The sequence below is a fragment of the Streptomyces sp. NPDC111656 genome, assembly GCF_055656965.1.
This window is the reverse complement of the sequence record NZ_JBVKCA010000015.1, coordinates 55,213-111,214: the sequence shown is the minus strand read 5'-3', so window position 1 is coordinate 111,214 and position 56,002 is coordinate 55,213. Positions and strand designations below refer to the sequence as shown.

Below are 56,002 nucleotides of genomic sequence, written 5' to 3'. Positions count from 1 at the left end.
ACTGTGCCGGACGGGCTCGGGCAGCCACTCACCGGTGTAGTGCTCGCGGCGGACGCGGGCCGAGGTGAGGTGGTCGAGGCAGATCCGGGAGGCGACCCGCGTCAGCCAGGCCAACGGCGCGCCGATCGCCCGCTGTTCCTCCTCGGGCAGGCCGTACCAGCGGGCGTAGGTCTCCTGGACCACGTCCTCGGCGTCCTGCAGGGATCCGAGCATGCGGTAGCCGAGGTTGAGCAGACGGCGGCGTTCGGTCATGAGCGTGCCGAGGGTGGGGTCCTCGGCGGGTCCCGGGGGTGTGGACACGGGGCCGTCATCCTCCCTGATGGGCGTGGTGAGCCGTGTGGTGGGTGAGCCATTCGTCGAAGGTCTGGCTGCCGCGGGGGCCGGGCCCGGTCGGGAGCAGGCCGTCGCCGGTCATGGCCGTGCCGGTGGCACCGGGCATTTTCACGGGCAGCAGCAGCCGGCGCTGGTGACGGGCCCGCAGCAGCCGGCCTGTCATGTCGACGACCTGTTCGACACGGGGTCCGGCGAGTTCGGGGGCCATGCCCTGCGCCGGGGCGGAGACGAGTCGTACGAGGTGATGAGCGACCTCACGGGCGGCGACGGGCTGGCTCCGCATCCGGGGTACCACCGCGAGTGGTCCCGGGACGCGGTCGAGGGTCTGCTGGGCGAACTCGTGGAACTGGGCGGCGCGCAGCACCGTCCACGGCGTCCGCCCGCTCTTGAGTACGTCTTCCTGGCGCAGTTTTCCCTGGTAGTAGCCGAGGCCGACCCGGTCGATCCCGACGATCGACAGCAGGACGTGGTGGCGAACGCCGGACTGTTCACCGGCGTCCCGGAGGGTGTGGGCGACGCGCTCGAAGAACGCGACGGCTTTCTTGGCGCTCGTGGTCGTCACGTTGGTGACGTCGACGACCGCGTCCACGCCGGCCAGGGCCGCGTCGAGTCCGGTGCCCGTCACGAGGTCCACACCCGTGGAGCGGGCCAGTACCACAGGGTGGTGCCCGGCCGCCGTGAGCTCCTCGACCACGTGCCGTCCCACCAGTCCGGTTCCGCCTGCCACGGCCACCCGCATACCAGGCTCCTCCTTCGCGCTCACGCCGACGGTGTCGCCGTTGTCGCCGTTGTGGGTCATCGTGTGCGGTCCTGTCGTGCGGGGAGGGCGGGGAGCAGCAGCAGGGCCGCGAGCAGGATGAGTGCGGCGAGGAAGACCACGTTGAGGATCTGGTCGCGTGTGTTGTACATGTCGAGGTGCTGGACGTGGTAGCTGAAGTGCAGCACGTTGAAGAGCAGCCACACGGCACCCGTGGTCTGGATCAGCCGGGTGTTGTGTACGGAGCGCAGGGCGATGACGGTCAGGACGGCCAGGGCCAGGAACATGGCTCCGGCGTCCTTGGTGAGGTGTTCGTTGTAGGGGCCCAGCTGGGGCAGCCAACTCAGTCCGAGGCCGGGGAAGTTCGCGTACCAGCTCGTCGGGGAGCAATAGGCCCAGATGCCTGTGTACAGCCCGGTCAGGGCCAGGAGGCCGAGACTGGCGTACCTGATTTTCGAGTTCATACCTCTATGACGAGACAGCCCCCTCGAATGTGAGGCGGGTTGCCCCGACCGTGTGAGGCGGGCCGGCGGCGACCGCCCAGGCCATGGCCCGGCCGTACCGCGTTGAACAACCAAGCCGAGGCCATGACTTCATTCGGTGCTGTCAGGTCATGGACAAACCTTCAATCAAGCGTCTCCCGGTCCGGTCAAAGGGTCTACCCGCATAGACGCTCTTGGTGCTGTCATGCGCACGACCGCCCGGAACTCCTGCCGGGCACCACATCGGGAGACCCCCACGATGTCCCGCATATCCCGCCCCCTCGTCACCTCCCTGTCCGCCCTCGCGCTCGCCGCCGCCGGGATGATCGTCGCCACCGGCAGCGCCCACGCCGCGACGTGCAGCCAGGCGTACCTTCCCCTGCCGGACCCCAGCTGCCAGCCCGGCGCCCTCAACCCGGACGTCACCCAGTCCACCATCGACTCCACGATCTGTGTCTCCGGCTGGACCGCGACCGTACGGCCCTCCAGCTCGTACACCACCGCCCTCAAGAAGAAGCAGATCGTCGCGTACGGCTACACCGACACCAGCACCTCGGACTACGAGGAAGACCACTTCGTGCCCCTGGAACTCGGAGGCGCCCCGAAGAGCGAGCTCAACCTCTGGCCCGAGCCGCAGTACGGCGCCAAGACCGCGGCCAACAAGGACACCGTCGAGAACAAGCTCAAGAAGGCCGTCTGCGCGGGTACGGTCTCGCTCTCCGACGCCCAGGACGCCATCATCAACGACTGGACCACCGCCCTCTCCGACCTCGGCCTCAGCTGACGCGCCACCCGTCGCGACGCGGCCGAACTGCCTCGCCGGGCCCGATCCCTCCGCGGATCGGGCCCGGCGTCCTTGTGTCCACCGACCGGGCGGGGTGCGGAAGTCGATCGGATGTGTTCTGCGCGAAGCGTTGACTAGAAAGCGCTTACCCCTTACGTTTCCCGTTCAGCAGCCTGACCCGCGCCCGGCATCTCATGGGCGAGACATCAGATCTCCGAGCCGCATCACCTGGGAATGTGCGCACTCCCTGGAGCTGACGATTCTCGTGCAGGTGTCATGAGTGCCTCGCGCTGTTCGCCATGGCGTGCATCGTTCATGTACGTGATCTACGGCACTCCCGAAGGGACGCACCCGCATGCGTACTCGCCCCCCACCGGCACGCACCCGCAGACTGGCCCCGGCCATGGCCACCGCCGTCACGGTCTCGACCCTCGACGCGTTCGAGGTGGCCGTCACCGGCGACACCGCCAAGGTGGTGCTACGACGGTCTGCTCGACGGGCGCCGTCACGGCCAACCGTGACAGCGACATCGACGGATACGCCAACCTGCGCGGCGACGACCTCGGGGGAGCCGCCACCGAGATCTCGCAGGTGGTTACCTTCACCACCACGCCCTACAACTACACCGCCGAGCCCGCCTCGAGTGTCGTCGCCTCGGTGGCGTCCGGCATGGGCGCCGGCAAGCTCTGACCGCCCCCACGTTCGTTCAGAAGGAGGAATCGGGACATGACCTCATCAGCACGCCCGCGCGCCCGACGGCGCGCCCTCACCGGCTCCCTGGCCGCAGTCGGCCTGTCGGCTGTCATGATCATGGCAGAGGGTGGCCTGTCTCCGGCGAGTGCCGCCACCTGGCCCACCGCGAACGGCAGTCAGGCCGTCTCCGCCACCCTCTCGGTCTCCGGTACCAAGGACTACGGGATGAAGCGGCTCTACGGCACCGGTGACCTGGGCTCCGGCAGTCAGGACGAGGATCAGGGACCGATCCTGGAGCTGGCCGCCGGCACCGTTCTGAAGAACGTCATCATCGGCGCCCCCGCCGCGGACGGCATCCACTGCCTGGGCAGCTGCACGCTGCAGAACGTCTGGTGGGAGGACGTCGGCGAGGACGCGGCGACGTTCCTGGGCTCCTCGTCGTCCAACGTCTACACCGTCTCGGGCGGCGGCGCGAAGGAAGCCAGCGACAAGGTGTTCCAGTTCAACGGCGCCGGAACGCTGAACGTCTCGAACTTCGCGGTACAGACCTTCGGTACGTTCGTCCGCTCGTGCGGCAACTGCAAGACGCAGTACAAGCGGGCGATCAACCTCAACGGGATCGAGGCCACCTACAAGGGAAGCAAGCTCGTCGGCATCAACACCAACTACGGCGACAGCGCGACCCTCAAGGCCATCAAGATCGTCGGGGACTCCAGCAAGAAGATCATCCCCTGCCAGAAGTACATCGGCAACAACACGGGGGCCGAGCCGAGCACGAACGGGACCGGCCCCGACAGCACCTACTGCAAGTACGCGACGTCCGACATCACGTACGGCTGAGGGTTCTCTCGCCGTGACTGGACGAACTGGCGGCGCACACCGGTTCGTTCAGCCACCCCATGTCAACTCCAGCCGCGATAGGGACCGTCGATGAGCTGGAACACCGGCTGACTGCGCACCGGGTCCTGAGCGGTGGAGAGTTGGACCCGGTCACCGCTGTGGACGTCGGCGGGCGCGCCCATCACCCGGCCGCGCACGGTGAATCCCTCCGCCATCTCGATGAGGGAGACGTTCCGAGCCGCCGGGGTATTGCGGTGGACGATGGTGGAGTGGCGCACGACGCCGGCTCCCGCGCTCGTCTCCGTCCGCAGGTCGCTGCCCGCGCAGACCGGGCAGAGCAGGCGGTGGTACATCGCCGTCCCGCACCAGCGGCACCGCTGGAAGAGGAGAGCGTCCGAGCTCGACGTCGCGTTCGGCGCGGAGTCGCTGCCGAGTATGTCCGTCGCGGGTCCGACGCCCGGATGAAGGGCGATTCCTGAGGGGTACACGATGTCATCTCCCTGCACTGGGCCGGAGTCTGAGGTGCCCGGAACGCCGCGCACGAGCCACAGGGTATGGCACTGAGTGCCACTCGTAAAGGCACTCGGTACCCTCATCTGAGGAAGTGGGTGCGATTCGGCTTCTCACTCCCTGCCGAGCGCGGACTCGATCTCCCGTACGACGCGCCACATCGGTGCCCCGCGCCGGGAGATCACGACGACTACGTCCTCCTGCTCCGCGGTCGGCGCGTCACCGGCTCCGGGGGAGCTGCCGAACGAGGTCTGTACGTATCCCAGCGCGTGGTCCACGGCAGTGTCGGGATCGCTCTGCCCGTCCGAACGCAGCCAGGAGCGCAGGGCGTTGTTGTGCGCGGCTACCACCGCCGCGGCGATGACGTCGGCCTGCAGCGTGCCGTCGGGCCGGCCGGCGAAGCGGCCGCGCAGATACTCCGCGAGCGCGCGCTCGTAGCGCCAGACGACCGACAGCTCGTACGTGCGCAGGCCGGGGACCTCCTTGGTGAGGCGGTAGCGCTGCACGGAGAAGGTCGGGTTCTCGGCGTACATGCGCAGCACCAGCCGGGCGGCGTCGCACACCCTGCGTACCGGCTCCTCCTCGCCGGTGCCGGCGCCCAGGAACGCCGTCATGTCGGTCAGGCAGCGTTCGTGGTCCGGGAAGACCACGCCCTCCTTGGAGGGGAAGTAGCGGAAGAAGGACCGCCGGCCGACACCGGCGAGCGTGACGATGTCGTCGACCGTGGTCTGCTCGTACCCGCGCTCCAGGAACAGCTGGAAGGCCGCCGCGACCAGCGCGTCCCGCATGGGCGGCTTCGCCGTCGTCGTGTCGGTGGTGTCCCCGCCACGGGGTTCCTCGCTCATGGACGGAACCTAGCATCGCGCGGAAAGTGTGGCACTCAGTGCACATGATCGAGGGAACTGAGTGCCCCCGGTGAAGGTGCTGGTCGATCGCGTGCCCGTCGGTGTCGGTGTCGGTGTCGGTGTCGGCGTCGGTGTTGGCGCTCGGCCTGACGCGGGCGATCGCGACCGGCCGCCGTCGAGCCGCCGCGGATTCACTGATTCCCCATGTGTCGGAAATGTGGCAGCGCGTGAACTCATTGTGTTTTCAAGGAGGTTGACAGCCCCTGCACAGTGATCGACTATGTGCTCGAGCTGTGGCCCATGTGACCAGTGGGCCCAGTGTTTCTTCGACCACTCATCCCCGGTGCGGCCCCGGCTGCTTTGTGCTGCCCTGCCGCCGACGACCGGGTCTTGGATCATCAAGATGGGATCTGCATGTCCATAGCGAGACGTGTCACCCTTCGCTGCCTGCTGGGGACGGGCGCGGCGGCCCTCGTCCTCTCCGCGGCCACCACCAGCGCCTGGGCCACGGGTACCCCCGGCGGAGACGGCTGGGACAGCGGCAACAGCGCCTACAAGCCCGGCCAGGGCGCCGGCACGGTGACCGCGGCGGATCGCTGCGAGTTCTCCCTGGACGGGACGAACTTCTACGACTGGGTCCGCGTCGACGACCAGAACCTGAAGCCCACCGACGACGGCAAGGTGCACATCAAGGTGCGCGCGGCGGGCGACGCCGGGTCCTGCACCGCTTCCCTCGCGGCCTACCGCACTCACGGGGCCACCTTCAAGACCTCCGGTGAGCAGGTCTTCCACGACTTCGACAGCGTCAAGGTCAAGCCGGGCCAGACCGACTCCCTCGACATCGCGGTGCCCGACGCCGGCTGCTACGCGCAGATCGACCTCTACCGCGGCGCCGTGAAGTTCGACGGCAAGTTCGACGCCAACGACGGCTTCGAGCACGGTGACCTGCCCAAGGGGCCGGACCGCGCGGTCATCAAGGACAAGCTGATCATGGCGTGGAACGGCGGCAAGAAGGACTGCACGGCGCAGCCGCCGAGCACGCCCGAGACCACGCCTCCGGCCTCGACTCCGCCGACCGCCACGCCGCCCGCGGAGACCCCCGGCAGCCCGACCCCGACGACGCCCGACGAGCCGTCGACCCCGGAGACGACGCCGGCCTCCCCGTCGGCCTCCGGCTCGACCACGCCGCCGGCTCCCTCGCCGAACGGCGGCCAGTCGACGCCGCCCGGCGACCTCGCGGAGACGGGCGGTGGCAACACTCTGCCGATCGCCGCCGGCGCCGCGGCCCTGCTCGTGGCCGGTGGAGCGATCACCGTCGTCACCCGGCGTCGACGCTCGACGCGCACCAGCTCGTGACGTCTGTCATCTGCCATCTGTCGTCTGACATCTGAAGTCATCGGATCGCGACGACTCTTCGACGGGCCCCGGCACTCACCGGGTACGTGAGCACCGGGGCCCGTTGCGTGATTCAGATTGATGAAGCGAGCTCACGTTCATCGTCACACCGATCGCCTTCAGTGATCCGCCGCTCCTCTCCGTGGGCCTGGGCGAGACCCCCGGCGGCGACGACCGGCTCGAACGGCTGCTGGCCGCCGTGCCCGGCTCCCACGAGCGTGGCTGGATCGCCTCCGCCGTGGAGGTGGCCTGCCTCGACGCGCAGGGCAGGCTCACCGGACGCCCCGTCAGCGATCTGCTGGGTGGCAGGGTCCGCGACTCCGTGCCCTTCGCCGCGTACCTCTTCTACAGTCGAGTACCTGGAGGACCCCACGCCCACCATCGCCGGTATGGCCGAGGTCGCCGAGACCTCACCCATGCCGTTGGCCACCAACATGTGCGTGATCGCCTGGGAACACCTGCGCCCGGCCGTGGAACAGAACGCGATCCAGGTCCTCCTCGCCGACCACCACTACTGGGGCGGGCTGCGCCGCACCCGTGAACTGGCGGCCGTCTGCGAGGCGTTCGGCATCGGACTCTCGATGCGCTCCCACTCCCACCTCGGCATCAGCCTCGCCGCGACGACCCACGTGGCCGCGACCCTCCCTCGACCACTCCTGCGACACCCACTACCCGTGGACAACCCATCAGAAGATCACCACGGTACGACTCCCATGTCGTCGAACAGCCGGCCGGTAGGGCCGTCGTCGGGCAGAGTCGCCAACCGGATGGCGATCACCGCGCCCTGCTCGGCGGTCTGGGTGCCGCTGAACCCGTTGAGGTCGGTGGCCACGTAGCCGGGGCAGGCGTTGTTGATCAAGATGTTGGTGTCGCTCAACTCCTTGGCGTACTGGATGGTGACGGCGTTGAGGTAGGTCTTCGTCGGCGCGTACGCCCCGCTGATCCCTCCGAGGTCGACACCGGGCGTGGTCTGCAGGGCCAGCGAGCCGACATGGCTGGACTGGTTGACGATCCGCGGGTGCGCCGAGTGGCGCAGCAACGGCAGCATCGCGTTGGTGACCCGGATGACGCCGATGACGTTGGTCTCCACCAGCCGCCGCACGGTCTCGAGGTCGATGGTTGTGGGCTCGTCCGGCCAACTTCCCGCAACCCCGGCGTTGTTGACCAGCACGTCAAGGCGTCCCGCGCGCTCCTCGATCAGCTGCGCCGCGGCGGTCACGCTCTCGTCGTCGGTCACGTCCAGGGGAACGCCGAACGCGTCGGCACCCGCCGCGCGCAGTTTCGCCACGGCGTCCTTCCTGCGCTGCTCGTCCCGGGCGCCGACGCCGACGCTCCAGCCCAATGCGCCCAGCCCGGCCGCGATCTCGTACCCGATTCCCTTGTTCGCGCCGGTGACCAGCGCGATGGTCTTCTCACTCATGACAGCGAGCATGGCTGCGCTTCGACCTGGCACCAACACCATCTCGGTCATGCACCGATACCCGAGCGACATCGATCGACCGTGCGCCGGAGTTACTGTGAACGGATGGAGATACGCGAGTTGCGGTACTTCGTCGCCATCGCCGAGGAACTGCACTTCGGGAAGGCCGCCCGGCGTCTGGAGATAGCCCAACCGCCCCTGTCCCGCACGATCTCCCGGCTCGAACGACAGCTCGGGGTCACGCTGCTGGAGCGCACCAGCCGCAAGGTCACGCTCACCGAGGCCGGGGCCGTGCTGCTGTCCGAGGGGCGTGCGATCCTCGGCGCGGTGGCCGCGGCTGAGCGGCGTACCCAGCAGGCTGCGCAAAGGCGTCCCCGCCTCGTCCTCGCCGTCAAGTCCGGCACCGCCGGGGAGTTGTTGGCCAAACTGCTCGACGCCTACCGCACGGAGCCTGGTGCGGCCACCGTCGATCTGCTGCTCTGTGAGGCGCATCAGCATCAGAAACTGCTGCAGGACGGGCAGGCCGACGTGGCTCTGCTGCACCTGCCCTTCGATTCGACGGTGGGACTCGACACCGAAACCCTCTACACCGAGGGCCAAGTGGCGATCCTGCCCAGCTCGCACGCACTGTCCGGCCGCTCTCGGATCCGGATGGCCGAGGTCACCGCACTGCCGGAACTCCCGATGGCACGCTGGCCCGGTCCTGATGGCAGCTACCCGGAGGGATCAGGGGCGGAGGTACGGAACCTGACACAGCTCTTCCAGCTGATCGCACTCGGCCGTACCACCGTGATCATGCCCGAGTCCGCCGGCACCGACCTGCGCCGGGATCTCGCCGCCGTGCCGGTCCTGGATGCTCCGCCCGTGACCACGGTGATCGCCTGGCCGCCGCAGAGCCGACTTCGCGCGGTCGCCGACCTGATCCGGGTGGCGACACGTCTTTGACCGGCTGTTCTCCCCATGGGGGAGCGTCAGCAGCAGGTGGTGGGGCCCGGCTGGGTCAGCGGTCGCGCTCCCGTACGTGCAGGTGACCGGCGAGGGGGTGGGCGGGCGGCGCCGCGGGCAGGGTCGTGATCAGTTCGTACCCGCTCTTCTGCGCGACGCGGCATGACGCTGTGTTGTCCACTTGATGCAAGAGTTCAAGGTGCTTCGGTGCGTCATCGGGGAAGGCGGTGAAGGCCCAGTGCGTCAGCGCCCGCAGCGCTCGGGGTGCCACTCCCCGGCCGCGCGCATGCGCCGCGGTCCAGTAGCCGACCTCGGCGGACGAAGCGCCCGGGGTGACGTTCTTGAGGATCACGTGACCCGCCAACTGTCCCTCAAGGCCCACGGCTTGGGCTTCCATGATGGCAAATCCGAAGCGGTCTCCCGTCCCCCATCCTCGTTGCTGGACCTGAATCCACCGTGCCGCGCTCGCCTCGTCGTGCACGGCCGAGTTCGTCCATCGGCGCAGGACGTCATCCTGATACAGCTCAACCAGATCGGCAGCGTCTGCCGGGCTCCAGGGGCGCAGTATGAGAGCGGGGGCTGACGGGGTGGCGTCTGCCTCCAGCCGTACATCGATCCTGTCCATCGGTCGAGAATACGCGGCCCTGCTGGTCGCAGTACGCGACGTGTGCTGTGACCAGCGCTCTCCCGGTGGGTTCTAGGCGGTGGTGCCGCCCGAGTAGTCGCTGCTGAAGATGGCCTCGATGGTGGTGGCAACGGGTTGGGCCACGCCGGTGCCCGTGAGGATGATGCCCAGTTCCCGGTTGTTGCTCAGCGAGTTGCTGCTGATGTTCATGGAACCCGCTTCCACCTTCTGGGTGGACAGGCCGTAGTCGGCGACCATCGCCTTGGCGTGGATGTAGAAGCCGTTGGGGTCGGAGTATCCGATGACGGTGCCACCGGCCGCCTTGATCGCGGACACCTCGCTGGAGTAGCTGGAGGGGCTCTCCAGGACCAGCCCTACGGCTACGCCCGCCTGCGCCCTCGCCACGATGGCGTTGACCACGGCGCTGTCGCTGAGTTCCAGTTCCTCGACGTCGAGCGTCGTGGTGGCGCCGTTGATCAGGGACAGCAGGCGGCTGCGGGAGTCGGTGGGGGACCAGAGCAGATGGTCGCCGTCGGTCGGGGTGATCGCGGTACCCGTGTAGTCCGCGTTGCAGACCTTCTCGATCGAGGCGACGTCGCGGCTGTCGTCGTCGAACACGCCGTAGTCACGGCCGGTCGGGTAGTACTGGGAGGTGAGGTTGCCGGTGAGGATCAGTGACTTGGCGCCGTCACCGTGACGGTCTCCTGGTGGGTGTAGACGAAGGTGGACGACGACCAGACCACTCCCGCGCCCGAGCTCGTCAGGGCGTTGTACGCCGACTGGTTGGCGGACTTGTGCGCGCCGTCCAGGACCACCCGTACCGTGACGCCCTTGTTCTCCAGGGCTATGAGGTCGTTGACGGCGGTGGTGTCCTCCAGCTCGTACATGGTCATGTCGAGTGAGGTGGTGGCCGAGTTGATGAAGTCGTAGATGGTCGGCTGGCTGCTGCTCTGCGAGAAGGCGAACGCGGAGTAGCTGGCTGCGTTCGCGGGGACGGCGGTGGCGAGCACGGCGGCGCCGGCGGCCAGCGTGACACCCGCACGGCCGAGGACCTTCCACAACATGCCTGGCTCCTGGTCGAGTTGACGCACACCCGGGAGTTGGTGGGCACGTGCATGACAGCACGCGCGTAGAACGGTGAGGAAGGCGAGCTCGGTGAACGCGGAGTTACCGGCCGTCCGTGCATACGGACAAAGGGGACTTCGTGCAGGTGGGGAGCGGTTCATGCGATCCTCGCGCGATCGCAAAATCTTCGTACTTGGAGCACTTGGAGCACTTGGAGCACTTGGAGCACTTGGAGCACTTGGAGTACTTGGAGTACTCGGGGTCCGAACCGGTCGGCGCCGCCGGCTGACCGAAAAGTACTCCGAATTTCAAGCGGACGGACATAGTCGTAGTCCCGTCACGGCATAGTCGATACGCTCCCCGCGGGGAACGGGTGTGCGGATGGGGGCGGCGATGGAGTATCGGAGACGGGTGCGGCTGCACTGCGGCACCTTGACCACCGGGCTGTTATCCGGGCTGTTATTGGTGGGCTGTTCGGGAGCGGGCGGTGGCGAGGCCACCGAGCCCCCCGGTTCCAAGAACGCGACCGCGAGCAGCGGCACACGCTCCAGCCCGACCACGACCCCGACCCCGAGCCCCAGCGCCACCGGCCTGGGCTTCACCCCCGATCCCGGCCGCGCGCCGAAGACCCGCGCAGAGGCCGAACGCCTGGCCCGCGCCGTCGCGGCGGCCCCCGTCAACTGGGGCCCAGGCTTCGTGAAGCGCGATCCGTACGAGAGTGACCCCGGCTTCTGGCCCGTGCTCGACGCGAACTGCGTCTGGCAGCGCGATCCACTGCCCGCGACGGTACTCGCCACCCTCACCCGCTCCAGCGAACTGCCCACGCAGGACGGCAAGGGCCCGATCCGCGTCGCCGCCGTCGTCACCGTGCACCGCACCGCGAAGGACGCCGACTGGGAGATGGCCGAGACCCTCGAAGAGGCGCTGCGCTGTCCCGACCAGCAGCTCCGCCAGGGCGAGCGGATCACCGGACTGCTCTCCCAGGGGTCGGCCTTCGGTCTGCTGGGCAACGCCACCGCCGAAGACACGCTCACCGAGGGCGGCCAGTACTACAGCGACGAACTCGGCGGCCCCTATTACTACTACTGGATGCAGAGCCGTCTCGGCCAGGTCACCGTGGCCGTCTCCGGCCGGGGTTCCAAGGGCCGGTCCGGGAAAGAGGTCGATGCCGCGCTGCAGCAGGGAGTGGGACAGATGCTGAGTCTCACCGAGGGCGAACTGGAGAGGGCGGGATGAGCGGGCGTCTGCTCCCCACCGACCCCGCCACGATCGGCGGACACCGGCTGCTGGCCCGCCTCGGCGCGGGCGGCATGGGCGTGGTCTACCTCGGCCGTACGGAAGCGGGGACCCTGGCCGCCGTCAAGGTCATCCAGGCCGAGCACGCGGACGAGCCGGACTTCCGTGCCCGGTTCCGCCGTGAGGTCGAGGCGGCCCGGCGGGTGACCAGCCCCTGGGCGGTGCCGGTCACCGGTGCCGACCCGGACGCGGCGGCGCCCTGGCTGGCCACCGCCTTCGTGCCCGGCCCCTCGCTGGAGGAGGCGGTCGCCCGCCACGGTCCGCTGCCCGTCCGGAGCGTGCGCGTGCTGGCCCGGATGCTCGCCGCCGCACTGCGCGAGGTGCACGCCGCCGGTCTGGTCCACCGCGACGTCAAGCCCGCCAACGTGCTGCTCGCCGTGGACGGCCCGCGCCTCATCGACTTCGGGATCGCCCGCGCGACCGACGAGACCGCGATCACCTCCACCGACCTGGTCGTCGGCACCCCCGGCTTCCTCTCACCCGAGCAGGCCGAGGCCCGCGGCGCGGCACTGGGCCCGGCCAGCGACATCTTCTCGCTGGGCTGCCTGCTGGCGTACGCGGCGAGCGGCCGACCACCGTTCGGCACCGGCACGGCGGACGCCCTGCTCTACCGAACGGTCCACGACGAACCCGACCTGGCCGGCATCGAAGCCGGGGAGAACGCCGAGGAAGACGAGGAAGCCGAGGAAGAGACAGCGGGCACCGAGCTGCTGACGCTGCTGCACCTGTGCCTGGCGAAGGACCCGGCGGACCGTCCGACGGCCGAGCAGATCTGCACGGTGCTGCTGGTCGAGGACGCCGTCCCCGAAGGCGGTCAGCTCGACTGGCTGCCCGAGGACCTCGTACGGGCCATCGCCGACCGCTCGTCGGAGATGTTGGCGCTCCCCGACATCGAGCCGACCGTCGCCGAAGCACCGGGGGACGCGGAGCAGGCGTCGCCCGGCCGGCGGCGGCTGCTCCTGGTCTCCGGTGCGGCGGTGCTCATGGCGGCGGGCGGAGCCGCGGCCTGGGCCGCCCTGCGCGACCAGGACAACCCTGGGGCATCGACTCCGCGGGCCGGCAGCTGGGCCATCGGAGTGCAGGCGGACCTGAGCGGGGCACAGCGGACGGCGGGACAGGCACAGGAGCGGGGCGCGCGCCTGGCGGTCGAGCAGTTCAACTCCCGTAAGAACAAGCCCTTCGAGATCACCCTGAAGACCGCCGACGACGGCGGCAGCGCCGGGCGGGCGCAGACCGCGGCCAAGAAGCTGATCCAGGACGCCGACGTGCTCGCCGTGCTCGGCCCGACCAACGACGAGACGGCCAATGCCGTTCTCGGCACCTACGACGAGGCACTGCTGCCGCTGCTGTGCGTCTCGGCCGGAGGACTACTCCTGACCTCGCAGCAGTACCGGTCCTTCGTGCACTGCCGCCCCAGCGACGCGGCCGTCGCCATCCCGATCAGCATCTATCTCAGGAAGCAGAAAGGGGTGCTGCGCCCCGGCGTGCTCCAGGACCGCACCGCGCAGACGTACTCCACGGAGTCCGCCTCGATCAACGCCACCATGCTGCGCCGGCTGGGCCGCCCCGCCTACCCCCGGGTGATCCCGGCGGGCACGAACGGCACGGACGACATCGGCCCCGTCATCGACGACATGCTGCGGGCCGGGATCGACTCCTTCGTCTACGCCGGCTACGCACAGGGCGCGGCCCTGGTGGCCCGCCGACTGGCGACGGCCGGCTTCGACGGGCCGCGCCTCACCCCGCAGGCCGTGATCGACCCGGCGTTCCTGGAACAGGCCGGGGACGCGGCCGAGGGATGGCTCCTGACCGCCTCCTTCGTCGACCCCTCCGCCGTACCGGCCGCGGCGGCCTTCACCACCGCCTTCCGCAAGCGCTACGGCGCCGCGCCCGGCTACTACGCCGCCGAGGCGTACGACACCGTCAACCTAGTCCTCCAGGAGCTGGTGAAGGCGACGAAGGGCGGACGGCCGCCGAAACGCCAGGAGTTGCTGGGCCTGCTGCGCAAGAGCCGCTACCAGGGCATCACCAAGGAGTTCTCCTTCAAGCCGGAGGACGGCACGTTCGCCGGCTGGGGCATCTTCCTGCACCAGGTCGAGGGCGGCCGGTTCCGCTTCCTCGGCGAAGCACCCTCCGAGGTGTAGCGGTGGGCGAGGTGGACTCCGAGGGGCACGCGGGAGTGCACGCGCTCAAACCGGGCGACCCGCCCGTCGTCGGCGGCCACCGGCTGCTGGGCCGGCTCGGCGCGGGCGGAATGGGCGTCGTCTACCTGGCCCGTTCGACGGGCGGCGCACTGGTCGCGCTGAAGGTCATCCGCGCCGAGTACGCGGCCGACCACGACTTCCGCACCCGGTTCCGCCGCGAGGCCGAGGCGGCGGGCGGGCTCACCGGGCGCTGGGTGGTGCCGGTCACCGCGGCGGAACCGGCGGCCCGCGAGCCCTGGCTGGCGACCGCCTTCGTACCGGGCCCGTCGCTGGCCGAGGCCGTCGCGCTGCACGGGCCGTTGCCCGACCGTACGGTGCGTGTCCTGGGCGCCCGGCTGGCCGAAGCGCTCACCGAGGTGCACGCCGCGGGCCTGGTGCACCGGGACGTCAAACCGGGCAACGTCCTGCTCGCCCTGGACGGGCCCCGGTTGATCGATTTCGGCATCGCGCGTTCCACCGGCGCCACCGCGCTCACCGCGAGCGACGTGGTGATCGGCTCGCCCGGCTACCTCTCGCCCGAACAGGCGCAGGCACGGGCCGGTGACATCGGCCCGCCTAGCGACATCTTCTCGCTCGGCTGCGTCCTCGCCTACGCCGCGACCGGCCGCCGGCCGTTCGGTACCGGCACTCCGGCCGCCGTCATCTTCCGTACGGTCCACGAGGAACCGGACCTGGACGCCGTACCGTGGGCCCTGGTCCCGCTGCTCACCGGCTGCCTCGCCAAGGACCCGCGGGCCAGGCCAACCGCGCGGGAGGTGCGAGACGCCCTGGCCGGTGAGGACGAACGGGAGGGCGACTGGCTGCCGTCCACGCTGCCCCGGCTGATCGCGGAACGCTCGGCCGCCGTCCTGGCACTGCCCGACCCCGGGCCGAGCACACTCCTACAGCCTCCGGAGCGGCCCGCCCTCTCACGGCGCCGCCTGCTGACGCTGGGCTCCGCGGCCGGAGTGGTCGTGGCCGGCGGGGGACTGGCGGCCTGGGCCGCGTCCAGGTCCGCGGCGGGCGGCGGTGCGACGGGCCAGGGACCACTGTCCCGGTACGTCGTCGGGTTGCACGGGGATCTGTCGGGAGCGGACAAGTCGATCGGCCGGGCGCAGGAGCGGGGTGCGCGGCTGGCCGTGGAGGACTTCAACTCCCGCTCCCGTGAGGGACGGACCTTCGACTTGGCGCTGAAGGTCCTCGACGACGCCGGGGAGACGAAGCGGGCCGAGGAGGTGGCCGGAAGGTTCGTCGCGGACCACGACGTGTACGCGGTCATCGGCCCGACCGGCACCGCCACGGCCGAGGCCACCGTCGCCCGCTACGAGAAGGCCCTGCTGCCCCTCGTGAGCGTCTCCTCCGCCACCGATGTGTACTCCAAGGTCTCCACCCGCGCGTTCTTCCAGCTCAGGCCCGACGAGTACGCACTGTCGACGCCCTTCATCCACTACCTCACCCACACCGCCAAGAGCCGCAGGACCGCCCTCATCGACGACCGGGCGGCAGGCCGCATCAGCTGGCAGATCGTCAAGGACCTGACCATGTTCCCGCCCTCCAACGGCACGACCACCACCCATGTCGTCCCCGCGGACAGCGAGGACTTCGGCCCGGTCGCCGCCGCCGTGCTCGCCGCCGGGGCAGAAGCCGTGGTGTACGGCGGGGTCTCGCCGCACCGGGCTGCCCGATTGGCCCGCGCGTTGGAACTGGCCCGGTTCAAGGGCGCGTGCATGGCTCCGGAACCGGTCCTGGAGACCGCGTTCCTCACGGAGGCGGGCCCGGCGGCCGAGGGCTGGGTGATCAGCGCGACCTACGTCGACCCGGCCGCGCTGCCCGCCGCGGCGCGCTTCGTGGCGGCGTACAAGAAGCGCTTCGGGGTAGGCGTCGTCGAGCGCTTCGCGCTGGAGGCGTACGACGCACTGCTCTTCATCGCCCAGGGTCTGGGCGAGCTGGGCAACGTCGAGGTCGAGCGGGGTGCCATGGTGCGCAGGCTCCGCGCGGCCACCTACAAGGGGCTCGCCAAGACCATCGCGTTCGACGCGGCGACCGACGAGTTCCACTGGGTCAACGGCCTCTTCCTCTACCGTCTGCAGAACGGCACTCCCCGCTTCCTCGGCCGCTACGACCAGGTCAAGAAGACCTGATCCGGAGCCTCTTGCCTATGCCCGGTCCCGTCCCCGGCCGGAAGCAGATCAAGCTCGTGGCGCGCACCGCGCGACGCCGTCGTGGCGCGATTGACGCCAGGCGTTCGTCGCCACCAGCGTGGCAAGGCCGGCCGCCGCCAGCCCGGTGAGCATGGCTGCTCGGTCACCGACCGCCGTGGAGGCGTGCCGCGTGCGGTCGACCGCGTCGGCGACCGCGGGAAGCAGCGCCGCTCCGATCGCGGCGCCCGGCTGCCGGCTCGTGTCGATCGCTCCGCCGACCAGGCCCTGGTCGCGGTCGGCGACACCGGCGGTGGCGGTGACCATGCTGCCGAACGCCATGCCGGCCGTGCCGCAGCCGACCAGCGTCACTTGCTGGAGGTACACGGACAGCACGAGCATCTCGCCGCCGTTCCACAGGCCGAGCAGCAGCATGAGGGCGCCGGCGTTGCGCAGCCCGTGAAGACGCAACAGCGCCGGCTGCATGAGTGGGTCGGCATGGTGGTGTTCGTTCGCTGCGAAGGCTGCCGCGGCCAGGACGGACAGCGCGAGCGGGACCAGCACGTCTGCCGAGCCGGTGCCGGTGTCGCCGCCGCGGGAGACGGCGAAGACCAGGGCGCCCACCGCCAGGGTGATGAGCAGCGCACCCGAGGTGTCCAGACGCCGCCCCGTACGCGGCGATCTCGACTCACGCAGGGTACGAGGGGCGAGCAGCAGAGCGGCAAGCCCCACCGGGACGTTCACCAGGAACACCGAGCGCCAGCTGAGGAACTCCACCAGTACGCCGCCGAGCACTTGGCCGGCCACGAAGCCGACCGACGCGGTGGCGCCGTACAGGCCCAGTGCCCTGGTCCGGCGCGGGCCTTCGGGGAAGCCCGTGGTGATGAGTGACGGTGCGGCGGGCGCGACCATCGCGGCCCCGCCCCCTGCAGCACGCGGGAGGCGATCAGCGGTACCGGGTCGCGGGCCAGTCCGCCGGCCAGTGATGCGGCGGTGAACACGGCGATCCCGGCGAGGAACAGGCGTCGGCTGCCGTAGAGGTCCCCCGCCCGGCCGCCGAGGATCAGCAGGCCGCCGAAGGCGATGGCGTAGCCCGTCACCACCCACTGCACCGTGGCGGCCGAAACGCCGAGCTCACGCTGGATCGACGACAGCGCGACGTTCACGATGCTGAAGTCCAGCACCACCATGAAGGCAGCGACCAGGATGAGCGCCAGCCCCAGCCGTCCGTGCTCGGCACTCGGGGCGGCGGCGGTGCCGGGGTGCTCCTGACCCGCCACCGTGGTGACGCTGTCAGGGGGCTGCCTCGATGCCGCGTACTGCGTGGTGGGGCCCGTGGGGCAGGCGTTCGTCCTCATCGCCGTGCGTCCCTTCGCTGCGCCGGCTCGATCAGGCCGTGATGTAGACCGCGGACAGGTCGTTGTCGGCGTGCAGGAGGGCGGTCTGCCGCCAGCGGGGCAGCAGCGCTTCCGTGAGCGCGAGTCGAGTGCCACTGGAGTGCGCGGCCTGCACCGCGAGTTCGGCGTCCTTGAGGGCGTGCTTGAGCGCGAACGCGGGGGTGAAGTTGCCGGCCAGCATGGTGGTGGCCTTTTGCACCGCGTACGGGCTTCCGAGCGGGGTCGACCGCAGCAGTTCCACGATCGAGGTGGGGTCCAAGCCCAGGTGGCCGGCGAAGGACAGGGTTTCCGCGGTCGCTTCCACGAGGTTGACGAGCCAGCTGTTCAACACCAGTTTCGCCTTGGTGCCGTCGCCGGCCGGGCCCAGCCAGAGCGTGGCCCGGCCCAGCGCGCCGAACACGGGCGCAAGGACGTCCTGTACCCGATCGGGCCCGCTGGCCAGGATGACCAGCTGTCCCTCCTGGGCCGGCCCTTGACTGCCGGAGACCGGAGCGTCCACGAACGTCACTCCCTGCCGGGCGGCCAAGACCGCGAGTCTCGCCGACCAGCTGGCTCCAACGGTGGCCATCTGTACCCAGATCAGCCCGGGGAACCGGGCCAGGAACCCGTCCGGGCCCGTCGCGGCCCGCTCGGTGGCGGGCCCGTCGGCCAGCATGCTGATGACGATTCCGGCGCCCGCGACGGCTTCGGCCGGGCTGCGCGCGACGAACACTCCATGCCGAGCGAGGTCTGTGGTGCGGCTGGTGGTCCGGTTCCACACCCGCAGCCCGAAGCCGGTGACCGGGATGGTGATGGTCAGGTTCTCCGCGCACGTCCCGGGAAGCACGCTGATGACGGCGCCGCTGCGAGCCCTCGCCAGGGCCTCACCGATCGTCCGATAGCCGTCCGGCCGCTCCCGGCCGACCGTCAACAACTGGCGTGACAAGCGTGAAGCCTCCTATGGACGACACCGAGACGCCACCGGACCGGGGTGTCTGAAGGTGCCTGGCACGGGCAGCACAATCATGCAGGGCGAGGGCAGGACCGGGCCAGGGAAGGCCAGTTGTGCCACTGTTTCACAGGAGATCGCGCGCGGGCGCACCGGACCGGCGAAGCGTGGGGCGGCTCCTTGCTCCTCCGCCTACGAGGCCTCTTTCAACACCCGTCACAGAGTGTCGCAGTCCGCGGAAGAGTATTCCGCTGGCGATATCCATTTGTCCTGTTATCATCATTACGTAGAGTGACGACTCATTGCATGGCTGTGAGCGTCCTCGTCGTACAGCCCGTGCGTGATGTTCGGGAACGAGAGCGTGCCGGGACGGCCGGCCCCGAAGGGGTGTCCCACCGTAGGGCCAGGTCTGAGGACATGACATTTCACTGTTTGTGCGGTTATTTCTTGATCGCCCTATGCTGATGCCGTGCGGCCTCGGGCAGTCGACGGCCGGTCCTGAGCCGGCGGGAAGCGGGCTTCCATGAGTGAGCGGGTTAGCAGGTCGGGGTTGATAGGCGAGCTGTCGGCCGAATTCGCGGGCACCATGATTCTCATCCTCTTCGGTTGCGGCGTGGTGGCCCAGGTGGTCGCCGGCGGAGCGCTCACGACTCCACCGGGTGGCCTCGGAAACCACGACAGCATCTCCTGGGCGTGGGGCCTCGGTGTCACCTTGGGTGTCTACGTCGCGGCACGGCTGAGCGGTGCTCATCTCAACCCCGCGGTGACCGTCGCCCTGGCCACGTTCAAGGGCTTCCCGTGGAGCAAGGTGGCGCCCTACGCACTGGCGCAGACGGCCGGCGCCTTCGTGGCGGCCCTCCTCGTACGGTGGAACTACACCGAGGCGCTGGCGAAGGCCGACCCCGGTCACACCTACAAGACACAGATCGTGTTCTCCACGCTCCCCGCCAACGGCAACACGAACCTGCCGGTCTACGAGTGGGGCGCGTTTCGCGACCAGGTCATGGGTACCGCCATCCTGCTGCTGCTGATCCTGGCCATCACGGACCTGCTCAACACACCCCCCGGCGCCAACCTGGGCCCCTTCATCATCGGCCTGGTCGTCGTGGGCATCGGCATGGCCTGGGGTACCAACGCGGGCTACGCGATCAATCCGGCACGTGACTTCGGTCCCCGTCTCGCCAGCTTCCTGACGGGATACGGCGGAGCATGGCGAGATCAGTACGGGAACTTCTACTTCTGGGTGCCGATCCTCGGTCCCCTGGTCGGCGGTCTGGTCGGCGGGGCCCTGTACAAGTTCTTCGTCGGCAAGTTCCTGCCGACAGCGGAGCCGGAGCCCCCGGGCCGCATCCCCGCCCCCAAGGACTGACACCTACGAAAAGGTGGCACCCATGGCGGATTTCGTCGGCGCGGTGGACCAAGGGACCACCAGTACCCGATTCATGGTCTTCGATCATGCGGGCAACGAGGTGGCGAAGCACCAGCTGGAGCACGCCCAGATCCTTCCTCGCTCCGGGTGGGTCGAGCACGACCCGGTGGAGATCTGGGAGCGCACCGACTCCGTGATGCAGAACGCCCTGCGGCACGGGAACCTGTCCCCGACCGACCTGGCCGCGATCGGCATCACCAACCAGCGGGAGACCACGGTCGTCTGGGACCCTCGCAACGGCCGCCCCTACTGCAACGCCATCGTCTGGCAGGACACCCGCACCGACTCCATCGCCGCGGCCCTGGAACGCTCGGGCCAGGGAGACGTCATCCGCCACAAGGCGGGCCTGCCGCCGGCGACCTACTTCTCCGGCGGCAAGATCCAGTGGATCCTGGAGAACGTCGACGGCGTCCGCGAGGCAGCCGAGCGGGGACACGCGCTCTTCGGTAACACGGACTGCTGGGTCCTGTGGAACCTGACCGGCGGTCCCGACGGCGGCATCCACGCGACCGACGTGACCAACGCCAGCCGCACCATGCTGATGGACCTGGAAACCCTCGACTGGGACGACGAACTGCTGGGCTTCTTCCACATCCCGCGGGAGATGCTGCCCACCATCAACCCCTCGTCCCATCGGGAGGCGTTCGGTGTGACGCGCGCATCCCGGCCACTGCGCGCCGCCGTCCGCATCAGCGGGGTGCTCGGCGACCAACAGGCGGCCACCGTCGGACAGGTCTGCTACGCGCCCGGCGAGGCCAAGAACACCTACGGCACCGGCAACTTCCTGGTGCTCAACACCGGCACGGAACTGGTCCGCTCACAGCACGGCCTTCTCACCACCGTGGCGTACCAGTTCGGCGACAGCCCGGCGGTCTACGCCCTGGAGGGCTCCATCGCGGTCACCGGGTCCGCGGTGCAATGGCTGCGCGACCAGATGAAGATCATCAGTAGCGCGGCCGAGAGCGAGACCCTGGCCCGCACCGTCGAGGACAACGGCGGCATGTACTTCGTCCCGGCGTTCTCGGGCCTGTTCGCCCCGTACTGGCGCTCCGACGCCCGGGGTGCGATCGTCGGCCTCGCCCGGTACAACGACAACGGCCACCTGGCCCGGGCGACCCTGGAAGCCATCTGCTACCAGAGCCGCGACGTGGTCGAAGCCATGGAGCAGGACTCCGGAGTCCACCTCGACGTGCTCAAGGTCGACGGCGGTGTCACCGCCAACGACCTGTGCATGCAGATCCAGGCCGACGTCCTCGGTGTACCGGTCAGCCGCCCGGTCGTCGCCGAGACCACCGCGCTCGGCGCCGCCTACGCGGCAGGGCTGGCCACCGGCTTCTGGCAGGACACCGACGAACTGCGCACCCACTGGCAGGAGTCGAAACGCTGGGAGCCCCAGTGGTCCGACGACAAGCGAGCGGAGGGCTACGCGGGCTGGAAGCAGGCGGTGGAGCGCACGCTCAACTGGGTCAAGGTCGAGTAGACCGGCCTTCGGTGTCGCCGTCATCGTGCGCGCGGGCAGCACCGGCGATCTTCAGCGGCGTGCGGTCATGTTGCTGGTCGGGTCCGGGAGTCGCAGCGCCCGCGTCCGGCACGCGCGGGCCCGTCCCGGGCGGATGGATGCCGGGCGTTGTCTCAACTGATCCGGCCCGGCTCCACTGTTTCGAACCCTTCGCGGAGGTGCTCGCCGAAGCGGCCGGAGCGGGATGAGGAGGGCAGGCGATCGGTTGTGGTCCGTCGGGTTACGGGTCTGTCCCAACGGGCGGCGGCTGCGAACAGGTGCGCGACGGTGGCGGGAACCGCTGTCCCGGCTGGCCGGCGGCGCGTCCGGGCGTGGTCTGCCCGGTGATGGCGCGCGTTGTGCCTGGCTGTGCCTGTAACAGGAATGTCTTATGCGGTGACTGGACGGAACGGCCGACCGGGCAGGGCCGCTCCTGTTGGTCGGAAACGCTCGCTCGTACCGACCCGTACCGAGCGGCCGACACTGCCAACCGATACCGAGGTAGAAACGATGCGCGTTCACAAGCTCACCTTCGCCGCCCTGGCCGTCGCCGCCGGTCTCTCGCTCACGGCCTGCCAGAACGACGACGCCGACACGGGACAGAGCGCCCCGTCGTCCGGGGCCACCGCGTCGTCCTCGGGAGGCGCTTCGGACTCGGGCAGTTCGGACCAGGGCGGCGCGAAGGGCTCCGCCGGGACGAGCTCCGCAACGAACTCCGGCGCAACGAATTCCGGCGGGACGGGTACGGCTGCCGGGACCGGCTCCAACGCGAACGCCAAGGTCGGCAAGTGCCGCACCGACGAGTTGGAGATCACGGCGAAGGACAACACCATCGACGGCGACCCCGACGGCACCGTCGTGGTCGAGCTGACGAACCACAGCGGCCGGGACTGCACGATCTCCGGGTACGCGGGCGTCGACCTGAAGACCAACGCGGGGTCGCTGTCCGCGAAGCGCACCGGCCAGCAGGCCACCTCGGCCGTCCTCAAGAACGGAAAGTCGACGTACTTCCCCGTCAACTACCCGTTCAACAAGTCGGGCGGCTCCGGCGTCCGCGTCACCGGGCTGGTGGTGACCCCGCCGGACGAGACGAAGTCGGTCACCCTCAACTGGCCGGGCGCCGCCACGCTGCCCGTCACGGACGGCTCCGGATCCCCGGTGAAGGTCGGCCCGGTCGGAAGCGCCGGTCAGGGCGGCTGACCCGCACGCCTGGACCAGTCGGCCACCGGGCCCCGGATCCCGTCGCGGACCGGCCGGGGCGCCCCCATCCAGATCAGCCGCGCGCAGCTCACCGTGACCCGTACGGCCCATGGTGCGAAGCGCAGAACGTTGCCAGGACCGTTCGCCGCACGGACGCAGCACACATGTCCTCACCGAGGCGCCCTGCAACGGGGAGTTCCGGAAAGGACCGGCACGCATGTGTGACGGCCCGGTGTTGGGCGGTCAGGCTCCCGTCGCGTCCTTCACGTACGGCGATGCTGCTGTTGCGGGTTGCGTGGTGGCCGTGGGTTCGGGGCCGCCTTCGCTGAGGCCGAACCGGTCGTGGAGCTGGCGAAGGAAGCCCGGTGCGTACCAGGCCGAGCGGCCGAGCAGGCGCATGGCGGCGGGGACGAGTACGCCGCGTACGGCGAGGGCGTCGATGAGGACGGCCAGTCCGCTGCCCAGGCCGAACATCTGCATGAAGCTGATCTTGGCGGTGCCGAAGGCGAAGAAGCTCACCGCGAGGAGGAAGGCCGCCGCGCTGACGATGCGTCCGGTGTGGCCGAGGCCGTCGGCCACGGCGGTCTCGTTGTCCTTGCCCAGATCGTGGAGTTCCTTGATCCGGCTGGTGACGAACACCTCGTAGTCCATCGAAAGGCCGAAGGCGATGCAGAACATCAGCACCGTCATCGATTTCCATCGGCTGCGACGTGAAGCCGAGCAGGGAGGAGAGGTGGCCGTCCTGGAAGATCCAGGTCATGACGCCGAGGGTCGCCGCCAGGCTGATCACGTTGAGGACCAGTGCGCGCAGCGGCTGCACGACGCTGCCGGTGAACAGGAAGAGCAGGACGAAGGTGGTGAGGGCGACCAGGGCCACGGCGATCGGGAGCCGGCCGCCGATGGAGTTCTTGGAGTCGACCAGTACGGCGTCGGTTCCGCCCACCAGAGGGTGTGTCCCGGCGGGCGGGGCGAGTGCCCTCACCTCTTCGACCAGGTTCTGGGCCGCGTCCGACTTCGGGGTCAGGGCACTCACCAAACTGATGCGCTGCGCGTCGGGCCGGCCGAGGGTGGTGTTGCCGGGAGCGGTCGCCGTGGACTGTCCCTCGGCGTAGGTTCCCGTGCTGGTCTCGACGCGTACGACGCCCTTGAGCCCGGACAGTTCGGCTGCGTACGACTCCAGCGGGGCCTTGTTCACGGGCTGGTCGATGACGATGTTGACGGCTGAGTCCTCGCTGCCGTCGAAGTTCGCCCGCAGCGCTGTGGAGACCTGGCGGCTGGCGGCGTCCTTGGGCAGGACGCGCTCGTCCGGTGTGCCGAAGGTGATGCCCAGCAGTGGGCTCGCCGCCGCCAGCAGCACGGCGAGTACGGGGAGCGCGGTGAGCGCGGGCCGCCGCATGACGGTGCGGGCCAGCCGTCCCCACATCGGTGCCCGGGTACCGGAGTGCCCCGGCTTCGCCCACGGCAGCCGCCCGCTGTTGACCCGGTGACCCAGGATGGTCAGCAGAGCCGGCATCACGAACAGGGTGCCGAGGGCGGCGATGGCGACGACACCGACTCCGGCGAAGCCGAACGAGCGCAGGAAGTACTGCGGGAACACCAGGAGCGCCGCGAGCGCCGCCGCCACGGTCGCGGCGGAGAACGCGACGGTGCGGCCGGCCGTGTGCACCGTGCGCCGTACGGCGTCGTCCACGCTCGCCCCCGCCGCGAGCTGCTCCCGGAAGCGGCTGGTCATCAGCAGGGCGTAGTCGATGCCCAGTCCGAGGCCCAGGGCGGTGGTGAGGTTGGTCGCGGTGTCGGCGACGTCGGTGACGCTGCCGAGGAGGGAGAGCTGGGCGAACGAGCCGATGACGGCGATGACGGCGATGGCCAACGGCAGCAGGGCCGCGACCACGCTGCCGAAGACGAACAGGAGCAGCACGAGGGTGAGCGGTATGGCGATGGTCTCGGCCAGGACCAGATCGTCGACCACCTGTTTCGACAGGTCGTCGCCCACCGCGGCGCCGCCCCCGGCCTGGACCGTGAGTGCGCCCTTGTGGGTTCCGGTGTAGGCGTCGAGGATCTTCCGGGCGTTTTCCCGCTGCTGTGTCTCGTCGCCTGTCACATGGGCGAGCACCATGGCTTCGCGGCCGTCCCGGGAGCGGAGGTCGGGGCTGTGCGTGTCCCAGTAGGAGACGACGTTGGTGAGCTCCTTCTCCTTCCTGAGGTCGGTCACCAGGGTCTGTCCGCTCTGCGTGGCTGCGGGGGTGTCGATGCGGCCGTCGGGGGCTTGGACGAGCAGGACCAGGTTCGTCTCTCCGCCGAACTTCTCGTCGATGACCTTCGCGGCCCGGGTGGACTGGGAGGCGGGGTCGTCGAAGCCGCCTCCGCGCAGCTTTTCGAATGCGCCGGCTCCCAACACGCCCATGAGGGCCACGGCCGCGACTGCGATGACGAGGACCAGCCGGGACCGGCGAATCGCAAGGTCGGCCAAGCGTTCAAACACGTGCGTTCTCCTTTGCGTTCTTACGGTGGAAGTGGCGTGAAACAGCCGGATGTACGGCGACCTGCCGACTCGTGAATGCCTCGGCGAGTTACCTGCTCTCGGGTTCGTTAGGAGTTGTAACTCACGCTCGGAGGGAGTGTCAATAACCATCGTGATAACCTCTAACTAAACGGTGAGGGAGGGCAGGTCATGGACGAAGCAGAGGTGACGACGCCACGCGAGCGCTACCGCGCCCAGGTGCGTGCGGAGATCAAGGAGCGTGCGTGGGAGCAGATCGCCACGGCGGGGGCGTCCGCGCTCTCCCTCAACGCGATCGCCAAGCACATGGGCATGAGCGGGCCCGCGCTGTACCGGTACTTCGCCAGCCGAGACGAGCTCATCACCGAGTTGGTCAGGGATGCGTACCGCGGCCTCGCCGACACCTTCCGTGCGGCCCGCGCCGCGGGTGCCGACGCGACCGGCCTCGCGCACGCGCTGCGCGGCTGGGCCCTGGCCGACCCCCAGCGGTACTTTCTCGTCTACGGCACCCCTGTCCCCGGCTACCACGCGCCCGACGACATCACCGCGATCGCCTCCGAGATCATGGCGGGGCTGCTCGACGCGTGCGCCGAGCTGTCCGCGGACGGCCCGGCGACCCCGTTTGATGCCCACCTCGCCGATCACCGGGACTGGGCGGGTGGCCACCCCGCCCCGCCCGCCACGCTCCACCGGGCCCTGACCTTCTGGACCCGCCTGCACGGCGTCCTGTCCCTGGAACTCGCCGGCCACTTCACCGGGATGGGGTTCGACCCCGCGCGGTTCTACGACGCCGAGCTGGCCGACCTGCTGAGCGTGCCCACGAAGTCCTGAAAGGCGCCTTGTTCTGCCACCTGCTCAGCTCGCGCCGGTGTTGCGCGTCGGCAGCGGCCGCCGCGCAAGCGCGCCGGGAGAGCGGCGGGCTCGGTGAGAGAGGGTGCGGCGGGCTCGTTTGCGGAAGTTCCTGGTGACGACATCGCTGGGCAGCGGGCCGTCGTGATCGGGCCGTGCCGCCCGGCGGGTGAGCGGCGCGGCTTGTTCGGCGCCCCAGGTGCCGGGGTCCCCGTAGACGAACTCGCCCCGTGCTTGCCCGACGTCGATCCGTGCCCTGGTCGGGCCCGCCGTGCGGAGCCCCATGACCGCGACGGAGTGGGGCACTCCCGTGAACGCATCCCTCGGGATGCGTTCACGGGATCAATCGACTGAACCCAAGGACTTCGCCTCCTGTGGAGGGCTACGTGCGGGGGAGCGAGGTGTTGGTGATCGGGAGCGGCTGGACCGCGCCCGCCACGTAGAGGTCCGTCGGAGCCGTGCGCAGCTCGAACGTGTCGTCGTCGCGCGAGACGCGCACGGACAGCACGAAGAAGCCGTCGTCCTCGGTGGTCGTCTTCACGTGGTACTCGCTCTCCCAGTAGGTCTGGAGGAAGACCTCGGTGCCCCCGGGCTCGACCCCCTTGGGGAGGGTGACCTTGCCCTGGACGGTGAGGATGTCGCCCGCCTTCACCTTCTTCTTGTTGACCTGGTAACTGACGGAGCTGGACTTGGTGTTGGCGGCCACGGTGGTGTCCGCGAAGTAGCCGTCCTGCGGGGTGTTGAGGTCGCCGTCCTCGTCGTAGAGAGCGGTGATGTGTACCCCGTGCTGGACGTTGAGCAGGCTGCTGCCGGTCACGTGGTCGATGTCGACGTCGGGGACGGTGAACTTCCCGCTCGCGTCGGTGACCGGCTTGCCCAGGTCGCGCGGCTCGTAGTAGTTGGGGTCGATCGGGTCGCCCCACGGGTTCCAGGTGGTGAATTGGACGACCTCCTGGATGGTGACGGGGATGTGGGGCGCCGGGGTGCCGTCGGCCTTGGTGACGGTGCCGGTGACGTCGACGTGGCGGTTGTCGTAGTCGGTGCTGGCCGGGTTGGTGGTCACGGTCAGCACGTAGGCGTCGCCGGGGGAGGCGTCCGAGGGCTTGGCTGAGGCGGCGGGCGCGGACAGCGCGCCTGCGGCGAGCAGGAGCGCGGCGGTGGCGGCAAGCCGCGTCGGCAGGGACTTCCTGGACACAGAGGAGCTCCAACTTCGGTCGGGGTCAGAGGAGTTGCTCCGGGCGGCACCGGTTCCGCCGCGGCGCAGGTGTGCGACGCAGCAGGTTCGACCGGCGGGGTGGGACGGGAGTTGTGCCCCGCGCGGCCGCTGTTACGCGGCTGTGGCAGGAGGAGGATTTGTCCGGGTTGCGGGTTCACCTGAACGTCGGCCGCAGGCCGCCCCGCATTGCCCTCGACGGGTGGATGATGGGGATATGGAGGGATTGCGCACCACCCTGTGTCCGGGGCCTCCCACCGGTGAGTTCGGGCTCCAGTCCCTCCCTCAATTCGGCATGTCCGCGGCCTGCGTCGGTGCGCCAGGACTCGAAGGCCCAGGTGGTGAGGGTGACGACGGCGAGGCCCAGGAGCCAGCCGCCCACGACATCGCTGAACCAGTGCACGCCGAGCGCGATCCGGGTGAAACCGACGCCGAGCACGGACACGACCGCGGCGCACCAGCACAGCGCCCGCAGAGCGTGCGGCACCATGGGCAGCAGGACCAGCAGCAGGATCGCGAACGAGGTGGTCGCGGTCATCGCGTGCCCTGACGGGAAGGAGTATCCCGGTGCGTGCGCGACCGGGTCCGCCAGGGACGGTCTGGCCCGCTCGACCACCGTTTTGACCAGCAGCCCGACGAGTCCGCCGACCACGGCCGTCACGGCGGACCAGGCGGCGAGTCGCCAGGCCCGGCGGTACAGCAGCCACACGGTCAGCAGCGCGACGACCGTCCGCAGGGTGAACGGGTCCCACACCCGGTCGGACAGGAAGCGCAGGGTGTGCGTCCACGCCGGGTGTTCGAGGGCGGTCTCGTTCAACCGCCGTGCCGCGCCCACGTCGAGACGGCGCAGCGGCTGCCAGTGCCCCTCGACCAGGACGAGCAGCAGGCCGAAGGCGACGGCGGCGACGGCGGCGACGGCGGCAGAACCGAGCAGGTGGATGCCGAATCTCCGGTCGGCCGCCCGGCGGCGACGGTCACGAAGGCGCCGGGCCGTGGCGCGGACCACCCTTCAGACTCCCGGGTCGGCTGTGATCGGACCGGGCCGCAGCGCCCGCGCGGCTTCCAACTGTGCGGCGAAGGACAACCCCAGAAAGAGGGCGATGGAGGTCAGGTAGGCCCACAGCAGCAGCGACATGAAGGCGCTGAGCGGGCCGTAGACCGTGTCGAAGGACCCGCTGATGCCCAGGTACAGGCTCAGCAGCCAGGTCAGGGCCGTCCACAGCACGAGATACACGGTGGCGCCGAAGGCCAGCCAGGTGTAGCCGGGCTGTCGGCGCCGGGGGGAACGGCGGAAGATCGCGCTGGCCGAGAGGAGGGCGAGCAGCAGGCCGAAGGGCCGGCGCAGGATCTCGCAGAGGGTCCTGGCGTCGCCGTCGAGGTGATACACCGTCACCGCCGCGGCGGCCAGGTCGCCGCCGGCCACCATCACGATGAACCCGAGGCCGAGCGGGATCCCGGCGCTGAGGGACATCACGAGCCCGCGCAGGTACTTCTGGTGGAAGGGGCGGTCCCGTTCGTTTCCGTAGATCCGGTTGGCGCCGCGTTCGATCTGGCACATCGCGGTGGTGACGTTGACCAGGGAGAAGACCAGGCCGAACCAGAGGGCGATCTGGTCACCGTCGCCCGCGCTGTGGCGGCTGCGGTCCAGTGCGTCGTCGACGACGTCGGCGCTGGGTCCCTGCGCGATCCGGTGGATGGTCAGTTCGGCGAGTCTGCCGATGTTCTCCGTGTGCAGTGCGGTGGAGAGCCCGACAAAGGCGATGGCCAGTGGGATCACCGCCAGTACCGTCTGGAGGGCGAGCGCGCGGGAGTGGCTGAAGCCGTCGGCGTAGCGGAACCGGACGAAGGAGTCGCGCAGCAGGGGCCAGCGGCCGTAGCGGCGCAGCGACGCCAGTGCCTCGTCGGCCGAGAGTTCGTCGCCGGTCATGTCGCGGGTCTCGGGGACCTTGGTGGCGGTGCTCATTCACTTCTCCCGGGTGGGCAGCAGGACGGTCAGCGCACCGGGCCTGACCTCGGCGGTGAGACGTCGGCCGTGGGACACCGGATCTCCGTCGAGTTCACGCGACTGCGGTGCGGCGAAGGTGAGTTCGGCTCGCCGGAAGGTGAGGAACTCCACCGGTACGCCCTTCGTGCCGGTGCCCTCGGGGACGAGCGTGTCCATGGTCGTGGGCCGCGCGTTCCGCCCGCGGCCGCGCATCAGGACGCCCAGGGCACGCATCCAGCCGGCGGGGCCGCGCGGGTCGAGGATCAGCAGATCGAGCAGTCCGTCGTCGGGCCGGGCCGCCGGGAGGAGCGTGAGACCGCCTTGTACGGTGCCGACGTTGGCCACGAGCACCATGCGGGCCGTGCGGTGCAGGACGGGCACGTCGTCGAGCCGGAGCGTCAGCCGCATCCGGGGCGTGCCCAGTGAGCCGATGACGGCGAGTAGGTAGGCGGGCCAGCCGACGGCGGACTTGGCGCGGTCGTCGGTGTGTTCCAGCATCGCGGCGTCGAGCCCGGCTCCGGACATCGCAGCGAAGTGGGTGGGGGCGAGGCCGTCGCCCTCGATGCGGCCGAGGTCGAGGCGGTGCGGGGTACCGGACAGCGCGGCGTCGAGCGCGGTGGCGGGGGTGAGCGGCAGGCCGAGGTTGCGGGCCAGCAGGTTGCCGGTGCCGCAGGGCACCACGACGAGCGGTACCCCGCTGCCGGCCAGGGCGTCCGCGACCGCCCTTACGGTTCCGTCGCCACCGCAGACCACGACCAGGGTCGCTCCGTCACGGACCGCGCGGGCCGTCTGGCCGGTGCCGGGGTCGTCGGCGGTGGTCTCGATGAACGCCGGTGCGCGGTGGCCGTGTTGTTCGAGGATCCGCCGCAGCTTCTCGCGGGCCGCTTCGCCGGTCACCGTGGGATTGAAGATCACGGCGGTCCTGCCGGGCTCGCGCTCCTCGACCTCGCCGGTCGCGTCGGTGTGCCCGGTCCGTGATGAGGGGACGGCGGCCACGGACCTGTCGGTGAACAGGGCACGGCCGACGATCAGCAGGGACAGGGCGCCGTTGGCCATTCCGCCGATCACGTCCGTGGGGTGGTGCATGCCCCGGTAGAGGCGGGCTGTGCCGACGGCCAGCGGCACGAGGAACAGCAGCCCGGCCAGCGGCCACCGCCACGGCCTGCGGACCCGGGACAGCACGAGCACCGCGAGTCCGGCGTACAGCGCGGTGGCCGCGCCGGTGTGGCCGGAGGTGTAACTGGACGTGGGCGGAGAGGCGTCGAGGCGGTGCACGTCCGGGCGGGTGCGGTCCAACGACTCGGTGACGACCAGGAACACCAGTGACTGGAGCGAGACGGCGACGGCGAGGAAGACCGCCTGGCGCCACATCGGCAGCCGGGGTACGAGCAGCAGGGCGACGCAACTCACCACAGTGATGACGATCACCGTGAGGGTGTTGCCCGCCTCCGAGCCGAGGTACGACAGGGTGGTGAGCGGGCCCGTACGGATCCGCTCGAATCCCTCGTTGACGTTGTCCTCGACCGTCAGCGGCCACACGTTCCGGGCGGGGCCCGTGATCAGGAGTCCGAAGCCCACCATCAGGGCGGCCTGGCAGAGGGTCAGTACGCCGATGCGCGCGGCGGCCTTGCCGGTACCGCGGGGCAGGACGGACGAGCGGCTTGGCCGGACCGCTTCGGGTCCTTCCCCAGTCGCTCCTGCGGCTCTCTCCGGCACGGCGGTCGGCATCGGGACTCCCACGGGTCGGCGCCTCGCGGCGGACTTCGGCTGGGTGGCTTTCGCACCCGATGCACCGCCGTGTGCCCCCGAAGCGGAGGCGCAGACGCTCCGTGACGTGGGAATCCACGAACTCGCGCCCCGGACGCACGCGGAAGGTGCGTCTTGCCCAGTTGCGCGCTGCCGAGCTCTCCCAGAGGGACAGCCAGCCGGCCCCCAACTCCCGCAGAACCGGCAGGACCAGAGCGCGATGGCGGCCTACCAGGAGGCCGAAAAGGCGTGGCAGGCCCAGCAGGACGCACGCCTTGCTGATCAACTGGTGGCTGAAGGAACCATCGTGGTGCCCACCTTCCACCGCACGGGGAACATGGGAGCCGCCGCCCTCCCGCTCCAGCTCTCCCTCGCCGCGGAACAACGCCGCCTGCGGCCGGGTGACACAGTGGCACTGGTCGGCCCGGCCGGCGGTGTCAGTGCCGGCGTGATGCTGATCAACTGGTCAGCCCCACCGCCCGCTTCCGCCCTACGTCGGTGACGTCTCAGCCCACGGTGCCGCGTGGAAGCACCACGCTGCGCAGGTCGTTGCAGCCCGCCGACAGAGAGTCGCCCGGAACCGGCCATGCCTGGTGGGACTGAAGAGCGAGGCTCACCAGAGTGAGGAGCAGGCCGATGTCGGCGTTCACTTCGAGGCGTATCGTCACCCACCGTGATTCGGGCACCATTCGGACCGCGGTGGCGCCCCTGAGATGATCCTGGAAACGGTGAATGGCACGCGCTGTGAGGTGCAGGTCGACATCGTGATCCGAATGGAAGTGCACGATCTCGCCCTGCGCCGAACTCAGCGCCCGCCCTGTGCCGCAGCTCGGCCGGGCCTCCGTGAGGTCCGGCCAGCCCGCCAGTTGGGTCATGGCACGCGAGGCCAACGTCATGCGCCCATCATGACGAGCTCACCGTCCGGCCACCAGGATTTGAGCAAGCCGTAACTGAGCCGTAGCCCACGCATGTCCGGAAATGGCGGGTGGAAGTCAGGGGCGTTTCTCCCTGAGCGGGCAGCGTTCTCCGAGGTCGAGGGCGAGGTCGCACGGGACGGGTGGGTCAGACGGGGTCGAGTGCCTTGAGCTGGGGGCGAGGTCGAGTCTGATGTCGGGATCGGCGAGATTGATACCGGCGGTCTGTTCGATCTTCGTCAGTCGGTAGCGCAGGGTGTTCGTATGGATGTGTAACCGCTCAGACTCCACAGGGGCGTCACGGTCTCCAGGTCGGCGACCACGGTCGGGTCGGGCACCCGGATGAGGGCGGCGCGCGCCCAGCAGTCCTCGAAGGCGGGCGGGGCGCCGGCGCGAGGCGGGCCACGGCCGGCGCCCCGCCCGGCCACCTTGCGCGACCTGGGCCGTCCGCCACGGCCGCCGAACCGACGCCCGCGTAGCTGGGCATACGATCCCCGGCCCCGCCGTCGAGCAGGTCCCGCAGCCAGTCCCGTACCGTCGCCGCGGAGTTCTCCTGGGGACGGCCGACCGTCAGGACGAGGTACCAGAGGCTGGGCGACCGCCCGGCGTGCACGGTCGGATACGGGGACCGCTGCATCAGCGCGAGCCCGTGTTCCAGCCGGGAGCGGGCCATGGCGCGTTCGGAGGGGCCGATCCGGTGGGTGCGGTAGTGCTCGGTCCTGCGCCGCATCAGATGCACCGCGACCCGGTGGGCGATCCGCGCGAACGCCGTCACCTGCCGCCGCTCGGCCCCGAACACCACCGCCCACATCGCCCCGAGTCCGAAGCTCCCGCCTCGCAGTCCCACGGCGAGCCGGTCGGCGGCGCCCTCCGCCACCCCGCGCACCACGACCGGGCCCTACGCCCTGTCGTCACATTCCCGTCTGCCCCGCGACGCCATGCACGCGCCCCCAAGTTCTCGGCTTCGCTCGAGCAGGGGGGACCCCCATGGCGCCGCGGGGCCCGCCCTCCGGGCGGACGACGGGAATGTGACGACAGGACCTAGCTGCGAGCGATCTCCCGCGGGACCCGGCGCGCCACGAGCGCCTGCGAGAACCCGGTCGGCACCCGGCGGCTCAGCGCAGCGTCTCCGCGGTCGTCGTCGTTCTCGGCTTCGCCGGCGCCTGGTGGATACTGTCGGCCCGCACGTGGTTCACCGGACCCAAGGTCCAGGGCAGCGCCGACGAGCCGGCCTCCATCGAACGCGAACTCACGGGCAACAGAGCACCACCGCCCCGCACGGCCGAGCGGCCCCGGACTCCGAGGCCCGGGGCCGCTCGGCATCAGCACATGGGCTCACGCCATCCAGAAGAAGACCGCGGTCATCCGCTTGTCCTCCATCGTGCTGCCCCAGTAGCCGGTGGCGCTGTGCATCAGGTTGGCGTGGTAGAGGAGCAGCCGGTTGTAGCGGTGCGGGACCTCGAGGTCCTCGACGAAGGAGTCCGGCGCCACGAACCGCGTACCCAGCGCGTCGACCAGGTTGTTGTGCGGAGCCGCCACCACGTTGCCGCCGAGCCGCCCGCCGGGCAGGCTCTGCCGGTAGAAGCTCGTGCCGCAGCTCTTGGGTACGACCGGGTTGAGATAGAGCACGGCGGCGTACCGGCACAGTGCGCGGGAGTCGGTGTGCGGGCGCGGTTGGCCCTCGTCCTTGCCGACGACCTGGACGCAGTTGTGGTTGAGCGTGCCCCCGGAGGGCGTGCTCTGCACCCACAGCTCCTTCGCGCCCGTGGCCTTCTTCACCAGCCGTTCCACACGGGCCAGTTCACCCGGTTCGAGCCCCGGCATCGTCCGCAGGCCCGGCCAGCTCTCCGAGGTGTACGGGTAGCCCTTGGCCCAGTCGTCCTTGGCGAGACAGCGCGCCCGGACGGCGTCCACGTCGGGCAGCACATCGTCGAAGACCCAGTAGTCCCGCTCACGGGTCGGTTTCCGATACGGGAGGACAGGGAGGGCCGGAGTCCGTGGGGGGTGTGAGGACATGCGGCCGACCATAGTGGCGGCGTCGGTCACCACTCGCCTTGGAATTGGTCAACAATCTGTCAACTTCGCTTGGTCGCAAGGCTGTCCGCGCGCCCTCCGTGCATCGGGCATGCCCCGTGCACATCCCACTCGCGCCCCGCGTGTCAGCTTGGAAATGAGATCCATTTTCAGATAGCGTCAGTCGTGTCCACCTACCTTGGAGACCGACATGGCCGTGCCCAAACGCAAGATGTCCCGCAGCAACACCCGCCACCGCCGCGCCCAGTGGAAGGCCGCCACGGCGCGGCTCGCCCCGATCTCCGTCGACGGCGCCTCCCACCTCGTACCCCAGCGACTGGCCAAGGCGTACGAGCGCGGCCTGCTCCGCCCGGAGGGCTGAGATGCGCGCGGCCTTCGTCGGAAAGGGCGGCAGCGGAAAGACCACGCTGTCGGCCCTCTTCTCCCGCGAGCTGGCGCACTCCGGCGCGCCCGTCGTCGCCATCGACGGCGACATCAACCAGCACCTGGCCCACGCCCTCGGCCTCGGCGACGACGAGACCTTCGCCGCCCCGCCCCTCAGCGCGCGCCTCGGCGAGATCAAGGCCCACCTGCGCGGCAGCAACCCGCGCATCACCTCGCCCGAGGCCATGATCAAGACCACGCCGCCGGGCCGCGGCTCACGCCTGTTGCGCCTCCTCGGCGACGACCCGGTGCACACGTCGCACCTCCAACGGGTCGGCGGCGTACCGCTGATGGTCACCGGTGAGTTCGACGAGAGCGATCTCGGCGTGGCCTGCTACCACTCCAAACTCGGAGCGGTGGAGCTGTACCTCAACCATCTCGTCGACGGGCCCGGCGAGTACGTCGTCGTCGACATGACCGCCGGTGCCGACGCCTTCGCCTCCGGACTGTTCACCCGCTTCGACATGACCTTCCTGGTCGCCGAACCCACCCGCAAGGGCGTCTCCGTCTACCGCCAGTACCGCGACCACGCCGAGGAGTTCGGCATCCCGATCGCGGTGATCGGCAACAAGGTCACCGCCGAGGACGATCTGCTCTTCCTCAAGGAACACGTCGGCGACGACCTCCTGACGTACGTCCGGCACTCCTCCTGGGTGCGTGCCCAGGAGCAGGGCCGACCCCACGGCGACCTCGAACCGCACAACATCCACGCGCTGCGCCACATGCGGACGGCCCTGGACGCCCGTACCAAGGACTGGACGGCCTTCCAGGAACACGCCGTCGCCTTCCACCTCCGCAACGCCGCGGCCTGGGCCGACCGGGCCACCGGGACCGACCTCTCCGCACAGATCGACCCCGACTTCCGGCACGGCCCCACCGCCCTCGATCCGTCCACCGACTGACCCCCCGCGCACGGCCGGATCACCACCGGCGCACCACCGCACCACCTAGCGACAGGAATGCCACTCTCATGTCACTCGACGTCTCCCCGAAGCTGCTCGCCGAAGCCGAACGCGGTCCGGTCCGCGCAGCGGACTTCGTGGACACCGTCCGTACGTCCCTGCCGTACGCGTACGACCTCATCGCCGACCTGGCTCATCAACTCCGTGACGGGACGGCCGAGTTCGTCGACAACCACACTCCGCCGCCCTCCGAGAAGGAACGCGGCCAGCTACTGCGGGCGCTCGCCAGCGACGCGATCCGCGGCAGCCTGGAGCGGCACTTCGACGTCACCCTCGCCTTCATGAACTGCCACCGCGTCGCTGTCTTCCGCCCCGAGGACCAGGGCGGTGCGACCCACTCCCGGTTCACCTCGCAGCGTTCGCAGATCCTCAACCAGTCACCCGAGTTCCGCGACTGCTGAACCCCGCGGCCACGCGTCCGTCCGTCACGTCGTGGGCTGGGTGGTCAGCGACTGCTCGGCCCAGATGACCTTCCCCTCGGGGGTGTAGCGGGTGCCCCAGCGCCGGGTGTACTGGGAGATCAGGAACAGCCCGCGGCCTCCCTCGTCGGTGGTCTTCGGGTGCCGCAGATGCGGGGCGGTCGCGGCGCCGTCGGAGACCTCGCAGATCAGCGCCCGCTCGGTGATCAGACGCAGCCGGATCGGCCCCGAGGCGTACCGGATCGCGTTGGTGACGAGCTCACTCACGACCAGCTCGGTGGTGAAGGCCAACTCGTCCAGGCCCCACGCGCTCAGCTGCTGCGTCGCCACCTTCCTGGCCTCGGCGACCATGGCTGGATCCGCGGACAGGTCCCAGCTCGCGACCTGCTCGGCGTCGAGCCGGCGGGTGCGCGCCATCAGCAGCGCCACGTCGTCGTACGGCCGCGACGGCACGAGATCGTCCACGATCGTGCGGCACATGCCGTCCAACGGCTGACGGTGCGAGGCCAACGCGCCCCGCAGCCGCTCCCGGCCCGCGTCCGGATCCCGGCCCGTGCGGGGCGTGGCGATCAACCCGTCGGTGTGCAGGGCGAGCACACTGCCCTCCTCCAGGGTGAACTCCACCGATTCGAAGGGCAGTCCGGCGACACCCAGCGCGGGACCGCGGGGAAGGTCCGCGAACGTGACGGTGCCGTCGGGGGCGATGACCGCGGGTGCGGGATGCCCCGCGCCCGCCATCGCGCACCGCCCGCTCACCGGGTCGTACACGACGTACAGACAGCTGGCTCCCACGGCCTGCATCCCGCTGGTGAGGGTGTCCGCGCCGCTGCCCTCCTCCCGGGCGGCCCGGCTGACCAGATCGTCCAGGTGCGCGAGCACCTCCTCGGGCGACAGGTCCAGATCGGCGAGGGTCTGTACGGCCGCCCGCAGCCGCCCCATGGCGGCGGCGCCGTCGATGCCGTGGCCGGTCACCTCGCCCACGACCAGTGCCACCCGGGCCCCGGACAGCGGAATGACGTCGAACCAGTCCCCGGCGAGGCCCGTCAGCTCGTCCGCGGGCCGGTAGCAGGCCGAGACCTCCACCGCGTTCTGCTCGGGGAAGCGGTGCGGGAGCAGATTGCGCTGGAGAACGAGCGCCGCGTCGCGCTCACGGGTGTAACGACGGGCGTTGTCCAGGCACAGCGCCGCCCTGCCGACGAACTCCTCCGCCAGGCTCAGATCGTCCTCGTCGAAGGGGTCCTCGCGGTCGCGCCGGAAGAACGTCGTGATCCCCAGCGTGACGCCACGGGCCCGGACGGGCACGATCATCGCGCTGTGCAGCCCGAGGTCGAGGAAGGAGGCGGCCGGGCCCTCGCGGGCGCTCGTGCTCCACTTCCTGGCCTGCGGATCCAGCCGCGCCTCACACCAGGACCGGCCCTCGGCCAGAGCGCGCACCGGGGGAGAGGTCGCCTGGTAGGTCGCGGCCTCACCCACCTCGACAGCGGTTTCCGGGATACCGGCCCGGACGGACTGCTGTCCCGCACGCCGCAGTGACACCACGTCCGAGTCGCTCAGCCGGCCGGGCACCGGTTCGGCTCCCCTGAGCACGGACTCCAGCAGGTCCACGGTGACGAAGTCGGCCAGCCCCGGTACGGCGACATCGGCCAGCTCCTGCGCGGTGTGCAGGACGTCCAGACTGCGACCGATGTGCTCGCCGGCCCGGTCGAGCAGCGCCAGCCGCCGTCGCGCACGGTAGCGATCGGTGACGTCGACGACGGTGTAGTAGACCCCGATCGGGTGGCCGTGGTCGTCCTCCAGCCGGATGAACGACAGGGAGTGCGCGGACTCGCGATGCGGCGCGGACTGTATGCGGCCCACGTGCTCGTACCCGACGACCGGCCGGCCGCTCTCCAGCACCCGGCGCATCTGCGCCTCGAGCGTCTCGGCGTCCAGGCCCGGCTGGATGTCGCCGAGCCTGCGGCCCAGCCGCCGGTGCGGCGGGCCCCCGCCGAACTGCTCCAGCGCGGCGTTCGACCACACATAGCGCAGGTCCGTGTCCACGATGGCGATGCCCACCGGCGAGCGCGCGTTCATCCGCTCCAGTACCGACCGGCTCATGCTCCAGCCGGGGCCACCGGCCAGATCGGCGAGCAGCACCACCCAGCGCGTCGGCCCGCCGCGCTCGCGTATCGGGACGGCCCGGACCATCACCCGGACCGCGTGCCCGTCCCGGTGCAGCGCGGACAGCAGTCCCGCCCAGCCGCCGCCGTCGCGGCACCGCGCCGAAAGGTCGGGGATCCGCGCCGCGTCCTCCGGAAGCAGCAGGTCGGCGGCGTGGCGGCCCAGGACCTCGGAGGGCGCGTACCCCAGCAGGCGCTCGGCGTCCGCGGTCCAGCTGGTCACCGTCATCCGTGCGTCGAGCAGCAGCGGCGCGGCGTCCGCCATGTCGAAGCGCCGGCGGGCGGCCGACACGTCTCGTTCCTCGCTCGTAGCCACGGCGACCCTCTCCGCTCCCCGAAGGTGGTCCTACCCGCTATTTGCCCATTCTTCACGTTGTACGACCACGTGAGCTCGGGGGCCTGGGGCGCCGTTGAACCCCGGGGCCGCCGGCCGCGTATCACTCCACGGGGATGGCGTGAAACCGCGCGCACGGAAGGAGAGCAGTGTGCCGACACCGCCCGAACCAGGGCAGCCCGGGGGGCGACGGGCGATCGAACCCACCTATGTTCAGCGGCGCCGCCGGACGGAGGCACTCGCGCAACTTCTGAAGGAGGTGCGGGAGGAGCAGCACGGGCCCGACTCGGACGAGAACTACGAGGTCATCGCCGTACCGGCCGCGACGGTCGCCGTAACGCCGCCGGTGGCCGAGGACGCGACCGAGGAACTGCCACCCGTCCTGGTGGGCGAGGACTACACCCGGGGCGGGAGACCGGTGGGGGCTCGCGGGCCCTCCTCCGCTCCCGGCGCCCACCGCGAGCGCGGGCCCGCGGGCGAGCGGACGGCCGGGTGGGGCGCGGGGCACCGCCGCGCGGCGGTCGTCATCGGGGTCACGGGGGCGGCCCTCGTCGGCTTCGCCCTCGCGCTCCTGCTGCCCGGCGGTGAGCAGGAGGCCGGCGCACAGGCCGGGCGGGCCCCGACCGGCGCGCCCACGACGGCCGCCGCCCAGGCGCCGTCCACGAGCGCCGACCCGGACGGTGCGGGCACCCTCCGCGAGGGGGACAGCGGCCCCGCGGTCAAGGACCTGCAGCAACGTCTGCTCCGGATCCCGAACGTCTACGACCAAGGCTCCACGAACGGCACCTACGACGCCACGCTCACGGCCGCGGTCGCGCGCTTCCAGCTCTGGTACGGGATCAGGGGCGACGAGACGGGTGTCTACGGCAACGACACCCGCGCCGACCTCGAATCCCGTACGACGCTGTGACCCCGTACGACGTTATGACCCCGTACGGCTGTACGGCTCTATGGCTGTCGAACGGGTGCCGAGCGCGCCGTCAGGACCGTCAGGTGGCCGCAGACGACCGGGTGAACTCCCTTATGGCCCGGGCGAGTTCCGTCGGCCGGTCCAGCGGGACGAGCGTGAAGCTGTCGTCGATCTCGACCAGCCGCCCCCGTGGGAGCAGCGCGGCGAGGCGTCGGCCGTGCTCGGGCGGCATCACGCGGTCGCCGCGCGCCCAGACGACAAGGGCGGGGCGGTCGAAGCGCGGGAGTCGTTCGGCCGCGGCGAGCAGCAGACCGGTGTCCGCCGCCGCCGCGCGCAGGGTGCGCACGGCATCGCGGCGGATCTCCGGCCGTTCGAGGACCGGCCTGATCCACCGAGCGGTGGCGGCGTCTCCCCGCAGCGTCAGCCACCCGAAGGCGACCGGCATGCGGCGCAGCGGCCGCAGCCGCATCTGCTGCATGAACATCCCGAACAGCCGAGGTGGGAGCCTGCCACTGAGGACGAGCGTCCGGCCCGTCAGCCCGGGCGGGAAGTTGTCGAAGGCGTCGCACGACACGAGCACCACCCCCGCCACCCGTGCCGCACCGTCGACCATCATGAGCTGGACGAGCGCTCCGCCGGTGTCATTGCCGACCAGGACGACGTCCCGCAGATCGAGGCGGTCGAGGAACTCCGCGACCAGCCGGGCCACCCCGGGCAGCGACAGGTCGGCGTCGGCCCGCATGCCGTGCCGATGCGCCCCGAGCGGCAGGGTCGGCGCCACGCACCGGTGGTCGGCGGCGAGCTCGGTGATCGTTTGGTCCCACAGCGAGGCGTCCATCATCAGCCCATGCAGCAGCACCAGCACCGGACCGTCGCCACCCGTGTCCCGGTACGCGACCGTCCCCGCCGACAGCTCGATCTCCCCCGTCGTCATCCGCGCTCCACGGAGGCGACGGAGGCCACCGGGGAATCGAGCACATGTCGGCGCAGGAACGACAACTCGGCGTCGACCGCCCGTTCGTGCGCGTCCAGGAACGGCGCGTAGTGCCCGCCGGGCAACCACACCAGCTCCGCGCGGGGCGCCCGCCGCGTCGCGCGCACGGCCGCCGTGGGCGAGGCGGACTGATCCTGCTCGCATACGACGACGAGCAGCGGACACCGTACGCGGGAGGCGTCACGGCCGGGACGGTAGAACCCGAGGCCGAGCGCCGAGCGGGCCGCGACCTCCTGCCGCCAGTCCGGATACCGGTCGCCGGGATTGAGCGCGCGCGGGACGTCGGCCGTGTCCGGCGTGGTGAGGACGGCGACGGTGCCGGGCTCGCCGCCGAGTGGCACCAGCAGGGGCGGACGGCCGAGGAGGCCGCCGGCCGCGTCGAGGACGCCCCTGCCGAGCAGGCGCAGCAGGGCGAGTGGTTTCTGGTGGCGCGCCGCGAGGCGTGCGGCGGCCGGACCCCCTACGTTCGGCGTCTGGGCGATCACCGCGGCGAGGTGCGGGGTGCGCGCCGCGAGCCGGAGGAGGTGACCGGCGGATGCGGAGAACCCCCAGACCGCCAGCCTGCTCCGATCGACTCCCGGCAGGGTCGCGGCGAACGCGACGGCGGCTCGCCAGTCCGCCAACTGCCTGCTGACCGAGGCGACTTGGCGCGGGCGGCCGCCGCTCTCACCGAATCCGCGATAGTCGAAGGCCAGCACGCCGAACCCGGCGTCGTGGAACCGCCGCGCGAACAGGTCGGTGCCCGGTTCCTTCGTCACGGCGAACCCGCCCGCCATGATCACACAGGAGCCGTCGCTCCCCGGATAGTGCCAGGCGGCGCACTCGCTGCCGCCACTGCTGAAACGGACCTTCTCCCGCTCCCCGGTCACCGGATCGGTCACGTCGTTCATAAGAGCCTCCTGTCATAAGGGCCTCCCGTCATAAAGGCCTCCCGCGCGCGTCTGCCGCGTCTTTGCCGAGCGTCCGCATCCAAGAGGGTTGATGAGGACCCCGGTGTGACATCGCCGCGAGGGGCATGCCGGCCACACCGGACCGAACGCTCAACTCCCGTGCCGGACAAGGCCCCCAGGGTCAATCCACCTGAGAGCGTCAGCCGTTGCGAGCCAGCCGCGCAGAGGTGAGCGTCCGGGCTCGGAGGCGAGTGAAACCCGGCGCCACGGTATGGGGAGCCATGCGAACATCAGCGGGTGACCGACGATGAGGAGCTGTTCGCCGCCGACCTGATCGGTGAGCGGCTGCTGCGGGTGACCACGGCTTGGCACCACCATGCCGATGGCGAGCCGTCGCTGCTGCATCTGTGGCTTCATCTCGAAGGGCTCGGCCCGGTCCACTTCCACACACCCAGTACCGGCCTGTCGCTGACGATCGACCAGCCGTACGAGCCGTACTCGATGGAGCAGTACGGCAGCCTCGTGGTCGTCGAGGATCCACCTGGCCTGTCGGTGACCCGGTTCATCGGCGAGTCGGTCCGCTCGGTCCGAGAGATCAGTCATCGGGACGCGCGCGTCGACTTCGGGGCCGGACTCACGCTCCAGTTCCCCGGCGGGAGCATCCGCCTACTCGCCCTCGACGACGAGCTCGTCCTCGCCCACGACCAGCACCTGGGCCCTGTCGAGAGCCACTTGCACGAGGACGTGATCCTCGCCCGGGTGGTACAGACCAGCGGCGGCTTCCCGTCGCAGTGGGACGCGTGGACGACCGGCGGCCAGTACCTGTATCTGCGATACCGGCACGGGGAGGGGACCGTCGAGCGGCATCCGAGCGAGGACACCGACACGTGGGACGGTGAGGAGTCCAGGCTGTGGACGAAGTGGGACGACGGGACCGACGGTGGCCACATCGAACTCACCGATTTCCTCGCGCTGGCCGGCCTACGGCTGGCATCCGCCGCAGAGATCTCTTGCGGATGATGACGCGGTGCCGAGCATCAGCGGCAACCAGTGATGGAGGGGTGGGAATGGCACTGGAGATGATCCCGGACAGGCCAGGTCGGGAGGCGGTGTTCGAGCCGCTCCTTGATGAGTTGTTGGCGCTGTTCGGTCCGGACTGGGTCCAGCCGGAGCGGATGGTGGGGGAGCATCAGCATCATCGTTGCGAGGTGAAGCGCTGGGAGATCGGCCGAGTGGCTGAGTCGGATCCAGACCTCACCCGCCGGCATGCGGACCTCCTTGTGCACGCCGCCATGCACGATCAGTGCCGCAGCGGAATCAACCAACTCGTCCGGCCGCTGGTGAACGCCCTCGGATACCGCTGGGTACAAGAGGAGATCATTCGGTACGTGCGTACCGGCTCCGAGGCAGAGAAGGTCGGCGCGACCATGGCCTGGTACTTCGCACGCCCTCCTCTCGAGTACGCGGAGTACCCGTCGTGGGAGGAACGTGCACCCACCCCGGAGAGCAAGGCAGCGGTGGAGGCCCTGTCAGATCTCCGTGACTGCTACCACGTTGCGGTCCTGGCCGCCTTCCTGTCCTGCGAGGACCCGGGAGTCCGCCAGGACCTCTCGCTGTGGGCGTCTCTCGATCCGTCCGTCTACCCGGACGACCTGCAGATCGCCCAGAAGCGGGCCAAGGACATCATCCTGGCCGATCCCGAGCACTACCGCTGGCTGCTCCAACGCTCTGGCCATGGGTGACGGCCCGCTCTCCGCCACGGACGATGACAGAGAGTGGGGAGTGGGGAGTCCGGGGCGATACAGGGATGCGATGCTCCGCCGCCCAGCCGCATACTCACGACATGACCACCCTGTCCGCCGCGCATCGGTTCCGGGATCCGCGGAGCACGACGTACGACTTCATCGGCTCGATCCTCGTGCGCTGCCCCAACTGCGCGAAGGTCGCTCACGTCGTGCCGGCACCCGCGGGTGCCGGAGACGCGAGAGCGACACTGTTCACGCCCAGGCGTCTTGTCTGCCGCGACTGTGGGCTGTCACGGGTCTCGACCGCCGGACGCGTCTCCTTCAGCCGGGGTACGGCTCAACCCGCGACGGACCCGTACTTCGGCACGCCACTGTGGCTCCAGCGCGAGACCCGTCATGGGTGGTTGTGGGCATACAACCTGGACCATCTGGACCTGCTCCAGCACTTTGTCCAAGCGCCGCTGCGTGAACGAGCACCCTGGTACGACACCAGGCAGAAGATGACACTGGTGGCGCGTCTGCCGCCATGGATCAAGCGGGCGAGAAACCGGGACGAAATCCTGCGCGCTGTCACCCGGATCCGTTCCTCACTGACTTCCGACAGTGAGCGTTGGGCTGTTGACACCACATGCGTGCTCGCGGTGAGACGCTGACCGCCGTTCTCGGGCGACGGGGGTGCCGGTGGTGAGTGCCGACCGGAGAGAATCAGGACGTGACCGCTCCGCAAGAGATCTCCCGCGCTTCCCTGCTCCGCCAGGGCTTCGTCCTGGAATACACCACGCTGGCCTGGAACGTCATCGGCATCGTGGTGCTTGCCGTCGCGGCGGTCTCCGCCCGTTCGGTGGCGCTGGCCGGGTTCGGACTGGACTCCCTGATCGAGATCGGCGCCTCGGCGGTAGTGATCTGGGAGCTGTCGGACACCGGTGAAGCACGTCAGCGACGCGCGCTGCGGCTGATCGGCGTCGGATTCGCGGCGCTCGCGGTCTACCTGCTGGTGCAGTCCACCTGGGTGCTGGCCGCCGGTCATCACCCGCGCCATTCGCTGTTGGGCATCGGGTGGACCGCGGTCACCGTCGTCGTGATGTTCGCCCTCGCCGCGGGTAAGGCCCGCACCGGCGCCGCCCTGGACAACCCGGTGCTCAAGACCGAGGGCCGCGTCACGCTGATCGATGGCCTGCTGGCCGCCGCGGTCCTGCTCGGCCTGGCCCTGAACACCGCCGTCGGCTGGTGGTGGGCCGACCCGGCGGCCGGCTACGTGCTGGTCTACTACGCGGTCCGCGAGGTCCGCGAAATCTTCACCGGCGGCCACTGACTGACGACCCGTCTGTCGTGAGGATCACCGGTCAGCGGGTCATGCTCCGATGAAGCTCACCGTTTCTGTCATGTCCGCCCGCCCGGTACGCAGCCGTGGCACGCCTTCCTTCTCGAACCCCACCGCGACACCGCAGAACAGCACGAGCCCGTCGTCGGCTCCCACCACCTCGCTGACAGTCTCGCGGTACATCGTCCACATCACCTGGGGGCAGCTGTGCAACCCTTCCGCCCTCAGCAACAGCATGACCGTCTGCAAGTACATCCCCGCGTCCCCCCACTGTCCGGGCCCCATCGTCCGGTCGAGGTAGCAGAACAGTACGACCGGCGCCCCGAACGCGTCCGAGTTCACGGCGGCGATCTTCGTGGGCCTGTCGGGGTCGTCGCGCTTGATTCCCAGTGCTTTGTACCGCTGCGCAGCCGCGGCGGAGAAACGGTCCAGATACGGTGAGGTCAGTTCGGCCGGGTACATCGGATACTCCCGCTCATCACCCGGGTCTCCCGCCAGCGCCCTGGCCGTCGCACGTCTCTTCAGTTCGGCCAAGGGCTCACCGGTCACGACATACACATGCCAAGGCTGGAGATTCCCACTCGACGGAGCTCGCGTCGCTGCAGCCAGCACTCGTTCAAGTACCTCTTTGGGTATCGGCTCATCGCTGAACGCCCGCACGGCCCTGCGACTGTCCACGGCTTCATACACATCCACGTCTTCTCGTCCTCTCACTCCATGGCAGGCAGCGAAGACCCGTCGGCCCGTGCCCGCGAGAACCCCGAGCTACGCGCCTTCCTGGTGGCCATTCAGCCTGGACAGATCGTCTCCGGGACCGTGCCGGGGGTTCACAACTTCGGGGTCTTCGTTCATCTTGACGGCGAGCCCCAAGGGCTCTGCACTGGGTTCATTCGCGTGCCTGACCTGACGTGGGACCGGATCAATCACTCCTCGGAAGCGGCCGAGGCTGGCCAGCGGATCACCGGTGAGGTGATCATGTCTGAGACGCGTAATGGCTAGAGCGTGTCCCTTTGGTCGGTTGGTCCGTTGACCGGATAGGTCTGTCCGGTTAGTGATCACTGATGCGATGTGGGAGCGGATCGAGCCGCTGATGCCGGCCGATCCGGTCCGCGGCCGACGGTGGGCCAACCATCGCCGAACCCTTGAGGCCATCGCGTGGAAGTACCGCACCAACTCGCCCTGGCGGGATCTGCCCAACGAGTTCGGCTCATTCCGGACCGCCCACAAACGGCTGATCAGGTGGGCCGTGGACGGAACCTGGGGGTGATTCCTTGCGCCGTCCTGACAGTGGCGGACGCCAAGGACGACATCGACTGGACGGTGTCAGTGGACTCCACGGTCGTCCGGGCCCACCAACACGCTGCCGGAGCTCGCAAAAGGGGGCGGCCCGCGTCGGTGAGCCCGCCGATCACGCCCTTGGACGCTCCCGCGGCGGCCTGAGTACCAAGGTCCACCTGGCCGCGGACGGCGGTGCCAGGCCTCTGGTCTTCACCGTCACTGCAGGCCAAGCCGGTGACGCACCCGCTTTCGAGACGGTGATGTCCCGCATCCGTGTGCCTCGAAGCGGATTGGGCGGGACACGGACCCGGCCTGTGGCCGTGCTGGCCGACCGCGCCTACTCTTCCCGCGCCATCCGCAGCCACCTGCGACGCCGGGGATTCCGCGCAGTCATCCCGCAGCCGTGCAACCAGATCGGCCAGCGCCTGCGGCGAGGCCGCCGAGGCGGCCGCCCGCCAGGCTTCGACCGCGAGGCCTACAAACGGCGCAACACCGTCGAGCGGTGCATCAATCACCTCAAGCAATGGCGTGGCCTGGCCACCCGAACAGACAAGCTCGCCATCGCCTACCAGGCCGCATTTCACCTCGCCAGCATCCTCATCTGGATCCGACGCTGACGGAAGGCAGAACCTAATCCCACCAGTTGATGTCTCCGCGATTGTCGATCCTGGGGGCCGTCACCGCTCCGAAGCAGGATTCGTCGTGATGCTCCGTGGCCTCCGCCACCTCATGGAGCCATGAGCCCAAGCTGGCCAGCCCAGGAAGCACGCCTGGTCATCGTGAACCGCGTCACCGAGGTGGTTCTGCCACATTCCTTCCCCGGCATCGATGAAGTGATCGTCTCCGTCAGCTCCGGAGACAGGGACCCACTTCGCGCCCCACCACGGCGTTTCCGCCTGATCGGGGTCGTCCGGTTCCCGGAGTTCCATCCGCATCTCGCGGACCTCGATGATCTCCAATACCGAGTACAGCCTTCGGCACGGGAGCACACCCAGCAGTGAAGTCTCGTCGTCGTGGCAGCGCAGCGATTCGCGGAGGTCCGCAGGGAGCGGGAACCCCAAGCGCGACTCCGCCTCCTCAAGAGCCTGCCACGAAGCCGGCGGCTTCAGTTCTGTCAGGGCCTTCGGCGCATGTCGGGACAACCAGGCGTCGATGCGCTGCCACGACGTCGCTACTGGGGGCACCACCGGTGCTATGCCCCGTCGGGGGGGTCCATCATGCGGAGAATCGTCTACCCGTACTGATCCGGCTCGGACACACAGGCAGAACCAAGGGTTCACGGATGGCCAAAGAGACAGGACCTAGTCTCCTGAGTCGGGAATTCTGTTCAGATAGCTGGCGAGGCGTTCGAGGATCTCGGGTCTGTACGCTCACCGGTGTAATTGATGATCATGGAAGAGACATCAAGTGACTGACACCGTGACCGAGTTCGTGGCCGCCACTGACCAGCGGATCCGTCACCGGAGGCTGCGACGGTCGAGCAGAAACTGATCGACCAGCTCGTCGAGCGGGCCCGCAGCAAGGGGCTGCAGCTGACCGGCGAGGGCGGCCTGCTGCAGCAGCTGACCAAGAGGGTTCTGGAGTCCGCCCTTGAGGGCGAGATCACCGACCATCTCGGCTATGACAAGCACGACCCCGCGGGCAAGGACGGCGGCAACTCCCGTAACGGCACCCGGTCCAAGACGGTGCTGACGGACATCGGGCCGGTCGAGACCGACGTGCCTCGCGACCGGGAGGGCTCCTTCGAGCCGGCCATCGTCAAGAAGCGGCAGCGCCGGCTGACCGGCGTGGACGAGATGGTGCTCTCGCTGTCGGCGAAGGGCCTCACGCACGGGGAGATCTCCGCGCACCTGGCCGAGGTCTACGGCGCGGACGTGTCCAAGACGACCATCAGCACGATCACCGACAAGGTGATGGATGGCATGGCGGAATGGCAGAATCGGCCGCTCGACCGCGTCTACCCGGTCGTCTTCATTGACGCTATCAACGTCAAAATTCGCGATGGCCAAGTAGCGAACAGGCCGATCTACGTGGCCCTCGCGGTCGCCGCCGAGGGACACCGTGACATCCTCGGCCTGTGGGCCGGCGGCGGCGGCGAAGGGGCGAAACACTGGCTCCGAGTACTCTCCGAGCTCAAGAACAGGGGCGTCGCAGACGTCCTCATGCTGGTCTGCGACGGGTTGAAGGGGCTGCCCGACGCAGTCGGCGAGGTCTGGCCGCGAACTGTGGTGCAAACGTGCGTGGTTCACCTGCTGCGGGCGTCATTTCGATACGCGGCCCGGCAGGACTGGGACAAGATCGCGAAGGCGCTCAAGCCCGTCTACACCGCGCCGACCGAGGACGCGGCCACGACACGGTTCCTGGAATTCGCCGAGACCTGGGGCAAGAAGTACCCGGCGATCGTCCGCCTCGGGGAGTCCAGCTGGCCCGAGTTCACGCCTTTCCTTCAGATTGATGCAGAAATACGCCGCATTGTGTGCACGACCAACAGCATCGAGAGCGTCAATGCCCGCATCCGCAAGGCCGTCCGCTCCCGCGGGCTTCCCTACGGAGCAGGCCGCCCTCAGAGGGCGTTAAGTCCGTTTCTGGTAGCGGCCGCGTCCGGGTTGTTCGAGGAGTCCCTGGCGGACGAGTCGTCCCAGGCGGGAGCGGGTGACGTTGATCGAGGGCTCGTCGGTGGGCAGGCCGAGGTGTTCGTGCAGATCATGGACGCGGAACACCTTCCCGGGGTGCTGGTTGAACGTGGTAACGATGCGCTGGTAGACGGTGGCGGTGGTGGTCTCCGGGGTCGTAGCGTGGTCGGGAGGGGTGAGGCCGTCGATGACCTTGCGGGTGGCGGTGAGTTCGGCCAGGCGGGCTTCGGTCTCGGCGAGGGCGGTGGTGAGCCGCTCGATCTGCTCGCGCAGGTTGTCGGCTCGTTGGGCGGTCTCATCGTGGTCGGTCTGCAGCAGCCGCAGGAGTTCGCTGACGTTCACGCGGCCAGCTCCACGTCGTTCCGCCAGGTGGGGGTGGGGGTGGTGAGGCGGCGGAGCATGCCGGCGGTGGAGGCCCAGTAGACGCGGGAGGCCGCGTTGTCGGGTCGGTGGTCGTAGTCGCGGGCGAGGCGCCGGTGCAGCATGAGGGTGCCGTTGACCTGCTCGACCACCCACCGCTTCGGTTGCGGGACGAAGCCCTTGCCTGCGTCGTCGGGGTTGCGTCGGACCACCTCGACGGTGATGTCCTTCACCGCCCCGTGGATGATCACGGCGTCTTTGAAACCCTGGTCGACCAGGACCTTTTCCAGGCGTATCCCGCATCGTTCGGCCGCCTGGTCCAGCAGGGCGATGCCGGCCTCGTTGTCGTGCGCGCTCGCGGCCAGGATCACCACACCGATGATCAGGCCCAGCACGTCGACGGCGAGTCCCCGCTTCCTGCCGGGCGTCTTCTTGTTCGCGTCCAGTCCCGTCGTCTCCTTCGGCACCCCGGCCGCCACGCGGACAGACTGGGTGTCGATGATCACCAGGGACGGGTCCTCTAATCATCTGGACCGCTCCCGCACCTGGCAGCGCAGGATCTCCTGGATCCGCTGGTCAAGGCCGTCCTGGCGCCACAGGGTGAAGTAGTAGAACACCGCCGACCAGGCCGGGAGGTCGTGTGGCAGGAGCCGCCACTGACAGCCCGTCCGGTTCTGGTAGAGCAGCGCGTTCACGACCTCGCGCAGGTCGCAGGAGCCCGGGGCCCCGGTCGCCGACCGCGCCACCCGCTCCTGCTTCCACGCGGTGACCAGCGGCTCGATCAACGCCCACTGCCCGTCGGGCAAGTCGGTTGCGTACGGCATCCGTTCCATGCCCGCGACCCCATCATGCACACGACATGACACGAGGGAGGAACCGCCCCATCACCCACGAACGGGCGACACCACATCACCAGGAACGGGACTTAACGCCCTCTCAAATGTGTCTACATGGCCGTCCTGAGCCTCGACCCGACCGGGGCCGGCCGCAAACGCTGGACCATGCGCTGGAAGGGCGCCATGAACGCCTTCGACCTGGCCTTCGACGGCCGCCGCACCGCGGGCCAACTCTGGCCACACCAAGCCCAGTTACACCGCTCGCTTTACAGACCCGGTCCAGACAGAGGCCGACGACATCGTGGACCTTGTCGACGACGTACGGATCGGTCGACAGCTTGAAGGTCTCGGACCGGTGCGGCTGCAGGCCGAACGCCCGCCAGATCCGTGACACCGACGACTGTGAGAGGCCCATCTCTTTCGCCATCGACCGCGTCGACCAGTGCGTTGCGTTCTTCGGAGTGGATTCCAGCGTCTTGGCGACCACCGCGGCGACCTGTTCGTCGGTCTCTGTCCTGGGGCCACCGGAACGTGGCATGTCACCCAGACCGGCGATCCGGTACTGCATGAACCTGGCCCTCCAACGGCCCACCGCATGTGGCGTGGAACCGAGTTGAGCCGCCACGTCCTTGTTCGAGGCGCCCTCCGCGCAGGCCAGGATGATCCGACACCGCAAGGCCCACGCCTGCGGCGTGGAACGACCCCGCAGCCACCCCTCAAGTGCGGCCCGTTCCTCGTCCGACACCGTCAACTCGGTCTTCGGCCGCCCCATCCGTGCCATACGGCAAGCCGATACATATGAACAGAATTCCCGACTCAGAAGACTAGATCATGGTGCAGAACTACCACCGTGACGCCCCAGGACACCTCCGCTGGCGCACCGCCGAGACGGAAGGCGGGACCGGGCTGCCGCCCTCGTCCCGGACGGTCGTCTCTCCCTACGACACCTCGGCCCGCCGGCCACCTGCTCGAGTGTCACGCTCGAGCCGCGGTTCCTCGCGACCCGCACGACATCCTCGCGGAGCTCTTCCGGATACGGCTTCGGCACAGCGACATCCTTCCCACCCGCCCTACAGGGCAAGCCAGTTCAGATGTCACCCCGATCGTGCAGCAGACCGGGGGGTGTGATTCCCGTCATGCCGTCTCTGAAGGAAGTTCCGTGACGTGGAAGGCGGCCCGCCAGATCGCTCCACCTGGCGGAAGAAGTGGGTGGAACGCCTCTGAACTGCGGATTCTTGCCTTTGCCGGCAGGCCCGGCCCTCTTGGCGAGGACCCTTGACTGCCCGAAAGTCCGTACCGCATAGTCACTCCGACCGCGAGACGGAGGGGGGTGGTTCGCGTGCTGGCTAGACCACAGTGCGTGGGTCCCGGATGTATGGGGACGGACGGAAGTCGGCCATGCCCTCTCAACGAGGGCGTCGCGCCGCACGGGTGCGAGCGCGCGACCGTTCTGATGAACCCGGTTTCGACTTCTCGGACCAGTTCTCGGGCCGGACGAACGAGGGGGATGTCGCATGCAAGTTGTCGTCCGTGCGCTTCAGGTGTTGCGTGCGCTCGCGCCGAAGACCAGAGGTTCTACGCTCCAGGAGCTGCACGACGAGCTGGGAATCCCCACGGGGAGCCTGCACCGTCTGCTTGTCACGCTCGCCAGAGAGGACTTCGTCACCCGCTCTGAGGTGAATCGGCGCTACTTCCTCGGTCCGATCGCCCGCCAACTCGCGGAGCAGAACCAGCACCAGTCGGCTCTCCTTGTCACGCCGCACCGCGCTGTGGTCGCCGCCGCCGAGGCGAGCGGCGAGACGGTCTTCCTCACCGAGCTCATCAGCGGCAGAGCTGTGTGCGTGGCGCTGTCCGAGGGGTGCCATCCCCTGCGTCTGTTCGTCCGTATCGGTCAGGAGATGCCGCTGCATGCTGCCGCGTCGGGCCGGGCACTGCTTGCCTACCGTCCCGAGACGGAGACACGCGCATTGCTTGTCCAGCGCGAACTCGTCGCGTTCACGGAGGAGACCCCGGTCACGGTCGACGACGTACTGGCCCACCTCTCAGCGGTCCGAGCCCGCGGCTACGACGTCTGCGACGACGAACTCGACCGCGGTGTCTGGGCAGTGTCCGCACCGATCTTCACTTCCACGGGTGTGGTGGTGGCGAGTGTGACGCTTGCCGCGGCCGGCAGTCGGATGCGTGATTCCGTGGACCGTGCCGCCGCCGTGCACACCGTCCTGACCGCCGCACGCGATCTCTCCGCCGAACTCGGCCACACGGGGCAGTCGGGCGCCGTCGAATCCTAGGTGCCGAGCGGGCGGGCCATCGGACATGCGGTGCCTTCGCAAAGAAACGGGAGATGCCGCACCGCGGCGCCAGGACCTTTGGGGGAACCATGAAGTCTCTCCGGGATACGAAGGACTCTGTGAAAGCAATGCACCGGAACGACGCCCAGGGGGGCGGAATGGGGATTTCTGTAAGTCTTCGGGAAACATCGCAGCATCCGCTTCCGGTATTGCTCGCCCAGCAGCAGGATGAGATAAGGAAGCAGCAGCAGGAACTTCAGAACGCCTGGGAGAGGGTAGAACTCCTGGTCGGCAGATATTCCGTGGAGGATCCGGAGGAGCGGCGCTATGGAGTAGAACGTCTCCATGGGGCGAGCGCCGCGCGCAATCACTTGACAGGGCTCATGCGATCGACGGATCGAGAGGCACTTGCCCTTACCCCTGGATCTCCATCGCGCGAAATGGGTGCGACGACAGCAGAGTCGCTGGCGAAGGATATGCTGGAACGCTCGATCCGTGTCAGATCCATCTATTCCGACCGGATTCGCGAAGATGCGGAGTGCATGGTCAACCCGCAGGGCCTGGCCAGGAGTGGCGCTGAAGTCAGGACAATCCCCCGTCTATCGTTCCGCGTGTACATCGCAGACCGCAGAACGGCGCTCATGCAGCTGCACGGGAATGAAGCTCCCGGCGAGGCGATGGCGACCGAGGAGCCGGCAATGGTCGCAGTGCTGTGCTCGTTCTTCGACGCCCTGTGGGCATCGGCCACCCCGCTCGGCGGCACTGAACTCGAACACTCCTCGATCACCACTCAGGAGCATGAGCTCCTGCGACTGCTCGGGCAGGGGTTGACGGACGAGGTAGCCGCCCGGAAGCTCGGCGTCTCCCTACGTACGGAGCGCCGCATGCTCACGAAACTGTCGGATGTCCTGGACGCCCGGAGCAGGTTCCAGCTGGGGCAACGAGCAGTCGAGCATGGAATTCTGTGACGATCACGCGCGGGTCGCGGCGGTCCGTACTCGACGAGACCGCCGCGACCCGCACCAGATCAGCTGTCGCAGTTCTGGCAGCCGCGCTTCGCAGCACCGGTGGACAGCTGGCGAATGACATCCGCGTTCATGAATCTCTCCATTATTTCGGCATGCCCAAAGGCATGTGATTGATATTCCGAGGCCGTCCGGTCAGGCCGTCCGATCTCGATGCACTGCATCCTGGCACGGTGAATCGACCGGTGTCATCAGTTTTCTCTGAGGTGCAGTGCCTGAGGCATTTTCCTGTCATGTGGAGAAGTGAAGAGAGCGCGCAGAGCGGAAGCCGGCGCATCCGGCCGGCGGAGGCGGCATGAACGTGTCAGCCTTGAGTGTGGCGCCAGACTTCCTGAATGGAGAACAATCTCCAGAGGCGCGACCCGGATGATCTCGTGCCATGTACGGTCACTCACATAGGGGTTCTCCAGATGGCTCGCAATCCCGTCACGCGTATGTATGGCGCCGATTCCGCAGCGGGTCCGGAAGGGCAACCTTCATGCATGTGCCAAATCCAGAGGAGCTCGATGAAGTCGCCCTGCTGGAGCTGCGAAGGCCGCTGACTGGTGAACAGTCTCAGGGTGACAACGGCACGAGATGGCAGGAACTCACTCCGCGAGAACGCGAGCTGATCCTCGCGGGAATGTTCTGGTGGCGATAGCCGAGGCGTGGAAGCAGATGGAGCCCGCCGCATCGGTTCTCGTGTACCGGTACGCGAGGAAACTTGAGAACGAGGGGACTTCGGTCATGACGGCACCTGGACACATCGATTTCGACGGGCTGCTCGGCGTCCGCCGCCATGATGCCCGGAGGGAACTCGCCGAGACCATGCGGATGTTGTCCGCGCAGCAGGACCCCGACTGCGCGACGATTCGGAGTGCGTCCGGCGAGGCGTTCTTCGAGCCGCGGCTGTACAGCCAACTGGTCCTCGGCGGCTTCCCGTCGACGACGGCGGACCAGCTCCTCCTCGCGGCGGTCCCCAGCGACGGCACCCCGCTCGTCGTACGTACGGACGGGGAAGGGACGGTCTCCTTCCCGGGACTCGGCCGGTGCACGACGGAGCAGCCCTCCGCCGAACTCAAGGTGCGCTACGACGCGGCCGCCCACACCCTGACGACGGAGTCAGGGGACGGCACGCTCGCGACGTCCGCGCTCGAACCGATCACCCGCGTAGCCGGCACGGACATGGAGCTGGTCGACCGACTGGATCCGATCCTCGACGGGTTCCTCCGGCTCCAGATCGACCGCTACGAAGAACTGTCCCTTCTTGCGGACGTCCACGCGTATCTGCCCCAGATCTCACGCGCGCTGAACCTCATCGCGTCGGTGAGCCCGGCCTACCACGCCGCGCTCACCCAATCCCTGCGGGCCGTCCTGCTCTTCCGGCACCCGACGGCCGAGTCCTTCGCGGCCCTGGGCATGCACGGCATGATCTTCCTGAACGTCCCCGAGACGGCCGGCGCCGACTACTTCGTCGAGGAGCTCGTGCACCAGGGCGGGCACGTGCTCTTCAGCGAGGCGACGCTGAGCCGGGGCGACTTCCTTCGGGTGGATCCGGATGCCCCGCTGGCGGAGCTGCTCGGCCAGGACGACCCGCGCGACGTGTACGGCGCCTTCCACGGTCTCTTCACGGAGCACATGGAGTACCACATCGTCCTCGGCATCCTGGAGAAGGGACTCGCCGACGAAGCGGAGCGGCCGGCCTTCGAACGGCACCTCGCCGAGGTGGTCCGCCGCCACCAGCGCGACTTGCGTCTGATCGGCGACCACGCCGGAGAGATCTTCAGCTCCTTGGGGCAGGAGGTCTTCACCGCGTTCCTCGAGGCTCACGACCGCGCGGAACGCCCGCACACCCGTGCCCTCGCCGGTGCCCCGGACGTGGAGGAACTCCTCCGCGAACTGATCGCCATACCGAGCGTGAACCCGCTCCTGCCGGACTCGGAGGGAACCGCGCACGAGGGAGACCTGGCCTCCTTCGTGGCCGACCGCCTTCGCGCCGCCGGCATCGACGTCGAGACGCAGGAGGTGGCCGGCGGACGTGGCAATGTGATCGCCCACCTCCCCCGCGGCGGCGACGCGGACGGCGAGGTGGTTCTGCTCAGCGCCCACATGGACACCTACCCGGCCGGCGGTCCGCGTGCGGCGTACGTGCCGGTCGCCGAGGGCCGCACCCTGTACGGCCGCGGCAGTGCGGACGCCAAGGGATCACTCGCCGCCATGATGACGGCCTTCCTGCAGGTGGCGACCCTCCCGAACCGGCGCGAGTGCTATCTGACCGCCACGGTGGACGAGGAATGTCTGCTCCTCGGGGTCAAGGCCCTGACCACGCACGGCATGCGCCCGACTTTGGGCATCACCGGAGAACCCACCGGACTCGTCCCCATCGTCGCGCAGAAGGGGATCGTCCGGGGCTCGTTCCGGGTGCGGGGGCCGAAGAGCCACGCCGCCTACCCGGCCGCCCGGACGGCGGTCCGGTCCGCGGCGGAGCTGGTGCGCGCCCTGGACCAGATCAACGCGGACCTCGCGACCGGACCGGAGCACCCCGACCTGGGGTCGCCCACCGTCATGGTCACCACGATGGAGAGCAACGGGGGGATGAACCTCGGCGCCACCGAGGTGACGGTGTGGTTCGACGCACGCTTCCTGCCCGGCACGAGCGGCGCGGAGTTCACCGCCCGCATCGAGCGTGACCTCCGCGAACTGCTGTCGGCCGACGTGGACTTCGTACAGGATCCCCCCGCCTTCGTGTCACCTCCCAACGAGATGTCCCCCGCCTCACCCCTGATCGCCGAGTTCTTCGCCGCGGTGAAGAACTCGGCGGGGGCATGCGAGCCGGGCAGTTTCTCCTATGGCAGCGAAGCCGGTGTCCTGGCGGAGTTCTGCCGGTCGAGCCTGGTCTTCGGACCCGGAGACGCCCGCTACTCGCACGCCGAGGTCGAGGCCATCGACCTGGACGAACTCGGCACGGCGACCGAAATCCTCCGCAGCATCCTGGTCGGCGACCAGCGGTAGTTGCGGCGACCCATCAAGACAGGAACATGAAGTGACAACAACTGGCAGCGCCCCTCACCGGGACGGCCGCGACCGTCTGTGTCTGGCCCTCGATCTCGCGGACCGCTCCGAGATCCTGCGGCTGGTCGACGAACTCAAGGACCTGATCGGGTACTTCAAGCTCAACTCGGCCTTCACGCTCCATGGCCCGGAGCTCGTACGGGAGATCCTCGACCGGGACGTCAAGATCTTCATGGACCTCAAGCTCCACGACATTCCCAACACCCTCGCGGGCTACGGCCAGGCCGTCACCCGGCTCGGTGCCCACATCGTCACGCTGCACACCGGCGGTGGGCTCGAGATGATGCGGGCTGCGGTCGCCTCCGCCGACCGGACGGCCGCCGAACTTGGCGTGGAGCGACCCAAGCTGGTCGGCGTCACCCTCCTCACCA

General features: G+C 69.3%; 50 protein-coding genes and 9 pseudogenes (2 of these 59 running past the window's edge). 30 read left to right on the top strand and 29 right to left on the bottom strand.

From position 1 onward, the window contains the following. The 3 genes in view from sigJ to ACZ7M3_RS35695 are tightly spaced (at most 55 nt apart) and all read right to left on the bottom strand, a layout consistent with a single transcriptional unit that may run on beyond the window. Nucleotides 1–252, bottom strand: partial view of an RNA polymerase sigma factor SigJ gene (sigJ, locus tag ACZ7M3_RS35705; protein WP_472069139.1) — the 5' end (the start) only. The gene continues 633 nt to the left of window position 1, outside the view; 252 of the gene's 885 nt are visible here — the first part of the coding sequence; its start codon is at nt 250–252; its stop codon lies off the left edge, out of view. A gap of 55 nt (nt 253–307) precedes the next feature. Beyond that, nucleotides 308–1,132 carry an SDR family oxidoreductase gene (locus ACZ7M3_RS35700; RefSeq protein ID WP_472068889.1) on the bottom strand — a complete coding sequence of 275 codons (825 nt, stop codon included), beginning with the start codon at nt 1,130–1,132 and terminating at the stop codon, nt 308–310. Next, complete coding sequence (locus ACZ7M3_RS35695) at nt 1,129–1,554, bottom strand: hypothetical protein (protein ID WP_472068887.1); 426 nt, start codon at nt 1,552–1,554, stop codon at nt 1,129–1,131. The genes ACZ7M3_RS35700 and ACZ7M3_RS35695 overlap by 4 nt, the downstream gene beginning before the upstream one ends. Before the next feature lie 277 nt (nt 1,555–1,831). Here ACZ7M3_RS35695 and ACZ7M3_RS35690 point away from each other — a divergent pair, with 277 nt between their 5' ends. From ACZ7M3_RS35690 to ACZ7M3_RS35680, 3 genes and pseudogenes are all read left to right on the top strand, one after another. Then, nucleotides 1,832–2,356, top strand: coding sequence for a hypothetical protein (locus ACZ7M3_RS35690; protein ID WP_472068885.1), 525 nt, complete (start codon nt 1,832–1,834; stop codon nt 2,354–2,356). 501 nt (nt 2,357–2,857) lie between these two features. Beyond that, nucleotides 2,858–3,046 (top strand): annotated as a pseudogene (locus tag ACZ7M3_RS35685) (pectate lyase family protein); the annotation flags it as partial. 36 nt (nt 3,047–3,082) lie between these two features. Continuing rightward, nucleotides 3,083–3,889, top strand: coding sequence for a pectate lyase (locus tag ACZ7M3_RS35680; protein ID WP_472068883.1), 807 nt, complete (start codon nt 3,083–3,085; stop codon nt 3,887–3,889). Nucleotides 3,890–3,951: 62 nt separating this feature from the next. Here ACZ7M3_RS35680 and ACZ7M3_RS35675 read toward each other — a convergent pair whose 3' ends face one another. Together ACZ7M3_RS35675 and ACZ7M3_RS35670 are read right to left on the bottom strand one after the other, a co-directional pair. Then, complete coding sequence (locus ACZ7M3_RS35675; RefSeq protein WP_472069137.1) at nt 3,952–4,380, bottom strand: Zn-ribbon domain-containing OB-fold protein; 429 nt, start codon at nt 4,378–4,380, stop codon at nt 3,952–3,954. 132 nt (nt 4,381–4,512) lie between these two features. Further along, nucleotides 4,513–5,187 (bottom strand): TetR family transcriptional regulator, encoded by a 675-nt coding sequence (locus ACZ7M3_RS35670; RefSeq protein ID WP_472069135.1) that lies wholly within the window; start codon nt 5,185–5,187, stop codon nt 4,513–4,515. A gap of 471 nt (nt 5,188–5,658) precedes the next feature. On the opposite strand from ACZ7M3_RS35670, the gene ACZ7M3_RS35665 reads away from it, so the two are divergent. Together ACZ7M3_RS35665 and ACZ7M3_RS35660 are read left to right on the top strand one after the other, a co-directional pair. After that, nucleotides 5,659–6,600 carry an LAETG motif-containing sortase-dependent surface protein gene (locus tag ACZ7M3_RS35665; RefSeq protein WP_472068881.1) on the top strand — a complete coding sequence of 314 codons (942 nt, stop codon included), beginning with the start codon at nt 5,659–5,661 and terminating at the stop codon, nt 6,598–6,600. Between the two features lie 139 nt (nt 6,601–6,739). Beyond that, nucleotides 6,740–7,323: pseudogene (locus ACZ7M3_RS35660) on the top strand (enolase C-terminal domain-like protein); the annotation flags it as partial. Between the two features lie 10 nt (nt 7,324–7,333). Here the strand turns inward: ACZ7M3_RS35660 and ACZ7M3_RS35655 are convergent. Then, complete coding sequence (locus ACZ7M3_RS35655) at nt 7,334–8,071, bottom strand: SDR family oxidoreductase (RefSeq protein WP_472068879.1); 738 nt, start codon at nt 8,069–8,071, stop codon at nt 7,334–7,336. A 93-nt stretch (nt 8,072–8,164) separates the two neighbouring features. On the opposite strand from ACZ7M3_RS35655, the gene ACZ7M3_RS35650 reads away from it, so the two are divergent. Next, nucleotides 8,165–9,004, top strand: coding sequence for a LysR family transcriptional regulator (locus ACZ7M3_RS35650; RefSeq protein WP_472068877.1), 840 nt, complete (start codon nt 8,165–8,167; stop codon nt 9,002–9,004). Nucleotides 9,005–9,059: 55 nt separating this feature from the next. On the opposite strand, the gene ACZ7M3_RS35645 is transcribed toward ACZ7M3_RS35650, so the two are convergent. From ACZ7M3_RS35645 to ACZ7M3_RS35635, 3 genes are all read right to left on the bottom strand, one after another. Then, entirely contained in the window at nt 9,060–9,629 is a 570-nt protein-coding gene (locus ACZ7M3_RS35645; protein WP_472068875.1) for a GNAT family N-acetyltransferase, read from the bottom strand. Between the two features lie 72 nt (nt 9,630–9,701). Beyond that, nucleotides 9,702–10,247 (bottom strand): phospholipase D-like domain-containing protein, encoded by a 546-nt coding sequence (locus ACZ7M3_RS35640; RefSeq protein ID WP_472068873.1) that lies wholly within the window; start codon nt 10,245–10,247, stop codon nt 9,702–9,704. 53 nt (nt 10,248–10,300) lie between these two features. Further along, entirely contained in the window at nt 10,301–10,693 is a 393-nt protein-coding gene (locus ACZ7M3_RS35635) for a phospholipase D-like domain-containing protein (RefSeq protein WP_472068871.1), read from the bottom strand. A gap of 394 nt (nt 10,694–11,087) precedes the next feature. On the opposite strand from ACZ7M3_RS35635, the gene ACZ7M3_RS35630 reads away from it, so the two are divergent. Genes ACZ7M3_RS35630 through ACZ7M3_RS35620 form a run of 3 tightly spaced genes read left to right on the top strand, consistent with a single transcriptional unit; the run spans nt 11,088 to nt 16,314 of the window. Next, the gene (locus ACZ7M3_RS35630) at nt 11,088–11,930 is read left to right on the top strand and encodes a hypothetical protein (protein WP_472068869.1); all 843 of its coding nucleotides are present in this window, start codon (nt 11,088–11,090) and stop codon (nt 11,928–11,930) included. Further along, entirely contained in the window at nt 11,927–14,134 is a 2,208-nt protein-coding gene (locus ACZ7M3_RS35625) for a protein kinase domain-containing protein (protein ID WP_472068867.1), read from the top strand. Before ACZ7M3_RS35630 ends, ACZ7M3_RS35625 begins: the two co-directional genes overlap by 4 nt. 35 nt (nt 14,135–14,169) lie before the next feature. Further along, entirely contained in the window at nt 14,170–16,314 is a 2,145-nt protein-coding gene (locus ACZ7M3_RS35620) for a bifunctional serine/threonine-protein kinase/ABC transporter substrate-binding protein (protein WP_472069133.1), read from the top strand. Nucleotides 16,315–16,362: 48 nt separating this feature from the next. On the opposite strand, the pseudogene ACZ7M3_RS35615 reads toward ACZ7M3_RS35620, so the two are convergent. Together ACZ7M3_RS35615 and ACZ7M3_RS35610 are read right to left on the bottom strand one after the other, a co-directional pair. After that, nucleotides 16,363–17,501: pseudogene (locus ACZ7M3_RS35615) on the bottom strand (MFS transporter). 199 nt (nt 17,502–17,700) lie between these two features. Further along, a complete protein-coding gene (locus ACZ7M3_RS35610) occupies nt 17,701–18,633 on the bottom strand; it encodes an NAD(P)-dependent oxidoreductase (protein WP_472068865.1) in 933 nt (310 codons plus the stop codon). 526 nt (nt 18,634–19,159) lie between these two features. Between ACZ7M3_RS35610 and ACZ7M3_RS35605 the strand changes: the two genes are divergently transcribed. The 3 genes from ACZ7M3_RS35605 to ACZ7M3_RS35595 all read left to right on the top strand — a co-directional run bounded on the left by ACZ7M3_RS35605 (nt 19,160) and on the right by ACZ7M3_RS35595 (nt 22,763). Next, a complete protein-coding gene (locus ACZ7M3_RS35605; RefSeq protein WP_351296550.1) occupies nt 19,160–20,005 on the top strand; it encodes an MIP/aquaporin family protein in 846 nt (281 codons plus the stop codon). A 22-nt stretch (nt 20,006–20,027) separates the two neighbouring features. Continuing rightward, on the top strand, nt 20,028–21,545 hold the full coding sequence (glpK, locus tag ACZ7M3_RS35600; RefSeq protein WP_472068863.1) for a glycerol kinase GlpK: 1,518 nt from the start codon (nt 20,028–20,030) through the stop codon (nt 21,543–21,545). Nucleotides 21,546–22,073: 528 nt separating this feature from the next. Beyond that, nucleotides 22,074–22,763: a DUF4232 domain-containing protein gene (locus ACZ7M3_RS35595; protein ID WP_472068861.1), complete on the top strand. Its 690-nt coding sequence runs from the start codon at nt 22,074–22,076 to the stop codon at nt 22,761–22,763. A gap of 243 nt (nt 22,764–23,006) precedes the next feature. Here the strand turns inward: ACZ7M3_RS35595 and ACZ7M3_RS35590 are convergent. Beyond that, a pseudogene (locus ACZ7M3_RS35590) lies at nt 23,007–25,245 on the bottom strand (MMPL family transporter). Between the two features lie 189 nt (nt 25,246–25,434). Between ACZ7M3_RS35590 and ACZ7M3_RS35585 the strand changes: the two are divergent. Beyond that, complete coding sequence (locus ACZ7M3_RS35585) at nt 25,435–26,094, top strand: TetR/AcrR family transcriptional regulator (protein ID WP_472068859.1); 660 nt, start codon at nt 25,435–25,437, stop codon at nt 26,092–26,094. A 24-nt stretch (nt 26,095–26,118) separates the two neighbouring features. On the opposite strand, the gene ACZ7M3_RS35580 is transcribed toward ACZ7M3_RS35585, so the two are convergent. The 5 genes from ACZ7M3_RS35580 to ACZ7M3_RS35560 all read right to left on the bottom strand — a co-directional run bounded on the left by ACZ7M3_RS35580 (nt 26,119) and on the right by ACZ7M3_RS35560 (nt 31,037). Beyond that, nucleotides 26,119–26,418, bottom strand: coding sequence for a hypothetical protein (locus ACZ7M3_RS35580; RefSeq protein WP_472068857.1), 300 nt, complete (start codon nt 26,416–26,418; stop codon nt 26,119–26,121). 76 nt (nt 26,419–26,494) lie between these two features. Further along, nucleotides 26,495–27,307, bottom strand: coding sequence for an acyl carrier protein (locus ACZ7M3_RS35575; protein WP_472068855.1), 813 nt, complete (start codon nt 27,305–27,307; stop codon nt 26,495–26,497). A gap of 175 nt (nt 27,308–27,482) precedes the next feature. Next, nucleotides 27,483–28,331 (bottom strand): phosphatase PAP2 family protein, encoded by an 849-nt coding sequence (locus ACZ7M3_RS35570; protein WP_472068853.1) that lies wholly within the window; start codon nt 28,329–28,331, stop codon nt 27,483–27,485. A gap of 3 nt (nt 28,332–28,334) precedes the next feature. After that, nucleotides 28,335–29,288 carry a YihY/virulence factor BrkB family protein gene (locus ACZ7M3_RS35565; protein WP_472068851.1) on the bottom strand — a complete coding sequence of 318 codons (954 nt, stop codon included), beginning with the start codon at nt 29,286–29,288 and terminating at the stop codon, nt 28,335–28,337. Beyond that, a complete protein-coding gene (locus ACZ7M3_RS35560) occupies nt 29,289–31,037 on the bottom strand; it encodes a bifunctional phosphatase PAP2/diacylglycerol kinase family protein (protein WP_472068849.1) in 1,749 nt (582 codons plus the stop codon). It lies immediately after the preceding gene. A 238-nt stretch (nt 31,038–31,275) separates the two neighbouring features. On the opposite strand from ACZ7M3_RS35560, the gene ACZ7M3_RS35555 reads away from it, so the two are divergent. Next, nucleotides 31,276–31,557 carry a 3-oxoacyl-[acyl-carrier-protein] synthase III C-terminal domain-containing protein gene (locus ACZ7M3_RS35555; protein ID WP_472068847.1) on the top strand — a complete coding sequence of 94 codons (282 nt, stop codon included), beginning with the start codon at nt 31,276–31,278 and terminating at the stop codon, nt 31,555–31,557. Between the two features lie 4 nt (nt 31,558–31,561). Here the strand turns inward: ACZ7M3_RS35555 and ACZ7M3_RS35550 are convergent, their stop codons facing one another. The 4 genes from ACZ7M3_RS35550 to ACZ7M3_RS35535 form a co-directional block, all read right to left on the bottom strand. Next, complete coding sequence (locus ACZ7M3_RS35550) at nt 31,562–31,951, bottom strand: luciferase domain-containing protein (RefSeq protein ID WP_472068845.1); 390 nt, start codon at nt 31,949–31,951, stop codon at nt 31,562–31,564. 96 nt (nt 31,952–32,047) lie between these two features. Beyond that, nucleotides 32,048–32,260: a helix-turn-helix domain-containing protein gene (locus ACZ7M3_RS35545; protein WP_472068843.1), complete on the bottom strand. Its 213-nt coding sequence runs from the start codon at nt 32,258–32,260 to the stop codon at nt 32,048–32,050. 7 nt (nt 32,261–32,267) lie between these two features. Next, a complete protein-coding gene (locus ACZ7M3_RS35540) occupies nt 32,268–32,858 on the bottom strand; it encodes a hypothetical protein (RefSeq protein WP_472068841.1) in 591 nt (196 codons plus the stop codon). A 446-nt stretch (nt 32,859–33,304) separates the two neighbouring features. Beyond that, nucleotides 33,305–33,985, bottom strand: a complete 681-nt coding sequence (locus tag ACZ7M3_RS35535) for a DUF6445 family protein (RefSeq protein WP_472068839.1) — start codon at nt 33,983–33,985, stop codon at nt 33,305–33,307. 208 nt (nt 33,986–34,193) lie between these two features. Here ACZ7M3_RS35535 and rpmF point away from each other — a divergent pair, with 208 nt between their 5' ends. The 3 genes from rpmF (at nt 34,194) to ACZ7M3_RS35520 (ending at nt 35,789) form a co-directional block, all read left to right on the top strand. Further along, nucleotides 34,194–34,364, top strand: coding sequence for a 50S ribosomal protein L32 (gene rpmF / locus ACZ7M3_RS35530; RefSeq protein WP_472068837.1), 171 nt, complete (start codon nt 34,194–34,196; stop codon nt 34,362–34,364). A gap of 1 nt (nt 34,365) precedes the next feature. Beyond that, nucleotides 34,366–35,328, top strand: a complete 963-nt coding sequence (locus ACZ7M3_RS35525; RefSeq protein WP_472068835.1) for an ATP-binding protein — start codon at nt 34,366–34,368, stop codon at nt 35,326–35,328. A 68-nt stretch (nt 35,329–35,396) separates the two neighbouring features. Continuing rightward, nucleotides 35,397–35,789, top strand: a complete 393-nt coding sequence (locus ACZ7M3_RS35520) for an SCO5389 family protein (protein WP_472068833.1) — start codon at nt 35,397–35,399, stop codon at nt 35,787–35,789. Between the two features lie 24 nt (nt 35,790–35,813). On the opposite strand, the gene ACZ7M3_RS35515 is transcribed toward ACZ7M3_RS35520, so the two are convergent. Then, nucleotides 35,814–38,231 carry a SpoIIE family protein phosphatase gene (locus ACZ7M3_RS35515; RefSeq protein ID WP_472069131.1) on the bottom strand — a complete coding sequence of 806 codons (2,418 nt, stop codon included), beginning with the start codon at nt 38,229–38,231 and terminating at the stop codon, nt 35,814–35,816. A gap of 220 nt (nt 38,232–38,451) precedes the next feature. Between ACZ7M3_RS35515 and ACZ7M3_RS35510 the strand changes: the two genes are divergently transcribed. Further along, a complete protein-coding gene (locus tag ACZ7M3_RS35510; protein ID WP_472068831.1) occupies nt 38,452–39,210 on the top strand; it encodes a peptidoglycan-binding domain-containing protein in 759 nt (252 codons plus the stop codon). A gap of 79 nt (nt 39,211–39,289) precedes the next feature. On the opposite strand, the gene ACZ7M3_RS35505 is transcribed toward ACZ7M3_RS35510, so the two are convergent. Next, a complete protein-coding gene (locus ACZ7M3_RS35505) occupies nt 39,290–40,144 on the bottom strand; it encodes an alpha/beta fold hydrolase (RefSeq protein ID WP_472068829.1) in 855 nt (284 codons plus the stop codon). Beyond that, the gene (locus tag ACZ7M3_RS35500) at nt 40,141–41,094 is read right to left on the bottom strand and encodes an alpha/beta hydrolase (protein WP_472068827.1); all 954 of its coding nucleotides are present in this window, start codon (nt 41,092–41,094) and stop codon (nt 40,141–40,143) included. The genes ACZ7M3_RS35505 and ACZ7M3_RS35500 overlap by 4 nt, the downstream gene beginning before the upstream one ends. Before the next feature lie 297 nt (nt 41,095–41,391). Here ACZ7M3_RS35500 and ACZ7M3_RS35495 point away from each other — a divergent pair, with 297 nt between their 5' ends. The 4 genes from ACZ7M3_RS35495 to ACZ7M3_RS35480 all read left to right on the top strand — a co-directional run bounded on the left by ACZ7M3_RS35495 (nt 41,392) and on the right by ACZ7M3_RS35480 (nt 44,151). Further along, complete coding sequence (locus ACZ7M3_RS35495; RefSeq protein ID WP_472068825.1) at nt 41,392–42,114, top strand: hypothetical protein; 723 nt, start codon at nt 41,392–41,394, stop codon at nt 42,112–42,114. Nucleotides 42,115–42,161: 47 nt separating this feature from the next. Next, complete coding sequence (locus ACZ7M3_RS35490) at nt 42,162–42,836, top strand: hypothetical protein (RefSeq protein ID WP_472068823.1); 675 nt, start codon at nt 42,162–42,164, stop codon at nt 42,834–42,836. Nucleotides 42,837–42,937: 101 nt separating this feature from the next. Next, entirely contained in the window at nt 42,938–43,492 is a 555-nt protein-coding gene (locus ACZ7M3_RS35485; RefSeq protein ID WP_472068821.1) for a hypothetical protein, read from the top strand. Nucleotides 43,493–43,551: 59 nt separating this feature from the next. Continuing rightward, on the top strand, nt 43,552–44,151 hold the full coding sequence (locus ACZ7M3_RS35480) for a cation efflux transmembrane domain-containing protein (RefSeq protein ID WP_472068819.1): 600 nt from the start codon (nt 43,552–43,554) through the stop codon (nt 44,149–44,151). A 39-nt stretch (nt 44,152–44,190) separates the two neighbouring features. On the opposite strand, the gene ACZ7M3_RS35475 is transcribed toward ACZ7M3_RS35480, so the two are convergent. Then, nucleotides 44,191–44,856 carry a nitroreductase gene (locus ACZ7M3_RS35475; protein ID WP_472068817.1) on the bottom strand — a complete coding sequence of 222 codons (666 nt, stop codon included), beginning with the start codon at nt 44,854–44,856 and terminating at the stop codon, nt 44,191–44,193. A gap of 21 nt (nt 44,857–44,877) precedes the next feature. Here ACZ7M3_RS35475 and ACZ7M3_RS35470 point away from each other — a divergent pair, with 21 nt between their 5' ends. Continuing rightward, on the top strand, nt 44,878–45,159 hold the full coding sequence (locus ACZ7M3_RS35470; RefSeq protein WP_472068815.1) for a S1 RNA-binding domain-containing protein: 282 nt from the start codon (nt 44,878–44,880) through the stop codon (nt 45,157–45,159). A gap of 67 nt (nt 45,160–45,226) precedes the next feature. Further along, nucleotides 45,227–46,055 (top strand): annotated as a pseudogene (locus tag ACZ7M3_RS35465) (IS5 family transposase). A 60-nt stretch (nt 46,056–46,115) separates the two neighbouring features. Here ACZ7M3_RS35465 and ACZ7M3_RS35460 read toward each other — a convergent pair. Further along, the gene (locus tag ACZ7M3_RS35460; RefSeq protein WP_472068813.1) at nt 46,116–46,622 is read right to left on the bottom strand and encodes an SMI1/KNR4 family protein; all 507 of its coding nucleotides are present in this window, start codon (nt 46,620–46,622) and stop codon (nt 46,116–46,118) included. 268 nt (nt 46,623–46,890) lie between these two features. Here ACZ7M3_RS35460 and ACZ7M3_RS35455 point away from each other — a divergent pair. Beyond that, nucleotides 46,891–48,006: pseudogene (locus ACZ7M3_RS35455) on the top strand (IS256 family transposase); the annotation flags it as partial. A gap of 5 nt (nt 48,007–48,011) precedes the next feature. Here ACZ7M3_RS35455 and ACZ7M3_RS35450 read toward each other — a convergent pair. Then, nucleotides 48,012–48,413 carry a hypothetical protein gene (locus ACZ7M3_RS35450; RefSeq protein WP_472068811.1) on the bottom strand — a complete coding sequence of 134 codons (402 nt, stop codon included), beginning with the start codon at nt 48,411–48,413 and terminating at the stop codon, nt 48,012–48,014. Beyond that, nucleotides 48,410–49,264, bottom strand: a pseudogene (locus ACZ7M3_RS35445) (IS5 family transposase). Before ACZ7M3_RS35445 ends, ACZ7M3_RS35450 begins: the two are co-directional and overlap by 4 nt. A gap of 102 nt (nt 49,265–49,366) precedes the next feature. Between ACZ7M3_RS35445 and ACZ7M3_RS35440 the strand changes: the two are divergent. Next, nucleotides 49,367–49,498: pseudogene (locus ACZ7M3_RS35440) on the top strand (IS256 family transposase); the annotation flags it as partial. 160 nt (nt 49,499–49,658) lie between these two features. Here the strand turns inward: ACZ7M3_RS35440 and ACZ7M3_RS35435 are convergent. Then, a pseudogene (locus ACZ7M3_RS35435) lies at nt 49,659–50,039 on the bottom strand (helix-turn-helix domain-containing protein); the annotation flags it as partial. Between the two features lie 742 nt (nt 50,040–50,781). Here ACZ7M3_RS35435 and ACZ7M3_RS35430 point away from each other — a divergent pair. From ACZ7M3_RS35430 to pyrF, 4 genes are all read left to right on the top strand, one after another. Then, complete coding sequence (locus tag ACZ7M3_RS35430; protein ID WP_472068809.1) at nt 50,782–51,555, top strand: IclR family transcriptional regulator; 774 nt, start codon at nt 50,782–50,784, stop codon at nt 51,553–51,555. Nucleotides 51,556–51,764: 209 nt separating this feature from the next. After that, entirely contained in the window at nt 51,765–52,523 is a 759-nt protein-coding gene (locus tag ACZ7M3_RS35425; RefSeq protein WP_472068807.1) for a hypothetical protein, read from the top strand. A 783-nt stretch (nt 52,524–53,306) separates the two neighbouring features. Beyond that, complete coding sequence (locus tag ACZ7M3_RS35420) at nt 53,307–55,571, top strand: M20 family metallopeptidase (RefSeq protein WP_472068805.1); 2,265 nt, start codon at nt 53,307–53,309, stop codon at nt 55,569–55,571. A gap of 31 nt (nt 55,572–55,602) precedes the next feature. Beyond that, nucleotides 55,603–56,002: the 5' portion of an orotidine-5'-phosphate decarboxylase gene (pyrF, locus tag ACZ7M3_RS35415; RefSeq protein WP_329329302.1), read on the top strand. Its footprint extends 347 nt past the window's final position; only the first 400 of its 747 coding nucleotides appear in the window; the start codon lies at nt 55,603–55,605; the stop codon falls past the right edge of the window.

Bases quoted from the DNA above. Each gene is read 5' to 3' on its own strand.
- ACZ7M3_RS35595 (WP_472068861.1), top strand. From the start codon at position 22,074: ATGCGCGTTCACAAGCTCACCTTCGCCGCCCTGGCCGTCGCCGCCGGT.
- ACZ7M3_RS35525 (WP_472068835.1), top strand. From the start codon at position 34,366: ATGCGCGCGGCCTTCGTCGGAAAGGGCGGCAGCGGAAAGACCACGCTG.
- ACZ7M3_RS35520 (WP_472068833.1), top strand. From the start codon at position 35,397: ATGTCACTCGACGTCTCCCCGAAGCTGCTCGCCGAAGCCGAACGCGGT.
- ACZ7M3_RS35605 (WP_351296550.1), top strand. From the start codon at position 19,160: ATGAGTGAGCGGGTTAGCAGGTCGGGGTTGATAGGCGAGCTGTCGGCC.
- rpmF (WP_472068837.1), top strand. From the start codon at position 34,194: ATGGCCGTGCCCAAACGCAAGATGTCCCGCAGCAACACCCGCCACCGC.
- ACZ7M3_RS35585 (WP_472068859.1), top strand. From the start codon at position 25,435: ATGGACGAAGCAGAGGTGACGACGCCACGCGAGCGCTACCGCGCCCAG.
- ACZ7M3_RS35565 (WP_472068851.1), bottom strand. From the start codon at position 29,288: ATGAGCACCGCCACCAAGGTCCCCGAGACCCGCGACATGACCGGCGAC.
- ACZ7M3_RS35695 (WP_472068887.1), bottom strand. From the start codon at position 1,554: ATGAACTCGAAAATCAGGTACGCCAGTCTCGGCCTCCTGGCCCTGACC.
- ACZ7M3_RS35630 (WP_472068869.1), top strand. From the start codon at position 11,088: ATGGAGTATCGGAGACGGGTGCGGCTGCACTGCGGCACCTTGACCACC.
- ACZ7M3_RS35635 (WP_472068871.1), bottom strand. From the start codon at position 10,693: ATGTTGTGGAAGGTCCTCGGCCGTGCGGGTGTCACGCTGGCCGCCGGC.
- ACZ7M3_RS35515 (WP_472069131.1), bottom strand. From the start codon at position 38,231: ATGGCGGACGCCGCGCCGCTGCTGCTCGACGCACGGATGACGGTGACC.
- ACZ7M3_RS35550 (WP_472068845.1), bottom strand. From the start codon at position 31,951: ATGACGTTGGCCTCGCGTGCCATGACCCAACTGGCGGGCTGGCCGGAC.
- ACZ7M3_RS35535 (WP_472068839.1), bottom strand. From the start codon at position 33,985: ATGTCCTCACACCCCCCACGGACTCCGGCCCTCCCTGTCCTCCCGTAT.
- ACZ7M3_RS35655 (WP_472068879.1), bottom strand. From the start codon at position 8,071: ATGCTCGCTGTCATGAGTGAGAAGACCATCGCGCTGGTCACCGGCGCG.
- ACZ7M3_RS35490 (WP_472068823.1), top strand. From the start codon at position 42,162: ATGGCACTGGAGATGATCCCGGACAGGCCAGGTCGGGAGGCGGTGTTC.
- ACZ7M3_RS35690 (WP_472068885.1), top strand. From the start codon at position 1,832: ATGTCCCGCATATCCCGCCCCCTCGTCACCTCCCTGTCCGCCCTCGCG.
- ACZ7M3_RS35700 (WP_472068889.1), bottom strand. From the start codon at position 1,132: ATGACCCACAACGGCGACAACGGCGACACCGTCGGCGTGAGCGCGAAG.
- ACZ7M3_RS35665 (WP_472068881.1), top strand. From the start codon at position 5,659: ATGTCCATAGCGAGACGTGTCACCCTTCGCTGCCTGCTGGGGACGGGC.
- ACZ7M3_RS35420 (WP_472068805.1), top strand. From the start codon at position 53,307: ATGACGGCACCTGGACACATCGATTTCGACGGGCTGCTCGGCGTCCGC.
- ACZ7M3_RS35645 (WP_472068875.1), bottom strand. From the start codon at position 9,629: ATGGACAGGATCGATGTACGGCTGGAGGCAGACGCCACCCCGTCAGCC.
- glpK (WP_472068863.1), top strand. From the start codon at position 20,028: ATGGCGGATTTCGTCGGCGCGGTGGACCAAGGGACCACCAGTACCCGA.
- ACZ7M3_RS35670 (WP_472069135.1), bottom strand. From the start codon at position 5,187: ATGCGGGACGCGCTGGTCGCGGCGGCCTTCCAGCTGTTCCTGGAGCGC.
- ACZ7M3_RS35470 (WP_472068815.1), top strand. From the start codon at position 44,878: ATGGCAGGCAGCGAAGACCCGTCGGCCCGTGCCCGCGAGAACCCCGAG.
- ACZ7M3_RS35555 (WP_472068847.1), top strand. From the start codon at position 31,276: ATGGCGGCCTACCAGGAGGCCGAAAAGGCGTGGCAGGCCCAGCAGGAC.
- ACZ7M3_RS35500 (WP_472068827.1), bottom strand. From the start codon at position 41,094: ATGAACGACGTGACCGATCCGGTGACCGGGGAGCGGGAGAAGGTCCGT.
- ACZ7M3_RS35650 (WP_472068877.1), top strand. From the start codon at position 8,165: ATGGAGATACGCGAGTTGCGGTACTTCGTCGCCATCGCCGAGGAACTG.
- ACZ7M3_RS35625 (WP_472068867.1), top strand. From the start codon at position 11,927: ATGAGCGGGCGTCTGCTCCCCACCGACCCCGCCACGATCGGCGGACAC.
- ACZ7M3_RS35560 (WP_472068849.1), bottom strand. From the start codon at position 31,037: ATGCCGACCGCCGTGCCGGAGAGAGCCGCAGGAGCGACTGGGGAAGGA.
- ACZ7M3_RS35430 (WP_472068809.1), top strand. From the start codon at position 50,782: ATGCAAGTTGTCGTCCGTGCGCTTCAGGTGTTGCGTGCGCTCGCGCCG.
- ACZ7M3_RS35505 (WP_472068829.1), bottom strand. From the start codon at position 40,144: ATGACGACGGGGGAGATCGAGCTGTCGGCGGGGACGGTCGCGTACCGG.
- ACZ7M3_RS35680 (WP_472068883.1), top strand. From the start codon at position 3,083: ATGACCTCATCAGCACGCCCGCGCGCCCGACGGCGCGCCCTCACCGGC.
- ACZ7M3_RS35485 (WP_472068821.1), top strand. From the start codon at position 42,938: ATGACCACCCTGTCCGCCGCGCATCGGTTCCGGGATCCGCGGAGCACG.